Below are 53,253 nucleotides of genomic sequence, written 5' to 3'. Positions count from 1 at the left end.
TGCAACACTTGGTCGGCACGTAGCTTGGTGTCAAATTCCACCAATGTGACATGCTCAACAATCCCTGCTAAGTCAATTGCAGCTTCCACACCTGAGTTACCGCCACCAATCACCGCAACACGTTTGCCTTTGAATAATGGACCATCACAGTGCGGGCAGTACGCTACACCACGCGTGGCATATTCTTTTTCACCCGGCACGTTCATTTGTCTCCAACGTGCACCGGTTGATAAAATCACGGTTTTAGATTCAAGCTTGGCACCATTTTCAAGGGTCACTTCAACCAAACCATTGGCGGTTTCAGACGCACCTTTGATGTCAGCAACACGTTGTAGATTCATGATGTCTACACCATATTCACGCACATGTGCTTCCATTTCTGCGGCAAATTTTGGACCTTGGGTTTTTTGAATTGAGGTAAAGTTCTCAATGTCCATGGTGTCCATAACTTGACCGCCCATGCGCTCAGCCACAATACCGGTTTTAATGCCTTTACGCGCCGCATAAATGGCAGAAGTGTTGCCCGCAGGTCCACCACCAATCACCAACACATCAAACGCGTCTTTGGCATTTAACTTGGCAGCATCTTTTTGTGCTGCATTGGTGTCAAGTTTTGCCACGATCTCTTCTAAAGTCATACGACCTTGACCAATGTGTTGACCATCTTGGAACACCATTGGAACGGCCATGATTTTGCGTTCTTCAACTTCGTCTTGGAAGAAAGCACCATCAATCATGGTGGCTGTTGCACCCGGATTGTAAATGGCAATCAGGTTTAAGGCTTGCACCACATCTGGACAGTTGTGGCAGCTTAAAGACACAAATACGTCAAAATTAGACTTCACACCGAGTTCTTTGATTGAAGTTAACACTTCATCAGAGACTTTTGGTGCATAACCTGAGGTTTGTAGCAATGCTAAGATCAATGACGTGAACTCATGGCCCATTGGCAAGCCTGCAAAGAATACACGCGGTTCTTCGCCTGCTTTTGCAATACCAAAGCTTGGGGCACGGCTATTTTTGCCATCAAAACGTGCAGTAACCAAATCAGACAATGCTGCAACTTCTTCAACCAATTCTTTGATTTTGGCAGATTTGTCTGAGTCATTTAAAGTTGCCACCAATTCGATGGGACCTTCTAGGCGTTCTAAAAGGGCTTTTAATTGCGATGAAGTATTTTGATCTAACATGGCTAACGTCTCCAAAGGAGTAAATATGTATTTGATGAGATGATCTTAAATGGATTACCTTTATAGGTAAAACATTTAGTTTTTATAAATACAATCGGAAATTAGATTTAATTTGCATTTCATCAGGTATTTCAGCGTTGTATATGCATGCTTTATTTTATATTTCAAGTAAGATAATTAAAATGCAGCACATCTCTGTGCTTTTTTAACCTCATTTAAGGAGCCAATATGCTACAGCGCGGAATTTATGAGCACTACAAAGGTCAGCATTATCAGGTTTTTCATGTGGCGACCCACAGTGAAACCGCTGAAAAGTTAGTGGTGTATCAGTGTTTATACGGCGATTATTCGATGTGGGTACGACCTTTACAGATGTTTATGGAAAGCATCGAGATTGACGGGCAGGTGGTACCACGTTTTAAATTGATTGCTGCACTTTAAGACCATACCAGCAAAATAATGTGAGTAACGGTGTTGCGCCGTTACTCAAAAATCAATCACATCGCTTGGGTGTATATTACATAATTCTGACACAGGTAAAATGCACATCATATTCTAAGTATTTATGAACAAAAGCAGCTTTGTCGCTGCGGCGTAGCAAATTGGCATAAATAAATTTAGGCACGGAGTAGTACAGCTCAGCAGAACCATTGTCGTAAAAAATATGCAAATGTCGAGACGTGGAATTATACTTCCATGATGTAACGGTAATGGCAACTCCCATAAGCAACTCCTTATTTAAAAAGGTTTTTTATAATTTTTTTTGCATTGTGGTGTTGTTTAAAATTACTTGAAAGATTGGCTTTTCTATATAGCAGTATTGTAAAGATCATCATGCATGAAAGCCGCTATATCGAATATAGACCTCTGTAGTTCCTTTTACAAAAATCATGCGCAGGACTAAAAAGTTAACAATTTTGTAGATGAGCAGCTTTTAAAATGTTTTAGACTTCTTGTCACGTCTAATCATAACGAGAATAATAATGCAGCTTTTTCAATGTTCTTATTGTACGCAGCCAGTCTATTTTGATAACTATAGCTGTACGCACTGTCAGCATGTTTTAGGATTTGACGCCAAACACACCCAAATGCTGGCTTTAACAGGACCAAATGCTGTAGGGGCTTTTACTGAAACGCAAACCCAAAAAAATTATAAGTTTTGTATGAATAAACAGTATGAGGTGTGTAATTGGCTGCTTGATTTTGAGGATCCGAATGATTTTTGTTTGGCGTGTGGTTTAAATCGCGTGATCCCTGATTTAAGTGAGTTAAAATACCGCCAACGTTGGCATAAAATCGAATTGGCCAAGCACCGTTTGATCTATAGTGTACTGCGTTGGCAATTGCCGCTTGAAAATAAAGTTCAAAATCCCAATCAAGGTTTAGCTTTTGATTTTAAAGCTGATCCCAATTGTCCCAATGAACCTAAAGTGATGACAGGGCATGATAATGGTTTAATTACCTTAAACATTGCTGAAGCTGATGATGTAGAACGTGCTATGGCGCGTGATCAAATGGATGAAGTGTATCGTACCTTACTTGGTCATTTTCGCCATGAAATTGGACATTATTATTGGGATGTTTTAGTTGATGGTACGGCATTTTTAGAACCTTGCCGCGCATTGTTTGGCGATGAGCGTATGGACTATCAAGCTGCACTTGATCGTCATTATCAAAATGGGCCAGCACCAGACTGGATGTCACGTTATATTAGCCCTTATGCCAGCATGCATCCTTGGGAAGATTGGGCGGAAACATGGGCACATTATTTACATATTGTAGACGTATTAGAAACAGCAGATGCCTTTGGTATTCAAATTCGCCCACAAGTGGTTCAAGACCAAGATGACCATGTGATGACCTTAGCCACACCACTTGAGCCATATACAGCCCAAGATTTTGATAGTATTTATCAAGCATGGTTACCGGTGGCCTTTGCCATGAACAGCTTAAATCGTAGTATGGGACAAGAAGACTTTTATCCTTTTGTGATTAATACTCAAGTACAAAATAAATTACGCTTTATTCATGAAGTGATTCAACAATATGCCAAGGCACAGTCTCAATAAGCCTTATAAATCCAGACATTGTGCATGCTTATGGGCAGCTTGATTGTGGCTGCCTATAGGTGCAATGCGGTTATGAATACAGCTTAAACTTTGGCTTTGATTGTGCTTGAGGACGAGTTTTCCAATATTATTTTGAATATCAATTGTGCCTGCTACCTGATTCCGAATTAATTCTGCTTTATGACCAGAAAATATTTCAAGATTGCCTTGAATACGATTTTCAACCAAATTTAAACCACCAAAATTATCCCCCGCGACTACATTGCCTGCCACTTGACTGCGTTTTAAAGTCAAACTGCCTTGGGCTTTAACCTCTATATTGCCAGCAATTTTAACATTGTCTAAAATACATTTTTGATGAACCACAACATTGCGATCAATGCTTTGATTGCGTAAATGTCCTTGGCACATTACTGAATCTGCAAAACTTGTGGCTGCAAATAAACAGCCAAATACAAATACTGCAAAACGCATACATGCTCCTTAAAAAATTATGTTTATACTGACATATTAGCTTAAAAAACACCCATAATTAAATTTTAGCCATAAAAAAACCACGCAATTTGCGTGGTTTTTTGATCAGTTGAATCTAATAAAAATTAGATTTTACCAACTAAGTCGATTGAAGGCGCAAGTGTTGCTTCGCCTTCTTTCCATTTTGCAGGGCAAACTTCGCCTGGGTGCGCATGTACGTATTGAGCAGCTTTTACTTTACGAAGTAATTCAGATGCATCACGGCCAATACCACCTGCGTTGATTTCAACGATTTGGATTTTGCCTTCAGGATCGATAACAAATGTACCACGATCAGCAAGACCAGCAGCTTCAATGAGTACTTCGAAGTTTTTAGACAACGTCCAAGTTGGATCACCGATTAATGGGTATTGGATTTTACCAATGACATCAGAAGTATCGTGCCAAGCTTTGTGCGTAAAATGTGTGTCAGTAGATACGCCGTAGATTTCTACGCCTAATTTTTGGAATTCAGCATAGTTGTCTGCTAAGTCACCCAATTCAGTTGGGCAAACAAAGGTAAAGTCAGCTGGGTAGAAGAATACTACAGACCATTTGCCTTTAAGATCAGCTTCAGAAACTTCAACGAATTGACCGTTGTGGTAGGCAGTTGCGTTAAACGGTTTAACTTCAGTATTAATTAAGCTCATCATAGTCTCCATGATTGAGGTTTGTAATTTGATTTCCATAAGAATATAGAAATTATGCTTGGGGCTGAAACAGAATTTTTGCATGATCAAAATCGGAAAATCCGAATTGACTGCATAAGTTCTGTGTCACGCTTTGGCAAATCATAACATCAAAAAATGACAATTAATTTGCATGTTGTAAGCTGCTTAAAACATGGGGATTTGTCTAGATAATTCAAGGGTGATTTTTTAAAAAAGTCAAAAATATTCAAAACACATTGCCTTTCGTAAACTTGAAGAACAGCGTAAAATAGCCGGCTTATTTGTGTGTTTTAGGAATACCTTTCAGTGCAGCGTGATTTAAATGTAGAGCAATTGGTGATGGCACGCGACCTTCATCGTTTAAATCGACTACGTCAAGGAAAGGATGCCAATCCACAGCAGTATCAAGCACTTTGGGAACAATCGCATGCCAAAGTGCTGCAACGTGTTGAGCGCTTGCCCAATATTGCTTTAAATCAAGATTTACCGGTCACCCAATATGCCGACAAACTGATTGCTGCCATACAAAAACATCAAGTGATTATTGTGGCGGGTGAAACGGGTTCGGGTAAGACCACACAATTGCCGCAAATTGCCATGTTGGCAGGTCGAGGCTTAACCGGTTTAATTGGGCATACTCAGCCGCGACGTTTAGCCGCACGTAGCGTATCGCAACGTATTGCTGAAGAAGTGGGGCAGAAACTCGGTGAATCAATTTCATTTAAAGTCCGTTTTAATGAGCAAGGTTCACAAGATTCAATTTTACGTTTAATGACCGATGGTATTTTGTTGGCAGAGCTGGCAAATGATCGCTTCTTAACCAAATATGACACCATTATTATTGATGAAGCGCATGAGCGTTCGCTCAATATTGACTTTATCATGGGGTATTTAAAGCAGCTTTTACCAAGACGTAAAGACCTCAAAGTTATTATTACTTCGGCCACTTTGGACGTAAATCGCTTTAGTCGTTACTTTAACAATGCACCGATTTTTGAAGTAGAAGGACGTAGTTTTCCTGTAGAAGTACGTTATCGTCCCATTTCTGAGCTGTCGATTGGAGGCAGTGATGACGATGAATTTGATGACTTTGAAGAAAACTTACCGCGTGCTGTGGTGGCTGCCGTTGAAGAATGTTTTGCCGATGCTCAAGCCAAAGGGCATCCTGAACATGCTGATATTTTGGTATTTGCCTCTACAGAGCAAGAAATTCGTGAACTCCAAGAAACCTTACAAAAATACGGGCCACGCCATACCGAAGTCTTGACGCTATATGCGCGTTTAGCACTTGCTGAACAACAAAAAATCTTTAATCCATCTGGTGGTGGGCGACGCATTATTATTGCCACCAACGTGGCAGAAACGGCGCTGACCGTACCTAATATTCGTTATGTGATTGACAGTGGTTTTGCGCGTATGTCGCGTTATAACTATCGCTCACGTGTGCAACGCCTACCCATTGAAGCGATTTCTCAAGCGGCTGCCAATCAGCGTAAAGGACGTTGTGGTCGTATTGCGCCGGGTGTGTGTATTCGTTTGTATTCAGAAGAAGATTTTTTAAGTCGTCCTGAATTTACCGAACCTGAAATCAAGCGTACAAACTTAGCATCGGTGATTTTGCAAATGCAAAGTTTGGGCTTTGGTGAGCTTGAAGACTTTGATTTTATTGAACCACCTGATTTACGTCTGGTCAATGATGGGCGCAAGCTGCTGATTGAATTGGGGGCTATGCATGATCAAAAAGCCCTTGCAACACCTACTCAAAAAAAAGCAGCGGCTTTAACTAAAATTGGTCAACAAATGGCAAAAATGCCGATTGACCCGCGTTTAGCACGTATGATTTTAGGTGGTGCACATTTTGGTGTGCTCAATGAAGTTTTGGTGATTGTGGCGGCACTTGCAGTACAAGACCCGCGTGAACGTCCGGCCGACAAACAAGTCCAAGCCGACCAAAAGCATGCTTTGTTCCGTGAAGGCGATTCAGATTTCTTGTTTTATATTAAGCTTTGGGACACACTAAACGCCAATCGTGACAGCATGAGCGAAAGTAAACGCCGTAACTTTGCGCGTCAGCATTTTTTAAGTTGGTTACGTTTACGTGAATGGAAAAAAACCCATGAACAATTGGTCGACTTAGCCAAAGGCTTAAAGCTTTCTTTTAATGAAAAACCGGCCAGTTATGAAAACCTACATCGGGCATTGTTGACGGGTTTGTTGTCGTTTATTGCTAATAAAACCGATGAGCGCAACGTGTTTATGGCAGTGCGTCAGCAAAAAGCACGTATTTTCCCTGCCTCGACCTTACATAAAACCAATACCCCGTGGGTGATGGCCTTTGAGATGGTGGAAACCTCACAGGTATACTTACGCACGCTTGCCAAGATTGAGCCGGAATGGATTTTGTTGGCCGCAGGTGATTTGCTCAAACACCATTACTTTGAACCGCATTGGTCAAAAAAAGCTGGTATTGTCAATGCTTATGATCAAATCTCATTGTTTGGTTTGATTGTTGAGCCGCGCCGTTTAATCAACTACGAAAAAGTGGATTTGTCCGCAGCGCATGAAATTTTCTTACGTGATGCCTTAACCACAGGTCATTTGGGCATTAGTCCACCGTTTTTAAAGCACAACTTACTTAAACTTGAAGAAGTTGAACGTGTTGAAGATAAATTACGACGTCGTGATTTGGTGGTAGATGAAGAAACCATTTACCAATTTTATGCCAGTAAAGTGCCATCTGAAGTCGCGAGTCGTCGTAGTTTTGAAGATTGGCGTGCCACAGTTGAGCCAAAACAGCCGCGCTATTTGTTTGTTGAGGATGATGCGCTATGGCTAAATGACCGTCCCACCACACAACAATTTCCAGACTATCTGCACAATGGCAGCTTAAGACTTGCCGCCAGCTATCGCTTTGACCCAAGTCATGATCAAGATGGTGCTACCGTGAAAATTCCATTACAAGCTTTGGCTCAAGTGGATGAAAACATCTGGTCATGGGGAATTCCGGGTTGGCGTTATGATTTAATTGAAGCCTTGTTAAAAAGTTTACCTAAAGATAAACGTCGCAATTTAGTGCCCATTCCTGATACAGCACGTAAATTGGTGCAACGTATTGATGCCAGTCATTTACGTGAACATATTTTGGCATTTTTGAGTTTTCAGTTGCGTGCTGAACAAGTCAGCGCACAGGACTTTAACCTTGAGCGCATTGAGCAATACTTGTTGCCTTTTATTCAAGTGTTGGATGAAAAAGGTCGGGTACTTGAGCAAGGACGTAACTTAAGCGAATTAAAAGCCCGTTGTCGTGCAGAAACCCATAGCCCAGTTAAACAACTCAAAGGTGAATTTAGTACTTTCCCTGAGCAATTTGTGTTTGAAGCCTCACAAAAAGTGTCAGGTGTGGTGGTTAAGCAATATCAAGCTTTGGTGGTAAACAAGAAATTTGCCGATTTGGCACCAAAAGATGAATCGGGTGTGGTGATTCAAACCTTTAATGATGCCCAAGAAGCTATGAAACAACACCGTGAAGGTGTGATTCGTTTGGTGCATCTACAATTGGGCGATTTGATTCGTCAGTTAAAAAAGCAGATTTCCAAGCCTTTGGCATTGGCTTATTCACCCTTAGGTGATAAGGCACAATTGGAGCAAATGTTAGTCTATGCCACTTTACAAATGGCGATTACTGACTTGCCAGTCAATGCAGCTGAATTTGAGCGCCTTTTGCTTGAAGTGAAAAAAAGCTTCTTAAGCCATGGTCAAACTGCGCTACAGGTGATGTCAGAGATTTATATTCAATGGCAAGAGATCCGTCGTCGTTTAAATGGCTTTAATGTAGCTGTGTTTGGCAAAAATATGGATGATATTGAAGATCAATTGGATTTGATGTCATTGGCCAATTTTGTCTATATCAAGCCAAATGACGTGTGGCTTGAGTTCCCACGCTACCTAAAAGCTTTGCTGATGCGCCTTGATCGCTTACCAAATAATTTACAAAGGGATGATTCTGCCATTGATCAAGTTGACCCTTGGATGGAAAAATTGTTCACCTTTAAAAATGACCCGCGCCTAAAAGAACTTTACTTTATGGTCGAAGAGCTACGTATCTCGTTGTTTTCACAACCAATGAAAACCAAGATGCCAATTTCAGCGACGCGATTGCAAAAAGTTTGGGAACGTTTAGGAATCCGTTAATATACTCACCATTTTTCCATAGGAGTTTTACATGGGCATCCGTATTACAGGCACAGGGTTATATACACCTGCTGAAACCATCACGAACGAAGAATTAGTTCAAAGTTTAAATGCTTATGTAGAACGTTATAACGCCGAGCACGCAGCCGAAATTGCCGCGGGTGAAATTGAAGAGTTACGTACCTCAAGTGCGGAATTTATTGAAAAAGCGTCAGGCATTAAAAGCCGTTATGTAGCAGAAAAGTCAGGTATTTTAGATATCGACCGTATGCGTCCACGTTTTAATATTCGTAGCAATGATGAAATCTCACTCCAAGCCGAGTGGGGCGTGGCTGCTGCTAAACAAGCCATGGACAATGCAGGTGTAACGGCTGAAGACATTGATGTTGTGATTATGGCATGTTCGCAATTACAACGTGGTTATCCGGCAATTGCCATTGAAATCCAATCTGCATTGGGTATTCAAGGCTACGGCTATGACATGAATGTGGCATGTTCTGCAGCGACTTTTGGTTTAAAGCAGTCTTATGATGCAATCTTAGCCGGTGCGCGCCGTGTATTGTTGGTCAATGTAGAGATTATGTCAGGTCAGTTAGATTACACCTCACGTGATTCGCACTTTATTTTTGGTGATGTGGCAACAGCGTCAATCATTGAAAATACCGACAGCAAAACAGGTTTTGAGATTTTAGATACCTATTTATTTACTCAATTTTCAAACAACATTCGTAATAACTTTGGTTATTTAAATCCTGCTGAAGAAGCAACGGGTAAGGATTTGTTGTTCCGTCAAGATGGACGTAAAGTGTTTAAAGATGTATGTCCTTTGGTGGCAAAAATCATTAAAAACCAAGTGGCAAAAAATGAATTAACACCAGATGACATTAAGCGTTTTTGGTTGCATCAAGCCAACGTGAATATGAATGAGTTGATTTTAAAATACGTGGCAGGTAAAGAAGCGCCAATTGAGCGTGCGCCTATTATTTTAGATGAATTTGCCAATACTTCATCGGCAGGGGTGATTATTGCTTTGCATAAAACAGCTGATCAAGTGAACGACGGCGAATATGGCGTATTGTGTTCATTTGGTGCAGGTTACTCAGTCGGTTCAATTTTAGTAAAAAAAGTTGTGGTTTAAGTTTTAAAACTTAGATGAAAAATGGCGCTTTAAAGCGCCATTTTTTTTAAGAAAATACTGGTGGAGTATAGGCGAGGGTACCCCCTAAAAACCACAGTAAAAATAATACCAAGGGAATATGAAAAATCAGTTGGGTAACGGTAAAGCCAATCACGTCTTTGGCTTTAAGTTTTAAAATGCCAAGCATCGGCAACATAAAAAATGGATTGATTAAATTGGGTAAGGCTTCGGCGGCATTATAAATTTGTACCGACCAACCTAAATGGACTTTTAAATCATTGGCGGCTTGCATGACATAAGGTGCTTCAATAATCCATTTACCACCACCCGATGGAATAAAAAAGCCCAAAATGGCAGAGTAAATGCCCATGACGATCGCAAAGGTTTCTTGTGAAGCAATTGAGACAAAAAATTCTGCAATATAATGTGACAGCGATAAATCTTGGGCGTTATAGGCGTTGGTCATCATAAAGGCGATGCTGCCATACAACGGAAATTGAATCAGCACTCCAGATATGGCAGGTACAGCTTTGGTCACGGCATTTAAAAAATTACGTGGTGTGCCATGTAAGGCAATCCCAAGCATTAAAAAAATAAAGTTATAGGTATTGAGGCTGGAAATGGCCAAAATCGGATTGCTTTTAGAAAACTCATTTAACATCCATACCACACCTAAAAGTACAATTAAAATACTTAAAAGCGGTGAGTTTTCAAGCCAATCTCCGGGGCGTTTAGGAGTATTGGGATCAATTGGTGTTTCTTGGTCAAGTTGAATATCAAACTGATCGATGGTTTTAATATGTTGGCCTTTAGGGGCAGACCAAAAAGCAATCGCAATCGATGCAACAATCAGTATTGCCGTCATGATCATCGATTGCGGTAAAAAAATGGTTTCGGTAAAGGGAATTACACCGGTTAAATTATAAATGGGTTCAGGCAGACTGGCTTTATTGGCTTGAATTTGTGCCGCCGATGAGCTAATGCCCAATGCCCATGTGGCACCCATACCAATAATCGCTGCTGCCGCTGCGGCACGGTAATCCATATTCAGTTCTTTACGCTGAGCCAGTGCAATCACCAATAGCGCAGTTAAAACGGTACTCATGGCCCAATTGACTAAAGAAATCAGTAGACTCACCGTTGCCACCAACACAATCGCACCACGACCTGAATGCGGTAGACGCGCCAAGACGCGAATCAATGCTTGTACCGGTTTAGACACCGAAACCACATAGCCGACCACAATCAACATACACATTTGTAAGGTAAAGGGAATTAAACTCCAAAACCCATCGCCAAAAGACAATGCTACAGACTGTGCCGGTGCGCCAATTAAAATTGCAGCAATCGCGACAATCACTACACCCAATAAGGCAAAAATATACGAGTCAGGAAACCATTTTTCTGACCAATCGCTGACCTTTAAGGCAAAGCGTTGCATAAAGTTTTGTTGTTCCATAGTCTATTCCATGATTATTGTTTGAATTAAAAAACCCCTTAAAACCGAAGCTTTAAAGGGTTAGTAAGTAATTTTTTTATTTAAGCGATCAGTTTGACGCCTGTGACACTTTGAATCTCATCTAAAGTCACATCGTGGGCCAACTCCACCAATTTTACACCTTCAGGTGTTACATCCATCACGCCTAAATCGGTGATAATACGATGCACCACGCTTTTACCCGTTAACGGCAGCGCACATTGCTCAACGATTTTAGGTGTTCCATCTTTGGCGCTGTGTTCCATCAATACCACGACTTTTTGTACCCCAGCCACCAAGTCCATGGCACCACCCATGCCTTTGACTTTTTTACCCGGAATCATCCAGTTGGCAAGGTCGCCAGTTTGTGACACTTCCATTGCACCTAAAATGGCAATATTGACATGCCCGCCACGAATCATGGCAAAAGAATCGGCACTTGAGAAAAATGCTGCACCTTGACGGGCTGTTACGGTTTGTTTACCGGCATTAATTAAATCGGCATCGACGGTCTGTTGGTTCGGAAATTCGCCAATACCCAATAAACCATTTTCTGATTGCAGCCAGACATTCATGTGGTCTGGAATATAGTTGGCAACCAGTGTGGGCAAGCCAATACCTAAATTGACATAAAAACCATCTTCTAACTCTAAAGCAGCGCGTTGCGCCATTTCATTACGCGTCCATGCCATGGCTTAAGCCTCCACTTTTAGGGTTAGTTGTTCGATACGTTTTTCAGGCGTTGTATTTAAAATAATGCGTTGCACATAAATGCCCGGAAGATGGATTTGATCTGGATCTAAAGCACCAATCTCAACAATTTCTTCAACTTCAGCAATACAGATTTTGGCGGCTGTTGCACACACAGGGTTAAAGTTTTGTGCGGTTTTTCTAAAAATTAAATTGCCGGCTTTATCCGCTTTATAGGCTTTGACCAACGCGATATCGGCGGTTAAGGCGTGTTCTAAAATATATTCTTTTTCATTAAATTCACGTAACTCTTTGCCATCAGCAATTAAAGTACCTACCCCTGTTGCGGTAAAAAAGGCTGGAATACCTGCACCACCGGCACGTAATTTTTCTGCCAATGTGCCTTGAGGGGTGAGTTCAACTTCTAACTCACCGCTTAAAAATTGGCGCTCAAATTCTTTGTTTTCACCGACATAAGAGGCAATCATCTTTTTAATTTGTTTGGTTTCAAGTAATAAACCTAAGCCAAAACCATCCACACCGGCATTATTAGAGATACAAGTTAAATTTTTCACGCCTGTGTCTTTTAAGGCTGCAATTAAGGCTTCAGGAATACCGCATAAGCCAAAACCACCCACCGCTAAGGTTTGTCCATCTTTGACGATATCACGCAGCGCTTCTGCTGCATGTGCATAGACTTTATTCATTTTTTATTCTCTAAAGTTATATTTAAGCGCAGCGCTGTTGCCAATAGGCATTGGCATAATGAGATGGATTATTACGCTGTAACACTTGGCTAATATTTTGACTCGCCGTCATTAATGCATCTACATTAATGCCCGTGTTTAAGCCCATATTGGAAAGCAAATAATATAAGTCTTCGGTGGAAACATTGCCTGATGCACCTTTGGCATAGGGGCAGCCACCTAAACCTGCAATCGATGAATCAAACACGCGAATACCTTGTTGTAGGGATTGATAAATATTAGCAATTGCCATGCCATAGGTATTATGAAAATGTCCGGCCAATAAACTGGCATCTGTACTTGCTAAACACGCATCCCAAACTTTTTTTACCCGATCTGGCGTGGCTGTACCAATGGTTTCACCTAAAGATACTTCATAGCAGCCCATTTTAAGCAAGCGCTCAGTGACTTGTGCCACCACTTTAGGTTCAATCGCACCTTCATAAGGGCAATCGACGATACAGGATACATAGCCACGCACTTTAATCTTGTGCTGTTTGGCTTTGGTAAAAATATCGGAAAATTTGGCAAAACTTTCTTCAATTGAGCAGTTAATATTTTTTTGCGTAAAGCTTTGGGATGCTGCGGTAAACACCGCAACTTCCTGACAACCGACCGCTAAAGCTGCTTCAAAGCCTTTGATATTTGGTGTCAGCAAACTCAAACTAATGTTGGGATCTTGAGGTAATTCGGCAAATAATTGGTCGCTCATGGCCATTTGCGGTACCCATTTGGCTGATACACATGAACCCACTTCAATACTACTGACACCGGTTTGCATTAAATCTAAAATTAGATTTTTACGATCTAATAAGGTCAGGGGTGTTTTTTCGTTTTGCAGGCCATCGCGTGGCCCGACCTCAACGATTTTAACAAATTCACTCATGCCACCTCCTCCAATACTACAAATTCAACGAGTTCATCGCCAGCTTTGACTTGATCGCCCGGTTGGAAATAGGTTGCAGCCACCACACCATCTTGCGGTGCACGAATTGAATATTCGATTTTCATGGCTTCTAAGGTCAGTAACACATCATCTTTTTTAACCTGGCTATTGGGTTGCACCAAGACTTGGGTAATGACCCCCGGCATAGGGGCTTTTAAATTACCGGCGGTGGCAGCATCATCTTCGCTGTTAAAGCTTGGTTGAATATGGGCAAAATGATGGCTTTGACCGTTATTGTATAGGGTTAAGCCACTGTCGCTTAAACTAAAGGCATAGTTAGTTTTACGACCATTTAATTCAATTTTAACCTGATGTTGATTGAGTATTTGCCCTTGGATTGCATAACTTTGGCCGTCATACTCTGCCACATAGCCATGCGCTTGTGAGGTGAAATACACCACATTTTCAATGCCTTGAATCGTAAATTTCACTGCATAGCGTGCATTAATATTCATGCGCCATAAAGATTGCGCTTGCCACACAGGATTGTTGGCGGTTTTGTTACTGGCAAAACGTGATAATAATTCAGTCAAGGCAGCGGCGAGTACCAATTCTTTAGAGACTTGCGGTTGTGGGCCAAGTAAAAATTCCTCTTCACGTTGGATCAAGCCGGTATCTAAATGGGCTGTCGCAAAAGATTCACAGCGTACCAAACGATCTAAAAAGGCAATATTATTGCCTAAACCATCGACATGGAATTGGCTTAAGGCATGATGCATTTGCGTGAGGGCTGCTGCACGATTTTTACCCCATACAATCAGTTTGGCAATCATTGGGTCATAATAGGTGGTAATTTCATCGCCCTCAACAATGCCGCTATCGACACGTACGTGCGCATTTTGAGTTGGATAGCTTAAATAGTGAATCTTACCAATGGCGGGCAAAAAGCCTTTTTCTGGTTCTTCGGCATAAACACGTGCTTCTAGGGCATGACCATGAATACTGAGTTCATGTTGTTGTTTTGGTAAAGGCTCACCATACGCAACACGCAATTGCCATTCGACTAAATCTTGTCCTGTAATCATTTCCGTCACAGGATGTTCAACCTGTAAACGGGTATTCATTTCCATGAAGTACGCCGTTCCATCTTGTTCAACAATAAATTCAACCGTACCTGCACCCACATAATTCACCGCACGGGCTGCATCAAGTGCAGCTTGGCGCATAGCTTCAAGTTTAGGCTCTGCCATTAAAGGCGCCGGTGCTTCTTCTAACACTTTTTGATGACGACGTTGTACCGAACAATCACGTTCAAATAAATGCACATAGTTGCCGTGGGTATCGCCAAAGACTTGCACTTCGATATGGCGAGGTTGCACCACGTAGCGCTCAATTAATACATCATCATTGGCAAAGCTGGCTTTGGCTTCGCTTTTACATGAAGCAAGGGATGCTAAAAAGTCTTGGCTTTGTTCAACCAAACGCATGCCTTTACCACCACCACCGGCACTGGCTTTAATTAAAACAGGGTAGCCAATGGCATCGGCTTGTTGTTTTAAAAATTCGGCATCTTGATTGCTACCGTGGTAACCCGGGGTTAACGGTACGCCGGCTTTTTCCATTAACGCTTTAGAGGTCGCTTTTAAGCCCATGGCTAAAATGGCATCTACTGGCGGGCCAATAAACACGATATTATTTTTTGTGCAGGCTTCGGCAAATTGGTCATTTTCCGATAAAAAGCCGTAGCCGGGATGAATGGCTTGAGCACCTGTATCAAGTGCGGCTTGAATAATACGTTCAACTTGTAAATAACTTTGTGCAGCAGGGGATTCGCCAATATAGATTGCTTCATCGGCCTGTTTGACGTGTTGCGCCTGAGCATCGGCATCTGAATAGACCGCAACGGTAGCAATACCGAGTTTTTTCGCACTGCGGATCACACGACAAGCAATTTCACCACGGTTGGCAATTAAAATTTTGTTAAACATAGCAGTATCCTTATATTTTTGTTGTTATGCAGTGGTTTGAATCCAACTTGGGCTGTGTTTATTTAAAAACGCGCTCAAACCATTTTTCGCCTCTGTTCCTTGGCGTACATGTGCAATATGTTGCGCAGTTTGCAGCAATAGATCTTGCGTTAGTTCTTGTTGGTTGACCATTTGAATCAATTGCTTAGACGCGGTTTGCGCTTCTGGCCCACCGAGTAATAAAGCCTCTACAAGCATATCAATAGTTTGATCTAAAGCTTCCGGTTCAGCCACTTCATGCACTAAGCCAATTTTTAGGGCTTGTTCTGCACTAATGCGCTCAGCCGTTAAAAAATAACGCGATGCTTGACGTGCACCAATCGCTCGAATCACATACGGGCTAATGGTGGATGGTGCTAAACCTAAGCGCACTTCTGAGGTGGCAAACTTTGCCTCAGTGCTTGCCACACAAATATCACAGGCAGAAGCCAAGCCCATGCCACCACCAAAGGCAATGCCATGCACACGGGCAATGGTGGGTTGCTTTAAGGTAGCAAGTTGATGCAGCATTTGTGCAAGTTTTAGCGCATCGGCTTGGTTATCTTCACGTGAAGCGCTACCTGCTTGTTTCATCCAATTTAAATCTGCACCGGCAGAAAAACTTTTGCCACGACCAGCTAAAATCACCACACGAATATCATCACGTTGATGAATATGGGCAAAACAGGCATGTAATTCTTCAATCACTTGGGTATTAAAAGCGTTGTGTAATTCTGCACGGTTCATCCAAACCGTTGCGACTGCGCCTTGTTGTTCGAGTTGTAAAAATTGATAGCTCATGTCACACCCCTTACATACGGAACACGCCGAATTTGGTTTCTTGAGTCGGTGCATTGAGCGCTGCAGCCAAACTTAAGCCTAATACTTGGCGGCTTTGTGCAGGGTCAATCACACCATCATCCCAAAGACGTGATGAGGCATAATACGGATGACCTTGTTGCTCAAATTGATCACGGAACGGTTGTTTAAATTGATCTTCTTCTTGGGCTGTCCATTGTTCGCCACGCGCTTCAATTTGGTCACGTTTTAAGGTTGAAAGTACGCTTGCGGCTTGCTCGCCACCCATCACCGAAATACGTGAGTTTGGCCATGTCCATAAAAAACGTGGTGAATAGGCACGGCCACACATGCCGTAGTTACCTGCACCAAAGGAACCACCAATAATCAAGGTGATTTTAGGCACATTGGCTGTGGCCACTGCCATGACCAATTTGGCGCCGTGCTTGGCAATGCCTTCGTTTTCGTATTCACGACCCACCATAAAGCCAGTAATGTTTTGAATAAACAGGAGGGGAATATTGCGCTGCGTACACAGTTCAATAAAGTGCGCGCCTTTTTGCGCACATTCTGAAAATAAAATCCCGTTATTGGCAATAATTCCTACCGGCATACCGTAAAGTTCAGCAAAGCCTGTGACTAAAGTGGTGCCAAAACGGGCCTTAAATTCATCAAAACGTGAACCATCCACAATACGGGCAATCACTTCACGTACATCAAATGGCTTACGGGTATCGCTTGGCACCACACCATAGAGTTCTTCTGCGGCAAAGCGAGGTGGCTCAATGTGATCTAAAGATACATTTGGTTTTTTATTGAGGTTTTTAACAATATTACGGGCAATGGCAATGGCATGTTCATCATTTTCAGCCAAGTGATCGGCAACGCCAGATAAACGTGTATGCACATCACCGCCACCTAAATCTTCAGCCGACACCACTTCACCGGTTGCAGCTTTGACCAATGGTGGACCACCTAGGAAAATTGTACCTTGATTACGTACAATAATGGTTTCATCCGACATGGCAGGAACATAGGCACCGCCTGCGGTACAGCTGCCCATCACCACGGCAATTTGTGCAATGCCTTGGCTCGACATACGGGCTTGGTTGTAAAAAATACGCCCAAAATGATCACGGTCTGGGAAGACTTCATCTTGCATCGGCAAATACGCGCCACCTGAATCGACCAAATAAATACATGGCAGATGGTTTTGCTCGGCAATTTCTTGGGCACGTAAATGTTTTTTAACCGTTAATGGATAATAAGTACCACCTTTAACCGTGGCATCATTGGCCACAATCATGCAGGTCACACCATTAACCTGACCCACACCTGCCACCACACCAGCAGCAGGTACGTCATCACTGTAAACTTGATAGGCTGCTAGCTGACCAATTTCTAAAAAAGCACTGCCGGCATCAATGAGTTGGTCGATACGCTCACGTGGTAATAATTTTCCGCGGGCAATGTGTTTTTCACGGGCTTTTTCACCGCCACCAAGCGCAATTTTTTGTGCAAGTGTTGTTAAATCAGTCACCAAGGTTTGCATGGCGGTTTGATTGGTTTTAAATTCTTCGCTACGTACATTCAGCTTGCTGCCAAGTACATTCATCTGATCATTGCTACTTTCACTGCGGGTGAATTGGCGTAATACATTCATTATTCAACATCCTTGTTTAATCTATTGTTGTTGTATTGGGCGGATGTGGGCACTGATGTGCCCAAAAGCATTATTGAGTTTCGTTAAATAATTCGCGACCAATCAGCATACGGCGAATTTCTGAGGTGCCGGCGCCAATTTCATACAGCTTGGCATCACGCCATAGACGACCGACTGAATATTCGTTGATATAGCCGTTACCGCCTAAGGTTTGAATGGCTTCACCTGCCATCCATGTGGCTTTTTCAGCAGCATATAGAATGGCACTGGCGGCATCTTTACGTAAGCTACGGCGGTGCTCGGCTTTGTCACATTCTGCACCTACGGCATATACAAGCGCTTTACAGGCGAGCCATGTAGAATACATATCTGCCACTTTACCTTGCATCAATTGGAATTCACCTAAAGCTTGACCAAACTGTTTACGCTCATGTAAATACGGAATCACGCTGTCCATACAAGCATCCATAATGCCAAGTGGGCCTGCGCTTAAAACCGCACGTTCGTAATCTAAGCCACTCATTAAAACTTTGACGCCATTGCCCACACCGCCCATGACGTTTTCTTTAGGCACTTTGACGTTGTCAAAAAATAATGGATAGGTATTTGAACCACGCATCCCCAATTTGTCTAAGTGTGTGCCGTGGCTAAATCCATCCATGTCTTTTTCAATAATAAAAGCGGTCATGCCTTTAGCACCGGCTTGGGTGTCGGTTTTGGCATATACCACCAACACATCGGCATCACCGCCATTGGTGATCCACATTTTTGAACCATTCAAGACATAATGATCGCCATGATCATCGGCACGAAGTTTCATGCTTACTACATCTGAACCTGCATTGGGTTCTGACATGGCCAATGCACCGACATAATCACCTGAAATCAGTTTTGGGAGGTATTTTTGTTTTTGTGCTTCAGAACCATTACGTTTGATTTGGTTAATACATAAATTTGAGTGTGCGCCATAAGACAAACCAATTGATGCAGATGCGCGTGAGATTTCTTGCATCACCACAATATGTGCCAAGTAACCTAAGTCTGAACCACCGTATTCTTCGCTCACGGTTAAACCATGTAAGCCCATGTCGCCCATTTTTTTCCAAAGATGCGCTGGAAATTCGTTGTCACGGTCAACTCGGGCGGCCAGTGGGGCAATTTCTTTGGCACAAAATGCGGCAACAGAATCACGTAAGGCAATTAAAGTCTCATCCAAACCAAAATCAAGGGTTTGTAGGTTAAGCTGTAACGGAATATGTACGTTCATGTTATTCATCCTGAATTTCTACTTATTTTTTCCCAAATCACTTGGTGAAAAGCGGTTGTTTTTGTGCTTTTAAAACTAACATACAATGTTTTTTTAAAAAAGTGAATATAAATTCACAAATTGATTTAAAATTCATTTTTGTCTTGTTGAGAATAAAATTATGAGTTATAAAAGATCATCATTGATGCAAGAGCGTATGGAGCAAAATCGTGCTGCGATTTTACAATCCGCGCGCGAGTTGATTGCACAAGGTGGGCTAAAAGATGCGCAAATTCAACCGATTGCAGAGCGGGCAGGTGTTTCAAGTGGCTTGGTGTATCGCTACTTTGAAAACAAAAGTCAGGTATTAATTGAGGTGTTGTCGGCTGCAATTGTCTATGAAGTCAAGATTTTAGATTCAATTGCCAAACGCCAAGATTTAAGCGCAACGGAAAAATTACATAAGGCGGTCACAACTTTTGTTAAGCGTGCTTTAAATAGTCCACAGTTGGCGTACTCGCTAATGTTTGAACCGATTGACCCTTCGGTTGAACATGAGCGTTTTCGCAGTAAGCAATTACTCAAACAAAGTATTAAGGAGATTTTGGCCGAAGGGAAAGTCAACGGCGAATTTGGATGTGAAGATTTAAACACCGCAGCCTTGTGTGTGGTCGGTACCATGACCTTTGTGGTGATTGAGCCTTTAAATCCGTCACGTAATATGTTGTTTGATCAAAAATATAAGGATTACTTTGTCAAACAAATCGCTGATTTTTGTTTAAATGCGGTGATGATTGAGGAAGAAGCACGCGTTTAAATTCCACACAACGGTTTGTGGGCAAAGCATAAAAAACAAAATTAAAAAGAATCAAGGAGATCGATTCAATGACACAAGTCCGTTTAAGTTACGCCTATGGCGCAAGTGGTCAGCCGCTGTTGGGTACAACCATTGGTGAAAAATTTGACCAAGCCTGTGCCCAATACGCCGAGCAGGATGCTGTGGTGAGCGTGCAGCAAAATATTCGTTTGAGCTATAAGCAGCTACAACAACAGGTGAATGCCTTTGCCTGTAGCTTGTTCAAATTGGGCTTAAAAAAAGGCGACCGTTTGGCGATTTGGTCACCCAATTGTGTAGAGTGGACCATTACCCAATTTGCCGCATTTAAAGCGGGTATTATTTTAGTTAATCTTAATCCTGCGTATAAAAGCAGTGAACTCGAATATGTACTCAATAAAGTGTCTTGTGTAGGGCTTGTGATTGCACCTGCGTTTAAAACCTCAGATTATCAAGAAATTTTATGCAAAATTGCGCCAGAGCTCTGTAAGGGCAATGAAAAAATTCTCTCAAGTACGCGCCTACCACATTTAAAACACGTCATTAAAATCTCAGATGAACAACAAGGTGCGATTCATCGTTTTTCTGATTTACTGCTTGAGCCAAGCGCACAGCAATTGGCGCAGTTAGAGCAATTGGCCCAAGAATTACAATTTGATGAAACCATTAATATTCAATTTACCTCAGGCACCACAGGTAATCCTAAAGGCACCATGCTGACCCACAATAACATTTTAAATAATGGTTATTTTGTTGGCCAAGCCATCCGTCTCACCCCGCAAGATCGCGTGTGTATTTCTGTGCCGTTGTTTCATTGCTTTGGTATGGTGATGGGGAATTTAGCCTGTATTACGCATGGCTCAACTATGGTGTATCCAGCAGGGGTATTTAATCCACTGTCGAGCTTACAAGCCATTGAGCAAGAAAAATGCACCGCCGCCTATGGCGTACCCACCATGTTTATTGCCATGTTAGAACATGAACAATTTGAACAATTTGATTTAAGCAGTTTACGTACCGGCATTATGGCAGGTAGCCCATGTCCACGTGAAATTATGCAACGTGTGATTGATCGTATGCACATGCATGAAGTGACCATTTGTTACGGTATGACCGAAACTGCACCTGTGAGCGCGCAAAGTGCCGTAACCGATAGCCTTGAACAGCGCGTGGGCACGGTAGGACGAGTGCATCCACATTTAGAAATTAAAATTGTCGATGAACAAGGCAAAGTTGTACCGCGAGGTGGCTTAGGTGAGCTGTGTGTACGCGGTTATTCAGTCATGTTGGGTTACTGGGAAGATGAAGACAAAACCTTTGATGTGATTGATAAAGCCCGTTGGATGCATACTGGTGACATTGCCTCAATGGACGATGAAGGCTTTATTAAAATCAAAGGCCGTATTAAAGATGTGGTGATTCGTGGTGGCGAAAACTTGTTCCCCAAAGAAATTGAAGATTTCTTATACACCCATTCTGCGGTGATGGATGTACAGGTGATTGGTTTACCTGATCCACGTTATGGTGAAGAACTTTGTGCCTGCATTATTTTGCATGAAGGTGAAACCTGCAACGAAGAACTGATTCGTCAGTATTGCAAAGAGAATATTTCACATAACAAAGTACCTCGCTATGTACGTTTTTTTAGCGAGTTCCCAATGACAGCATCAGGTAAAGCCCAAAAATTTAAATTACAAGAATTGATGCGCCAAGAACTTAATTTACTCGAAGATATTGCTTAAATCCAACAGGCCCACGCGTTATTTCACGTGGGCAATTTTTTTAAGGACTACACGTGGCGAAGGACTTTTGTCATCCTAAAGTGGTGGCAGGCTATGACGAGCACATTGTACAACTGATTCCCGGTTATGCACTTATGCATGCCCAAGTGCGTGCAACATTAACTGTACAGCTCACAGCTGAGGCACATATTTTAGTGGTGGGTTGTGGTACCGGCTATGAGATCGAATATTTACTGGCAGATTTTCCAAAGATTCATATCACAGCTGTTGATCCTTCATTGAATATGTTGCAAAAAGCCCAACAGAAAATTGCCGAGCATGCAGACAGCTCACGGGTCAATTGGCTACTTGGTACAACTGCCGATTTAAAGCCAGAGGCACAATTTGATGCTGCTTTATGTTTATTGGTGGCGCATTTTATTGCCAATGATCAAAAAACTGAATTTTTTCAGCAGATTTATCAGCATCTTAAACCAAAAGCATATTTAATGACCTACGACATGCTATTGCCAAGTCATGCCAATGAACTCAAGATTTTACAGCATTTATGCCAAGTACAAGGTTTAAGCGTGCGTCAAAGTGAGCAAATGCTTGAGCGTTTAGAGGATGACTTTGCTTTAATCACGCCTCAACAATACTGTGATACTCTTTTAAAGGTTGGTTTTAATTCAATCCAAACGTATCTGCAAGTGATCAACTATTTTGGTTTTTTAGCACAAAAATAACAGGTTAGGGACTATGGCCGCGTATTATCAGCTTAAACAGCGTGAACATTTACAAGATGGCAGCGTGATTTCTCATTATCAATGCCATATTCATTGCCAAGGGGCATGGAATCCCAATGAGCAGCATATGGCGCCTGCCGGTGGAATTCTAGCGCATGAATTGGCACGTTTTAACCCACGCCCTGAACTACGTATTGGACGTATTGGTTATGATATTTTAGGGTTGATTCCCTTTGGTGAATTTTCAATAGAAACCAAAGTCATTCGTGGAGGCAAAACCATTGAATTACTTGAATCAACCATGGTGGCTCACGGGCGTGCTTGTATTGTGGCGCGCGCATGGCGTATGCAAACCCAAGATACACAACATATTGCAGGCTTAGAAGACGGTTTTGTTGCACCACCTGAACAATTGCCACTGTGGGAAGGCATGAAATGTTGGCCGGGTGGCTATATTCAAAGTATTACGGCACGCGCCGATGCTAGTCGCCGTGCTGGCTGTGGCGTGGTGTGGCTCAATACCCAAGTGGAGATGGTAGAAGGTGAAAATACCTTAGATTTTGTGCGCTTAATGGGCATGGTAGACACGGCCAATGGTGTGGTGCCGCGTGTAGAGCCAGGGCAAGGTTGGGCCTTTCCAAATTTAGATTTACAAATACATTTATATCGTGAGCCACAAGGGCAGTGGTTAGGGCTTGAAGCCACCCAACAATATGGCAGTGATGGTATTGGCTTAACCAGTAGTATTTTACATGACCAATTAGGGCCGTTTGGGCGTAGTGAGCAGATTTTAACCTTACGTGCCATGTAACAATTGTTGGTACACTGTGCTAGGAGGTTTTGCTTGGCACAGTTTTAAATTGCTTCATAGAATGTTAAGACATTTTGTCTGGAATCATTAAGGCTTGATTAATATACAGTTTAATTAAGCGCTCACGTGAGCCAATGGCTTTTTGATAATGGGTTGAGTTTAACAATAATGATGCACCATAGGTCACAGTCCAAATATAAGACAAATAATCACGAATCGACATGGCACTATTTAAGGATTTTAAATAATCTCCAGTCATGTCTTTAATGGATAAAATGCGTTGCTCACGCACCTGATACAGTGCTTCAAACAAATCTTTTAAACGACGTTCGTTGTTGGTTAAGCGCTCTTCAATGGCGTGTAGCAAAATGGTGCGATTAGAATTGAGCATGTTATACAGCATATATTGCGACACATAACTTTTGATGTTGTTTTGATTTTTTTGTGAAATGTCTAATAAACGGCGTTCATTTAAAATAATGAGTTCTAAATACAACTGATTTTTGCTTTTAAAATGTTTATAGATCGTGCCTTTGGCAATATCAAGCTCTGAGGCTAATTCACCTAAGGTAATATCTTGATTGTTATCCAATAACAATTTTTCTGCCATGCTTAAAATCTTTTCTTTTCGCAGCAAAAAGTTTTGTTGGCGCTCTGAATTCATCTGCTTCGTTCCATCTGACAATCAAAACTACTTGATGCAAATTAAACCACCTGTGCTGAGATTGAAATTAAACCAAAGTCTTGATTTTGATTAGTAAACAATCAATTGGTTGTTGGGTGGTCTAAGCAAAACATGAGTTTTGATCATATAAATAAAACAATGTCAAGCAATGGAAACTGTAGAGATCAATCATTTCCAATTCTGCCATTTTTATTCTATTGTCATTGCGTTTTATAAGATTACAGTGTGCAGTGTATGCGCTAATAATTGTTGTAAAATATAGATTGATTTTTGGATTAAGTATTTGAAAGAAAATTATTTTTTATATTTGATTTGCATGGGTGATTTTGTGAATTTTTAAAGCATTTCACACAATAGCAATCTAAACATGGCAGTATTGCCCCAAATTAAAAAACAATGGTTGTGTTGCAGTTTTCATCAATATAAGACGAGCTGAACACAAACAAGTAAAACAATATGTGCGTCGTGGTTTAAAATGATATTAGGTCAATGACCTAAAGGAATGAAAACAGTGAAAAACCTGCTGATGTTGTGATCAAGCAGATTAATTTAAGGAAAGTAACAATGCCAATTTATAATGCACCACTAAAAGATATGGACTTTATCTTAAATGACGTGTTTCAAGCTGAACAGTTCTGGCAAAGTACAGAAGGTCTTGCGCATTTAGATCAGGCAACTGCCAATGCTATTTTAGAAGAAATGGCAAAATTTTCAAAAAATGTCATTTTAGATTTAAACCGTTCAAGCGATGAAGAAGGCGGCGCGCAATTTAATCAAGGCGTTGTGACCACACCAAAAGGCTTTAAACAAGCATTTGATCAATACGCACAAGGCGGTTGGATTGGTTTAGGTGCATCTGAAGAGTGGGGCGGTCAAGGCATGCCAAAAATGCTCACCGTACTAGCAGATGAGATGATTTGGGCCACTAACCCATCATTTATGTTGTATCCACTGTTAACGGTGGGCGCAGGTATGGCAATTGATCAGGCCGGTACCCAAGAGCAAAAAGAAACTTATTTACCAAAATTCTATACTGGCGAATGGTCAGGCACCATGTGTTTAACCGAGCCACATTCAGGTACAGATTTAGGCATTATTAAAACCAAAGCTGAACCAAATGAAGATGGCAGCTATAACATCACAGGTACAAAAATCTTTATTACCAGTGGTGAGCATGATTTATGTGACAACATTATTCATTTAGTTTTGGCAAAAACCCCAAATGCACCTGCAGGTTCACGTGGGATTTCTATGTTTATTGTGCCAAAATTCTTAGTCAATGAAGATGGATCATTAGGTGAGCGTAATACGGTTGCCGCAGGTTCAATCGAGCACAAAATGGGCATTAAAGGTTCAGCCACTTGTGTGATGAACTTTGATGCGGCTAAAGGTTACATGATTGGTAAAGAAAATGAAGGCTTAGCGGCGATGTTCATTATGATGAACTACGAACGTTTATCGATGGGCATTCAAGGTTTAGGTGCTGCTGAATACGCCTATCAAAATGCGGCGCAATATGCCACAGACCGTTTGCAAGGTCGTAGTGCGACAGGTGCGCAATCACCTGAAAAACCTGCTGATTCAATTTTAGTGCATGCCGATGTGCGTCGTATGTTACTCAACGTGCGTTCAAACAATGAAGCAACCCGTGCCTTTGCAGCCTATGTGGGTCAACAACTTGATATCACTAAATTCTCAAATGATGCAGAAGCGGTGAAAAAAGCCAACAACCGTGTGGCACTGTTAACGCCTATTGCAAAAGCATTCTTAACTGACAAAGCGTTGGAGTCAACGTTAGAAGCACAAATGTGCTTTGGTGGTCATGGTTATATTCGTGAGTGGGGCATGGAACAATGTATCCGTGACTTACGTATTTCACAAATTTACGAAGGCACCAATGGTATTCAAGCGCTTGATTTAATTGGTCGTAAAACCATTAAAACCAGCGGTGCTTTCTTGGCTGAATACTTAGAAGAAATTCGCGCATTCGCCAATGGTCTAGACGACAGCTTAAGCATTAAAGCGGTAACCTTAGACATCGCAGCAAAAACTGAAGAATTAACTCAGTTTATTGTTGAGCAATCAAAACAAAATCCTGATTTCTCAAGTGCTGTTGCGGTAGATTACTTACACGCTGTAGGTATGCTCAGCTTTGTTTACATGTATGCGCGTATTGCTGCAGCAGCACAGGGCAAAGCCGAGAGCTTCTACCAAAATAAATTGGCTTTGGCACAGTACTATAGCAATAAAGTCTTGGCTGACTTTGCTGCGCGTGTACAACGTGTCAAAACAGGAACTGACGTTATGATGGACTTTAGTGCAGAATACTTTACCGCACAGTCTTAATTGTTAGGCCAAAATCACGAAGCTAGATCAGATAGGACGATCTAGCTTCTGCAATACTATAGGATATAAAGATAATGATCGTAATTGTAGATGCAGTACGTACTGCTATGGGCGGCTTTCAAGGTTCGCTTTCATCTTTAAGCGCACCGCAATTGGGTAGCGTTGTGATTCAAGAAACCATCCAACGTGCCGGCATTACAGCAACTGATGTTGATGAAGTGATTTTTGGTTGTGTATTGCCTGCAAGCTTAAAACAAGCGCCTGCGCGTCAAGCCATGCGTTTAGCCGGTGTACCTAATAGTGTTGGTGCCACCACCATTAATAAAGTCTGTGGTTCAGGCATGAAAGCGGTGATGCAAGCGGCCGATGCCATTAAAGCAGGCAGTGCCAACATCATCATCGCAGGCGGCATGGAATCAATGAGTAATGCCCCTTACTTGCTTGACAAGGCACGTGGTGGTTTACGTATGGGACATGGCAAAATTATTGACCATATGTTCCAAGATGGTTTAGAAGATGCAGAATCGGGTCTTTCAATGGGTGTTTTGGCCCAAGAAATGGCCGACAAAAAAAATTATACCCGTGAACAACAAGATGACTATGCCATTGCATCACTGAAAAAAGCAGTCGATGCCGTCAATAACGGTCACTTTAAAAACGAAATTGCAGCAGTCACTGTGTCGAGCCGTAAAGGCGATGTGGTGGTTGATCACGACGAACAACCGTTTAACGCAAAAATTGACAAGATTCCAACGCTGCGTCCTGCCTTTAAAAAAGATGGCACTATTACAGCTGCTAATTCAAGCTCAATTTCAGACGGTGCATCTGCATTGGTGATTAGCTCTGCTGCTGTTGCGCAAGAAAAAGGCTTAACGCCACTTGCTCAGGTTGTGGCGTATGCAACCCATTCACAGCATCCAACAGAATTTACCATTGCACCTGTGGGCGCAATTGAAAAAGTGCTCAAACAAGCCGGTTGGTCAGCACAAGAGGTAGATCTTTGGGAAGTCAATGAAGCCTTTGCCATGGTGGCTATGCTTGCTATTGATGGCTTAAATTTAGATGCGGCCAAAGTCAATATCAGTGGCGGTGCATGTGCATTGGGTCATCCATTGGGTTCATCGGGTTCGCGTATTATTGTCACTTTAATTCATGCCTTAAAACGCACAGGCGCTAAAAAAGGTGTCGCGGCATTGTGTATTGGTGGTGGTGAAGCCACTGCAATTGCGGTTGAATTGCTCTAATAGATGACTCATAAATCATGACCTTTGTGGTGTAATGATAGATAATAAAAAGTGTTAATTTTGAGAAGATTGAAAATGACAAAAGGTTTAGATCGCGTTCGTTTAGCAACGCTACATGACAAGATTGTTTCTGTAGAGCAGGCTTTAGATTTAATTCCAGATGGCGCAGTGCTTGGCGCAAGTGGTTTTGGTGGTGCAGGTGATGCCAAAGCGGTGCCATTGGCATTAGCAGCACAAGCCAAAGTCAAAAACTTGACCTTTGCCACGGGTGCAAGTTTAGGTAACCAAATTGATGGCAAATTAGGTGCGGCCAAAGTTATTTCACGCCGTTTACCGTATCAAGCCGACCCAGGTCTGCGTAAGCAAATTAACAATGGCGACGTGATGTATACCGACCAACATTTATCAGGTATGGCTGATAAAATGCGTCATAAAATGTTGCCTGCACCGCAAGTTGCCGTCATTTCAGCAGTTGCCATCACCGAAGAAGGTTTGATCATTCCAACCAACTCATGTGGTAACTCAGCTCAATTTGCTGAATTAGCAGATCATGTGATTGTTGAAATTGACTTAACCTCAAATCCAATTTTAGAAGGCTCACACGACATTTATGTACCCGCATCACGTCCAAAGCGTGGTCCAGTACCATTAATTGAAGTGCAAGACCGTATTGGTAAAATCGGGATTCAAGTTGATCCGGCTAAAATCTCTGCCATTGTGATGAACGAAGTACCTGATACTACCTTTGATATGGCAGATGCCGACGAAGAAACGCTTGCCATTGCCAAACACTTGGTCAACTTCTTTGAAAAAGAAGTGGAAGAAGGTCGTTTACCCAACAATTTAGGCCCATTACAATCGGGTGTAGGCTCAATTGCCAACGCCGTGTTTGCAGGTTTTGAACATTCTAACTTTAAAGATTTGGTCATGTATTCAGAAGTACTACAAGACTGTACTTTTAAGTTAATTGATTCAGGCAAAATGATTTTTGCGTCGGGTTGTTCAATGACTTTGTCTCAAAGCACCAATGACTACGTGATGGCAAACTTTGAAAAATACAAAGACAAAATTGTGATGCGTCCACAGGATGTATCTAATAACCCTGAGATTATCCGTCGTTTAGGCATTATTGCCATTAACACTGCACTTGAGTTTGATATTTACGGTAACGTCAATTCCACCCATGTGACAGGCACTAAAATGATGAACGGGATTGGTGGTTCAGGCGATTTTGCCCGTAATGCCATGTTGTCAATCTTTGTCACAAAATCTATTGCTAAAGCCGGTGCAATTTCATCGGTGGTGCCAATGGTCAGCCACCATGATCATACCGAACATGATGTGGATATTTTAGTGACTGAGCAAGGTTTAGCCGATTTGCGTGGTTTAGCACCGCGTGAGCGCGCGCGTGTTATTATTGATCAATGTGCACATCCTGATTACCGTCATGCACTGAATGATTATTATGACCGTGCTGCACAGCAAGGTGGTCATACACCGCATATCTTAACTGAAGCACTGAGTTGGCATGCACGTTTAGTGGCAGAAGGTCATATGCTGAAACAAGAAGCAATAAGCGCTTAAATTATTGCCATTAAAAAGCCCGCATCTGCGGGCTTTTTTTAGCGGGTTTGAGCCAAAATGAGGCCTTCTTCATGTTGTACCCGTGCAAACAAACAGGCTGTTGAATTGAGCATATATTCCATGGTATTCATTTTTGGCGCTTGCATGGCTGCAATATGCGTTGTAGTGATGCTTAAAGACGGGCTGTGTTGTTGTTGTTGATACAATGTGGCTTCTTGAGTTAAACAGTTAACCTGATAAGACTTGATTGTATAGTCACTTGAGCCAAGTGCTTGCCATTTGCTATTAATATTTAAATGTGTTGAGTCTTGTGATGTGTGAAAGGCAAAGCTCACCTGATCTTGCTGACTATAACCCAATTCAATCCAATTTTCTTGGCTATGTCCGAGTGTACTTAGCAACATCAAGAACAATAGTGCAGATCGTTTCATTGCAATCCTTGCGGGTATTAAAAGTGTGATAAATATAGCATTATTGTATTTTATATTAAATAAAGTGTGATGTATATCACATATTTTAATTTTAGTACTTTATTTAGACTTATCATCTGTTTGTTTAACTTGGCAAGCAATCTTAATCATTTGGGCAGCTAGTGAATTTGCTGCAACAGGGCGTAAGTCATGCCATGTGCTGGCTTTTGAGCTTCTTTCTAAACCATTGGCAAAATAAGAGGTGCGAGAACTTTCAGCGATACTTTGGGTTTGGCAGTTGATGTAGTACATCACCATAGTGAAATCACCACGCAATTGATCCTGCGGGCCTTGTTCGGTATAGACTTGCCAATTGGTCCAAACTTTCAGTAAATTTTGTTGTTCACGTTGTATAGATTCTAAGGTTTGAGTATTTAAACTGATTTGATGATAAGCATCTTCGGCAATCAATTGCCACTCTTGCGCCACAGTTATGGTGGTTATGCTGCTTAAACCTAAACTTAATAGTAATTTTTTCATTATTTTACTCCATTTTTATAATTTATAAAAAATAGCGCCTTTAGGGGCGCTATTTTAAATTTTTCAGCTTAGCTCATTTTCTTAAATAAGAAGTCATTGATTTTATGACCTTCTTCTAAGCCACGACGCTCAAATTTTGTTTGTGGGCGCCAATCTGGACGAGGATAGCTGTTGCCTTTGCCTGCCATGTTTTCTAAGCGCGGACGATTATCTAAGACATCTAACATCCATTCTGCATACGGTTCCCAGTCAGTCGCTGAGTGGAAAGTGCCGCCCATTTCAAGTTTTTGTTCTACCAACGGCATACGATCGTGCGATACAAAACGACGCTTAAAGTGACGTTTTTTCTGCCATGGATCAGGGAAATACAACTGCACCGCGTTAATACTATTGTCTGGCATTTCACGTAAAACTTGAATGGCATCAGCATCTAATAAACGTAAATTGGTCAAGCCTGCCATACCTGCTTCATACACGCATTGGGCAATCCCTGGCACATGCACTTCAATCCCAACATAGTTACGTTCGGGATTGGCTTTGGCCATCAACACCAATGAACGCCCCATACCAAAACCAATTTCTACGGTTAATGGACGTTCTGGGTGTTCAAAATGTTGACGTAAGTCACCCACTGGATATTCCAAAATTAAGTGACCATATTGTTCAAGCGCAGTACGTTGTGAGGTATTTAGCGGCGTTGAACGGCGCATAAATGTCACAATTTCACGGTGCTCATTTAAATTTTCGAGCTCAACGACTGGCTGCTCTAGTTGATCGTTTGACATAATTTTGGCAAATCTAAAATAAATCGAATGCGGTATTTTAAGTCGTTCAAGCAACAAGTCAAATATTTTCACCTGTATCAAAAAAGCGCCATTAAAATGGCGCTTGAAATGCTTTAAGAAAGGGGGGCAGACTTGATCAAGCCCTGTGCGGCCTGATTTAAGCCAATAAAGGTGACTTCTACCCCACGTTGCTCAAATTGATCGCGTACTTTGTAGAGCATATTTAATGAGGTGATATCCCAAATATGCGCGTGGCTTAAATCAATTTCAACATGTTGAGCTTGTATATCAAAGTCAAACAAATGGAAAAAACGTGTACTGCTGCTAAAGAAAATTTGCCCACGAATCATGTAACGACGTTGTTGATGGTGATCGGTGTGGGTTACTTGTACGGTGTGTTCAAGCGCATTGATAAAGAATAAGGCTGACATTAAAACACCAATTAACACCCCTAAAGCCAAATTGTGACTCATGAGTACCACAGCCACCACCACAATCATAATCAAATTAAATTGCCGTGGATGCGACTTAAATTCTTGCACAGCAGTCCATTGGAACGTGGTAACCGCTACCATGAGCATAATCGCAACCAAAGCCGCCATTGGAATGTAACTCAGCCAATCTTTAAAAAACACCACCAAACACAGTAAAAATACCCCTGCAACTAAGGTAGATAAACGCGTGCGTGCACCTGATCTGACATTAATTAAAGATTGCCCAATCATGGCACAACCTGCCATGCCCCCCATACAGCCACTGATTATATTGGCAAAACCTTGTCCGCGGCACTCTTGGTCACGGTCACTGGTGGTTTGGGTTACTTCATCCACCACTGTGATGGTCATCATGGTTTCTAATAAACCCACTGTGGCTAAAGTTAAGGCATAAGGGAAAATAATGCTGAAAGTTTCAAAATTTAAGGGAATATCAGGCAACAAGAAAATAGGCAGCGTGTCAGGAAATTGACCTAAATCACTGACCGTACGTAAATCTGCACCCAAAAAGAGTGCAATTAAACTTAACACCACAATACATACCAAAGGCGAGGGAATGAGCTTGCCAATTTTGGGCAACCGTGGAAACACATAAATCAAAGCTAGACCTAAAGCCATTAAAGCAAAGGCTAGCGTATCCATTTGGCGTAATTCGGGGAGTTGCGCCATAAAAATTAAAATCGCCAATGCATTTAAAAAGCCATAGACCACGGCTTGCGAGACAAAACGCATGAGTTTTGCCACTTGGAAGTAGCCAGCAATGACTTGAATCACACCAGTTAAAATGGTGGCTGCCAATAAATATTGTAAACCATGCACTTTCACCAAGGTAATCATGAGCAGTGCCATGGCCCCGGTGGCCGCTGAAATCATGGCAGGGCGACCCCCTAAAAAGGCAATACTCACGGCAATACAAAATGAGGCATATAAGCCCACTTGCGGGTCAACGCCTGCAATGGCAGAAAAGGCAATCGATTCAGGAATTAAAGCTAAACCCACTACTAAACCGGCCAAAATATCAGTACGAATATTGGACAACCATTCTTGTTTTTTCAAGCCAATCACAACAAATTTCATCAAACCTTAAAGCGGCTATGTTAAAACAGCTTTGTTGTAAAAAGCACCTGTAAATGACTTGAAAAATCAATCAATATCCCCGATAGTCAATGAGTGTAGTAGAACAAGCCATAAGATTGGGCTTCGCCAAACTTAAATTAAAAAAAAGTACAAGGATTAGATCAAAGATGAAACTTTATTATGCACCCGGTGCGTGTTCTTTAGCGGCACATATTATTTTAAATGAAATTAACGTTGACTTTGATTTAGTGCGCGTGGATTTAAAAACCCATCAAACCGAAAAAGGGCTAGATTATTATCAAATTAACCCAAAAGGTTATGTGCCAGCATTAGAAATTAACCCAGGTTTAATTTTAACTGAAATTGTCGCAATTTTACCGTTCTTGGCACAGCATGATCCAAAACAAGATTTGATTCCGCCATCAGGGTTTGGACGTGCCAAAGTACTAGAGTGGTTAGGTTATTTAAACTCAGAATTGCATGATGCTTATGCGGTATTTTTCCAAGGTGAGCTAGATGATGCCGCCAAACAAAAAGGCTATGCAGAAATTGATCGTTTATTGACTTACATTGACAGCGCGATTGCCAAAAATGAACATGAATACTTAGTCGATGATAATTTTGGTCCTGCCGATGCTTACTTTTTTGTGCTGACCAATTGGTCTAAGCTAATTGGACATGATCTCACGCCATATCCGCATGTTTTGGCCTTACGCAAAAAAGTGCGTCAACGTCAGTCAGTAGAAATTGCATTACGTGATGAAGGCTTAATTAAATAAAGTCATCTTAACAAGGACGCTGCAGCGTCCTTTTTTATACAACTTTTCGGGCTTTCCACGCCAAATCTAGCCAAGCGGCAATCATAAATGCCCCACCAATCGGGGTGATTGCACCTAAGCCGCGCGGTAAGCCAAGCGCCATGACATATAACGAACCACAAAATAAGACAATGCCCACTTGCATGAAGATAAAACTACGTTTGATATGTAACTGAGGTGCAACGTGCATTAAGATTGCAATGCATAGCATGCCTAAAGCATGATAAAAGAAATAATCTGTAGCGGTTTGCCACCAACCAAGTTGTATCTCACTGGCACGTGCTTTTAAGCCATGTGCGCCAAATGCACCAACCATGACGGCAATTGCTAAATTAAGTGCAGAAATTGTAATCCACATGCTGATGTCACACAGTGCAAAAATAGTTTAGCCATCATAATACAGCAATTAAAAAAAGGGCAACTTTGCCCTTTTTTTAATTAGATGACATGGCAACTTTAATTTTTTCCATGGCATTTTTCTCAAGCTGACGAATCCGTTCAGCCGAGACATTGTACTCAGCTGCCAATTCATGCAGCGTGGATTTATCATCATCTAACCAGCGACGCTGTAAGATATTACGTGAACGATCATCAAGTTGCTCCATGGCATTATGTAAGGCCGAGGTGCTTTGTTGCTCATAATCTTCATCTTCGGCTAAACGTGCCGGATCATAGCGGTTGTCTTCTAAATAAAGCGCAGGTGCAACATGGGTTGAACCTTCATCATCGTCATCACCTTGCGCTTCAAAAGCAGCATCATATGCGGTTAAACGACCTTCCATTTCTAAGACTTGCTCAGGCGTCACATTTAAGTCATTGGCAATGGATTGCGCTTCATCGAGGGTGAGCTTTTTACTCGATTTTTTTAAACTACGTAAATTAAAGAATAATTTACGCTGCGCTTTGGTGGTGGCAATTTTGACAATACGCCAATTACGAATCACATATTCATGAATTTCGGCTTTAATCCAATGCACAGCAAAAGACACTAAACGTACGCCCATATTGGGGTCAAAACGTTTCACGGCTTTCATTAAGCCTAAGTTACCTTCTTGGATTAAATCGCCTTGCGGTAAACCGTAGCCTGCATAACTGCGGGCAATATGTACTACAAAACGCAGATGTGACATTACCAACATTTTGGCAGCGTCTAAATCTTGTTCATAGTAGTAACGTTCTGCAAGCTCTTTTTCTTGTTCAGCGCTCAGAATTGGAATTTGATTCACAGTACTAATATAAGCACCAAGATTAACGCCGGGCGCTGATAATGACAGGGGCATCAATTGATTGCGGCTGTCACTCATGGGTACTCCTTATAAGACAAGTTGTCTTTGCAATGGTTTTATCTTAAAGCCAATTGCCTTCATCATTAAGGACAATTGGGTAGAGATATGTAAATTAATCTACATGATATTGGTTAAAACCAATTATGTTTCAATGTGATAATGAAATTCTTGTGCTGAGATTTGCACCACGTCACATTGAAAATCGTGTAGCGCACAATAGCGGCTGACGTCGGTTTGTGAATGCGGATCTGAGGATTTTAAAATCCATTGTCCAGCGGCTTGTTGTTTTAGGGCGCGCTTTAACATTAATAGAGGCATCGGGCAGGGTTGCCCCATAGCATCAATCACGCGTGCAACTTGAGACATACACAGCTTTACATCAATAAAAATTTAAAGCAAAGCTTAACAAAATTGCGTTCAAAGCCCAAGTTAAAAGCATTTTTTGCCGATATATTTTTAATAAAAAATTGAATTTGAAACCAGATAAATCCAAAAAAAACCTACCAATCAAAGATAAGCCATGATAAGCTCGATGCCGTTGAGGATGTATTACAACAAATAAAAATTGTTTTAAACACCGCTCTACAAGTGGATGTACCGGGATTTTGTTGATAGTTTTACAGAATGATTACAAGCTTAGAAATAATAAATGTTTTTAACTTGTTTGCTCTGCTGTTTGCAACACCGGGTGGTCCTTCTTTTGAAAGAACTAAATTGAGGATTAACTTATGACAGCTCGTGAACAAGGCGTTGTGAAGTGGTTTAACGATACTAAAGGCTTTGGCTTTATTCAACGCAACGGCGGCGACGATGTATTCGTTCACTTCCGTGCAATTCAAGGCGACGGCCACCGTTCACTTCGTGACGGCCAACGTGTTGAGTTCAGCGTAGTTAAAGGTCAAAAAGGCTTCCAAGCGGAAGAAGTACAACCTTTAGACTAAGCGATTTTGCTTGACGTCGAAACGCTCCAATATCTATTGGGGCGTTTTTTGTTTATAATCGTCTAAATTTGTCCATTTTCAATTAGAGCAACTCTATGTCAGCTGGTTTTGAAACCTTAAATCTCCATCCGCAATTGAAACAGGCGATTGATGCCCTTGGCTTCACCTCTATGACGCCAATTCAAGAAAAGGTTTTAAAGTTTACTTTAGCAGGCCATGATGCGATTGGCCGTGCACAAACCGGTACAGGTAAAACAGCCGCATTTTTAGTAAGTGTCATCAATGATTTACTTAAAAATCCAGTACAAGGACAACGTTACCGCGGTGAGCCGCGTGCTTTAATTTTAGCACCAACGCGTGAACTGGCGCTGCAAATTGAAAGTGATGCCAAAGAATTAACCCGCTTTTGTGGTTTAAATGTGGTGACGCTCTTAGGTGGTGTGGACTTTGAAAAGCAAAAAGCGCAACTTGACGCCAATTTTGTCGATATTATTGTGGCAACACCGGGTCGTTTAATTGACCTTGTTGAACAAAAAGAAGTATGGCTAGATCAAATTGAATTTTTAGTGATTGATGAAGCCGATCGCTTATTGGACATGGGTTTTATTCCATCGGTGAAACGTATTGTGCGTTATTCACCGCGTAAAGAACAACGTCAGACTTTAATGTTCTCAGCTACTTTTAGCTATGATGTGTTAAACCTTGCTCAGCAATGGTTGTTTGAACCAGTGACTGTAGAAATTGAACCTGAAAAGAAAACCAATGCAGACGTCGAGCAACGTGTGTATATGGTGGCTAAATCAGATAAATATAAATTATTGCAAGAAATTTTACGTGATGAGCCGATTGAAAAAGTGATGATTTTTGCCAATCGTCGTGACCAAGTGCGTAAACTGTATGACCATTTAAAACAAGATGGTTATAAAGTGGTAATGCTCTCAGGTGAGATTGCTCAAGACAAGCGCCTGAAAATGCTCGATCAATTTAAAAATGGTCAACATCATATTATGATCGCCACCGATGTGGCAGGTCGTGGTATTCATGTCGATGGCGTATCGCATGTGGTCAACTTTACCTTGCCGGAACAATCAGACGATTATGTGCACCGTATTGGACGTACAGGTCGTGCCGGTACACGTGGGGTGAGTATTAGTTTCTTATCAGAAGATGATGCGTTTTATCTCCCTGAAATTGAAAAAGCCATTGGTCAAAAACTACCGCTGACACGTTTAGACGGCTATTGCTAAGTTAAACAGATAAAAAACCGCTCAATTGAGCGGTTTTTTTATACTTTTATTGTTTGACACATTTAAAAGTCAGCACAGTTTGGTAATCATCATCGCGTGATAAGCCTACACTTTTACCACCTAGGCCACCAATCACATCAGCTGCGGCTTGAATGACTTGACCGGTTTTTTCATTCACCACACCTTTAAAGGCACCGTTATAGTTGCTCTTTTCATTGACTAAAATGGGCGCGGCTTTACTGCCACAGGTTTTATTGGCTGCCGCAATGGCATTGTTTTTAGCGATGACTTGGCTTTTACCTAAGCCTGTCACTTCATATTCATTGTTGATATTTTGAATGGCAAGTGAGGTGGTCGGTTGCGAGGCACATGCGCTTAACACAAGGGCAGTGGCCGTTACACAGAGTGTAGCAAATTTCATGAGTTATCCTTTTTTATGTAAAAGCGTATTGCAGCATAAAATATCTCAATCACAGGCAAGCGCTTGTATAGAAATTGCAATAGCACCTTAGACAATATAAAACAGTAACGCGAAACATAGAGTAAATTTATCAGTTTATGCTAATCTTAAAAGATTGGTTAGAAACATAGACTTTAAGCTGCAATGACAGACTCAACCCAAGATTTAATTCATCAAAATATGCACCAACGCCAGTCGATTGGACAGTTGATTGAGCCTGCGCCGAATGCACAACAATTACAACAAACCTTTGCCGCAGCTTTGACTGCACCTGATCATCATCGTCTAAAGCCAACGCGTTTTGTGGTGATTGAACCTGAACAGCGTGCAGCATTTGGTGAGCTATTGTCACAAGCCTTAACTGATTTAGGTGAAAGTGAGGCCGCACAGATTGAACGCGTCAAGAATCATCCGTTTCGTGCGCCTTTATTGGTGTTGGCATTAACTGAGTTTCAGGATCATCCTAAAGTGCCACATTTTGAACAAACTTTAAGTTCAGGGGCTGCGATCCAAAACTTTCTATTGTCCTTACAAGCCCAAGGTTTTGCCACCATGTGGCGCAGTGGCGCGGTGATTGAATCTAAGCATTTTAAAACCAGTTTGGGTTTAAAACCGACTGATTTGATTTCAGGAATTATTTATATTGGCAGCGCAGCCAAAAGTATTGCACCACGTCAGCCTGTGGTGATAAGCGATTATGTCAGCACTTGGCAAGCAAAATAGGACTGTATTATGAGTGAATTAAAATTTACCGACTTGCTTGATCCTGTGGCAACCAATCCTAAAACTGCATTGCGAGTGACAGTGTTGGGTGGGGGAAGTTTTGGGACTGCCATGGCCAATACCGCGGCACGTAATGGCTGCGATACCATGATTTGGATTCGTAATCCGGATGTGGCGGATGCCATTAACCAAACGCATTTGAATCAGCACTATTTGCCTGATTTTGTCTTAGAGCAAAATTTACGTGCTGAGTCGGATTTACAAACGGCAGTACGTGATCGCGATATTATTTTGGTGGCAATTCCAAGCCATTCTTTTCGTAGTGTCTTGCAGCAAATTAAACCTTTTATTACCTCGCAGGCAGTTATCTCTTTAACCAAAGGCATTGAAGCGCAAAGCTTTAGCTTTATGAGTGATATTATCCGTGCTGAATTGCCAGAAGTGCCGTATGGGGTGCTGTCAGGTCCTAATTTAGCGAAAGAAATTGTGGCAGGACAGCCGGCCGGCACCGTGATTGCCAGTCAATCTGAATTGGTACGTTATGCGGTACAACAAGCCTTGCACAGTGCTTTATTTCGTGTCTTTGCCAGTGATGATGTACATGGTGTGGAATTGGGCGGTGCGCTTAAAAATATCTATGCCGTGGCCATGGGCATTGCAGCAGCCTATAACGTGGGTGAAAACACCAAAAGTATGTTGCTGACCCGTGCTTTGGCAGAAATGAGCCGTTTTGCAGTTAAATTGGGTGCTAATCCCTTAACCTTCTTAGGTTTATCTGGCGTGGGTGACTTATTTGCCACCTGTAATAGTCCGTTAAGTCGCAATTATCAAGTTGGTTATGCGTTAGGCAAAGGTAAAACCTTAGAACAAGCCACCACAGAGCTTGGTCAAACCGCAGAAGGCATTAATACTATTATTCAGGTGCGTAAACGCGCTGAAGAGTTAGATGTTTATATGCCAATCACCGCAGCTTTGTATGCCGTAGTCTTTGAAGGTGCACCACCTTTGAGTGTGGCAGTGTCGATGATGAAGACCGGACAACGCAGCGATGTTGAGTTTGTTTTACCGCATTATGCGGTTTAAATCAGATGGTCATATTTGCGTTATACACTTAAGCACAATGAAAAATAAAAGGAATTTTGCATGCAACTGACTTTAGTACGCCACGGCGAAGCACATCCTGCACAACATGAACCTGATGAAAAACGTGCCCTAACCGAACGTGGTCACACACAAGCACAAGAAACCGCTGCTGCAATCCATACATGGATTCAGCCTGAAGTATTTGTGGTGAGTCCGTTAGTTCGTGCGCAGCAAACCTTAGCTTATTTGCAAACTTATTTTCCAAATGTACCTGTGGTGGTATGTGATGCTATTAAACCTGAAGATGATGCAAAAGTAGCCATCGAGTGGTTGTCACATTTACCGTATGAATCAATTGCGGTGGTGTGCCATATGAATGTGGTGGCCTATATGGAACAAATTTTACTGCAACAGCCGTTTCATGCTTTTCAATTGGCAGAGGCGCGGGTCTATGAGCAAGCGGTAATCGCAGCAGGACTCTCAACCCGTACGCAGCAATTTATTCCACAGGCATAAGGCGAAATTGATGTTGCATATATGGATGCCGGAAAATGATGGACTATGGCATTGGTCGCAAGATGGACAGTGGTCACAAGCAATTGCCTTAGAGCAATTGATTCGTGAGCTGAGTGTTTATCAAGGGCAAGCAGCAGTGGTGTACTTTCCAAGTCGCCATGTGCAATTGTTACAACAGCAGATGAGCAAATCTCACTACAAACAGTTAGGTGTAGTGGGAGCAAGTTATTTGCTCGAAGAATATGTGGTGCTGCCTTTAGATGCCATGTTGGTCAAACAGCATTTTGTGCAACCCGATCAGCTGTATTTAATGGCAATTGCTAAAACCACACTTGAAACCATGCAACATGCTTTAAGCCTACTGCCTATTCAAGTACAGGCTTTATTGCCTGATTTTTTACTTGTGCCTGAGCCTGCATCTAACCAAACCCAATTATTGGCATTTTCAGGACGTCTTTTGGTGCGTGAAAGTTGCTATAGCGGCGGTTCTATTGATGATTTAAATATCTATTTAGATTATCAAGATGACGCACGTGAATATAGCTGCATGGGTCTGCATGCAGACCATCTACAGGCCATAGCTGCGAGCAAAATCCAAGCACAATATCAACTTTTAGATATCAACTTTGATTGGCTCAAACAACCACAGCGGCATGTGTGGAATATGCTTACCCCTGTTAAAGCACAGCATAAAGCGAGTGGGTATTGGGGAATGTGTGCCGGCTTAATGGCAGCAGTTTTAGTGACGCAAGTGGCTGTCGATGGATTGCGTTGGTATCAAGCCAAACAAGTGGCCGAACAAACCGCACAGCAAGCCGTTGAGCAATATAAAGCTTGGTTTGGGGCAAACAGTCGGGTCAGTGAGCAAAATCTAAAAAGCCAATTTGAAAGCCAACTGCGCTTAAATCAAAGTGGTGACACCGAAGCTTTAACTTTAATTAGTCGTGTCGCACCGATCTTAATGCAACATCAAGTGGTGGCACAGCAACTGAACTACGACGAACAAGGTTTAAATCTAGCGCTTAGCGCAGGTTCAAGTCAAAACTTGCAACAGCTGAGTGAGCAGTTGGGTAAACAAGGTTTTAAAGTACAGCTTGGCAATATCAGCAGCCAAGGCAATGCTGTACTTGGACAGTTGAGTATTCAATAATGCAATTATGGACACAGTTTCAACAACAATGCGACACAGCTTTAGCGCGTTTATCTGTGCGTGAAAGAGTCATGGTAATGGTCAGCGTAGTTTTTGTGACAATTACACTATTGGGCAGTGCTTTATGGAGCATGCATCAAGCGGCCGAGCGTGAGCAACAACGCGTCAATGAATTAAAAGATCAAATGGTGTGGATGCAAAGTCATGCTGTCACCATGAAAGCTGCACAAGATCAGCAATTGTCAGCAAGTGAAAAAATTCAACGTTTGGGTCAGCAGCAAGGCTTAAGTTTAAGTGTCTCGCAACAAGGTGAGCAGATTCAAATTGTTGTGATGCATGCTGAGTACGCTGTACTTGCTAATCTTTTAACTCAGATGGCCAAAGACGGTTTAAATCTAAAAAAGATTCAATTGCTTGAAGAGGGGCAGACGCTTAAATTAACAGCGTTAGTGGCTTAGATGGTAAAAATAAACATCTGCAAAGCATGGTTTTTTCTAAAATCCATGCCTATAATACGGCGACTTAAAAGCTGTAGACTTTTGTAGATATGTTGTATTCTCTTGCCCGCCCTCTGTTGTTTTCTTTCGCACCGGAGCGTGCACATGAGCTCACATTATCCTTATTAAAATCAGCCCATGCTATGGGGCTGATGCGTCAAAATGTCGAGCATAAACCGGTTACCTGTATGGGAATTGAATTTCCTAATGCGGTAGGACTTGCTGCCGGTTTAGACAAAAATGGCGCTTATATTGATGCCTTAGCTGCTTTGGGTTTTGGTTTTATTGAAATTGGAACCATTACCCCACGTCCACAAGCCGGCAATCCACACCCACGTTTGTTCCGTTTACCAAAAGCCAATGCCATTATTAACCGTATGGGGTTTAATAATGATGGTGTAGACCAATTGGTTGAAAACGTAAAAGCGGCCAAGTTTAAAGGTGTGTTAGGGATTAATATTGGTAAAAATGCCGATACGCCGGTTGAAAAAGCTGTTGATGATTATTTAATTTGTTTAGAAAAAGTTTATAACTACGCCTCTTATATTACTGTCAATATTTCTTCACCCAATACAAAAAACTTACGTAGTTTGCAAAGCGGTGATGCCTTAACTGAATTGCTTGAAACTTTAAAAAATCGTCAGCTTGGATTGGCACAAGAGCACCAACATTACGTGCCAATTGTTTTAAAAGTCGCGCCAGATTTAGAAGCTGAAGACATTCAGTTTATTGCCGCGCAATTGATCCAATTTAAATTTGACGGTCTGATTGTGACCAATACCACCTTGTCGCGTGAAGGTGTAGAAGGTCTAGAATTTGCTGAAGAAGCTGGTGGTTTATCCGGTGCACCTGTTTTTGAAAAAAGTACCGCATGCTTAGCTGCGTTTTCACAAGCACTTAAAGGTCAGATCCCTTTAATTGGTGTGGGTGGAATTTTAACGGGTGAACATGCCAAAGCCAAAAAAGATGCCGGTGCCAGCCTTGTACAAGTGTATAGTGGCCTCATCTATACAGGACCGAAACTTATTCCGCAGTGTGTTGCTGCGCTGTAATTGCATATGAATGGATTGGACATTGTACTGTTGATTGTGGTGTTGATCAGTGGTTTAAATGGCTTGCGACAAGGCTTTATACAGGCATTTGCCAATTTGTTTGGTTGGCTGGTAGCTTTTTTTGTTGCCATAAAATATGCCGCAAGCCTTGCCCCAATGTTGACCATGTTTAATGATCCAGTTGTACAAAAAGTCAGTGCCTTTGCTTTGTTGGTTGTGGCAGTGATGATTGTGACGTGGTGTTTAAGTGGTTTTTTACAACGTATTTTAAATCGCTTAAAACTTGGTCCGCTCAATCGTTTAGCTGGTGCTGCGTTTGGTACTGCAAAAGCTTTTTTGGTTATTTTAATTTTGCTACAGACCGTGTCACCTTGGGTGGGCAGTTCGCCACTTTGGCAGCGCTCAACTTGGGTACACACCCTATTACCTTATGCCCCATGGGCGACCGAGCAATCAAAGAAAGTCGTCACAGAGGCAAAACAACATTTTGAAGAAGATACATCTTCTTTATCTTCTGAACCACAGCGTTCAGAGGCTGCAACGAAAAACCCTTTTAATTAATCCTAGCTTGTCTGCGAGGTTGCTATGTGTGGAGTTGTTGGTATTGCTGGTAAAACAGCGGTTAACCAAATGTTGTTTGATGCATTAACGATGTTACAACATCGTGGACAAGATGCTGCCGGGATCGTCACTTGTCACGAAGGTCGTCTCTTCTTACGTAAAGACACCGGCATGGTACGTGATGTATTTCATACACGTCATATGCGCGCTTTACAAGGGAACTATGGCATCGGTCATGTGCGTTACCCAACAGCCGGTTCGTCAAGCAGTGCAGAAGCACAGCCATTTTATGTAAACTCTCCATACGGGATTACCCTTGCACACAATGGTAACCTGACCAACGCTGAAGAAATTCATGATGACTTGTTCAAAACTGACTTACGTCATATGAACACCAATTCAGACTCTGAAGTATTACTTAACGTGTTAGCGCACGAATTACAAAAGCTCGGCAAATTAAGCCCAGTGGCAGATGATATCTTCCATGTGATTGGTCGTGTACATGAGCGTTGCCGTGGTGGTTATGCTGTGGTGAGCATGATTACCAACCAAGGTTTGGTGGGTTTTCGTGATCCAAACGGTATTCGCCCATTGATTTATGGTTCGCGTGAAACAGAACAAGGTATGGAATATATCATTGCTTCTGAATCAGTGGCTATTACCGCGCTTGGTTTTAAAGTTGAGCGTGATATCGAACCGGGTGAAGCAATTTTCATTGACATGGATGGCAATTTGTTTAGCCGTCAATGTGCTGCTGCACCAAAATATAGCCCATGTATTTTTGAATACGTATACTTTGCGCGTCCAGATGCCATTATTGATGGGATTTCAGTGTATAAAGCACGTCTTAAAATGGGCGAGCAATTGGCACAAAAAATCCTACGTGAGTGGGGTGAAGAGCACGACATCGACGTGGTGATTCCAATTCCAGACACTTCACGTACTTCAGCATTAGAGTTGGCCAATACGCTTGGGGTTAAATTCCGCGAAGGCTTTATGAAAAACCGTTATATCGGTCGTACTTTCATTATGCCGGGTCAGCAATTGCGTGAAAAATCAGTGCGTCAAAAGCTTAACCCTGTAGAGCTTGAGTTCCGTGGTAAAAATGTTCTGCTTGTAGATGATTCGATTGTACGTGGTACCACGTGTAATGAAATTATCCAAATGGCACGAGATTCAGGCGCGAAGAAGGTTTTCTTTGCATCTGCTGCACCAATGGTGAAATATCCAAACGTGTATGGTATTGATATGCCAGTGAAGTCAGAGCTGATTGCATCGAATCGTAGTGTTGAAGAGATTCGTGACATTATTGGCGCTGATCGTTTAATCTTCCAAGATTTAGAAGATCTAAAAATTGCAATTCGTACGAAAAAAGTACCAGCAGTACAAGAGTTTGACTGTTCGGTATTTGATGGCGTTTATGTCACCGGTGACATTGATGACGCGTACTTAGACAACTTGCAACAAAACCGTAGCGATAGCGCGAAAAACAAAAAAGATGGTTACATTGATGTCAATATTGATGCAGCCTCAGTGGATTTAACTGGCGTAAAAGAAGCGTAATTACGGTTAAATTTTCAGTGAAAAAGCGGGAATTTCCCGCTTTTTTGCTTTATGATGTGGCTCACCATGTCATCTAAGGGACGAGTAATTGCGAGACATTGGCGTAATTGAGATCGAAAATAAAAATATCTGTTGGTCTTTGTGTGTAAGCTTGTTTGCAATGGGGCTAAGTCTATTTATTTTAAATACCTTAGTGGGTTTTGTGGTGTATTACTTTGACCCTACCCAGTCTATTTATTGGCATGATTTAAGCCCGTATTGTAGTGTTATTTTAATTGTTATTATGCTCAGCTCAATGCTGTATGAAGGCTATGTATTGCGCCAAGGCGGGCATAGTTTAGCTCAGCAGCTTGGTGCTCGCCGTTTGAGTTTGGTCAATAGTACCCCCGAAGAATATAGTGCTTTAAAAATTAATCAACAATTGGCAGAGCGCTTTTTAAATACCGCACCAACCTTGTACGTCTTACCCGATGAAGTTGGGGTGAATTTACTCAGTGCTGGTTTTAAAGCACACGACACGGTCATTATTTTAACTTGGGGTGCTTTACAAAATTTAGATCAAACAGAGTTGTATGGTCTGTTAGCACATGCCTATCAGCAAATTTTAATTGGTGATACTCGCTATAACACGCGCTTAAAAATTCTCTATAGCGGTTTAACCAGTTTTAGCCAAATAGGCAGTAAAGTGGCAAAGCAAGGTTTTAAGCGCCATCGTGCCAATCGCCTACGCCATTTTGCCACCTTTTATGTGGCAATGGGGGGGATGATTTGGCTGTTAGGGAGTCTTGGGGTTTTAGTCACGCGTTTATTTAAATACATGATGCTCAGTGGCAATACCTTTAAAAATGATTCAGCGACCCAACTATTGATTCAAAGTTCAGCCAATATCCATACGTTATCACGTATTTATGTGCATCATGCTGGCTCGCAAATTCACAGTGAATATGCAGAGAGCATCTCACATTTATGTTTTGCCAACTCGCTGAGCCCACAAAGCTGGCTTAATATTCACCCAAGTATACAGCAACGTATTTTTGAGCTTAATCCAAGCTTAATTCAAGAGTTACAGCTTGATAACCTTAAAAAACTACGTACGCAGCCTTTATACAGTTTATTTCGTTCTTTAGAAGAAACCGATGGCGAATTTTCAGCGCCATGGACGTCGCCTGAACCTTTGCCATTATTGCGTTTATCTCCGATTAGCTTTGCTATTAAAGATGCCATTAAACCGCTTAATCCGGAACGACGCAGCAATATGCCACGTCCAGAATTGATTGAACGTGCCATGCAAACCGCGACAGGCTCACGCGAAGTTATGGTGGCGATTTTAATGATTCGTCAATATCGCGAATTTATTCCTGCCAATGCCGAAGTCAGTCGTGCCATTGTCGATGCATTGTTACATCTAGATGGGCGAGTACACATCGCAATTTTTCTAGACGCCTGCCAACATATGGGGCGATTACCTAAAACCATTGCACGGCAATTTTTAACCAAGTTGGCTAAAATTATCCAAGAAGATGGCGAAATTGGTTTATTGGATGCTTTATTACTAGAGCGCGTTAAAGCGCATTTGGGTTTATTGCCTGAGCAGCGTCCGACAGCCTTAACTGAAGTGAAACCGCAAATTGTACGTTTGGTGGATGCTCTATTGCATGTGCAGCAAATTAACAGTGACAACCAAATGCAAGTGCGTGAGCAGATTCTTGCGCGTATTTTAACAACTCAGGAACTTCAACAATTTGAAGAAGTGTCTGATGAACCTTTGGATTTGGCAGAGATTTTAAATGATATTGCCGGTTTGTTGTTGCGTGAGCGTTTAAGTATCTTAGGAATTGCAGAAATTTGCCTGTGGCACGATCGTGTCATTACCCAAGATGAGCTAGATGTGTTGGAGTTGCTTTATTGGCGTTTAGGATTTGATACCTATGAAATTATTGAACAAATGCAAAAGAAAAATAGTCTGATGATTGTCTAAGATAAATGCGCGTCAAATAGACACAAAGGCGCGATAAACTACAGCAAAATTTGCGTATTCTCGTTAGAATACCCGCTTAGTGCGAGAGTAGTAGTCATGATTGGCCAGCAACGTCAAATTTTAACCGAACTTGGAATTGATTTATGGATTCCACGGGATGCTGCATGCCAAAATTTAGATTTAGATGCCATTTGGCGTGATCAACGTAGCGATACCATCGAAGTCTTGATGCCACATCAACCCGCTGTCGTACAGGTTCAAGCGCAACCGATTGTTTCTGAGCCACCACCGGTGCAGACTAAAGTGTTGCAAGAGCAAATAGTTGCCACTCCTGTTTTTACTCAAGCGGAAGTTGTAGAACACCATACACACCTCGATCCCTTTGAGCTACAGTTACTGAGTCTGCCGCATTGTATTTTGATCATTGATGCGAGTGCTTTATCGCGCCAAGCCCAACAGTTATGGGCGAATATTCATGCTGCGCTACAGGCTGATTATCAACAACTCAATTGGCCATTTCCTTTACTGAATTTACAAGAGCCACAAGGTGCATATAGTTATATGCAGGGTTTTTTTGCGGTACATGGTCTAGACAAACAGTTGCTAGTGTTAGGTGAATTACCTTATATGCCACAACAGAGCCTAAACCTACCTAGCCTAGAAGACATGCTCGCGCAGCCAATACTCAAAAAACAGCTATGGAACGCTTTAAACAACAAATAAAGGCACAATATGAAAAAAGTAGTGGTATTTAGTCAGCTCGATGCTGAAATTTTGGCACGCCTACAACAAGACTACCAAGTGGTGTGTATTGACCCCAAACAAGGCGATGTCAACGCGCAAATTTTGCAGCATGTGACGGATGCAGACGGCATGATTGGCGCAGGTCGACGCTTAAATGCGAGTAACTTACATACAGCACAACGTCTTAAAGTGATCTCTAGTGTGAGTGTTGGGTATGACAATTACGATGTGGACTATTTGCAGCAGCAAGGGATTCAGCTTTGTCATACCCCACATGTGTTAACTGAAAGCACTGCCGATTTGGCTTTTGCTTTATTAATGAGCGCAGCACGTCAGATTCCGCATTTAGATACATGGACCAAACAAGGACAATGGCAACGTACTGTGGGTGGTGCACAATTTGGGCAAGATATTTTTGGTAAAAGCTTAGGTATTATTGGTTTAGGACATATTGGCACAGCCATTGCACGGCGTGGTTTTCATGGTTTTAATATGAATATTCTCTACCATAATCGTCGTGCTAAACCAGAAGTTGCACAGGCTTTGAATGCCCAATATTGCACTTTGCCAGATCTATTGAAACGTTCCGACTTTGTGGTGATTGCAGTTGATCTCAATGCTGACTCGCAGGCTTTAATTGGCGCTCAAGAATTAGCAATGATGCAAGGTCATAGTGTGTTGGTGAATATCTCCCGTGGTGCTGTCATGGACGAGCAGGCTTTAATTCAAGCTTTAAGCACAGGTCAAATTTTTGCCGCAGGTTTAGATGTCTATCAAAAAGAACCGCTACAGCAGTCTGAATTGTTTGATTTACCCAATGTAGTGACCTTACCGCATGTGGCTTCGGCTACCTTAAGTACGCGCAAAAAAATGGCACAATTGGCGTATCATAATTTGGTTGAAGTATTACAAGGGCGTACAGCGCCTTATATTGTGGGTGGTTAAGTAACACTTTATTGCAAATTCCTCCTCATTTGAATGCTATAGTCAATTGATATTGCATGAATTTGAGGATTGCTTTGAAAGCCACGCGAATAGCCGCCTGTTTGGCAGTTGCCTTAAGTGTTAGTACACTCAATGCCTCTACATTTGAACCTCAGGTTGAATTTCATGTGCCTGAGCTCGGTGGTGGTGTTGGCTTGATTGACCAACAAAAAGAGCGCCAAATTGGTGAAAAAGTGTATCGTGAAGTACAACGGCAATTGCCTGTACTGAATAATCCTTGGCTTGAAGATCAACTCTTTGCGACCTTTTCGCATATTTTAACCCAAACTCAACTGTCTAACCCGATTGCTTTAATTGTGGTGAATGACCCACAAATTAATGCTTTTGCGGTACCCGGTGGATTATTTGCCTTAAATACAGGTTTACTCAATTCTGCTAAAAATATGGATGAAGTGGCAGGTGTGATGGCGCATGAGATTGCCCATGTCACGCAGCGTCATTATAGCCGTTCACAAGATGCTTTTAAGGGGCAGGGGATATTGGCGCTGGCTGGTGTGGTCGTAGGTGCATTGGTGGCCAGTCAAGCCGATGGTGATGCAGGCACTGCATTAATGCTGGGAACGCAAGCAGCGCTTGCTGATCGTCAGTTGTCGTATAGCCGTAATCAAGAGCGCGAAGCCGATCGTATTGGCATGCAATTTATGTATAAAGCCGGCTATAACCCGCAAAGTATGGCGGATTTTTTTGAAACCATGCACCGTGCCACCAGTCGTTTAAGCTTTATTCCAGATTTTTGGCTCACTCATCCATTAACCTCAGAACGTATGAGCGAAGCACGTTTGCGCGCCAACCAATTGCCCAAAGTAAATAGCACTTTATATGATGAAAATTTTGAAATTATGCGTTTATATAGCATGGTTTTATCCAATCAAGCCAATGAACAACAACTCAAAAGCATGGCTGAAAATGGCCGAAAATACGCGCCAACATTGGCATTGGCTGCCTTTTATTTAAATCAAGGTCAATTTAATGACGCTCAGCAGGTGCTTAATTGGCTGCAAAAACATCAGCGTTTACATCATTTACAAACCTTAATGCAAACCGAGGTTTATTTAGCACAAAACAACATTGCAAAAGCTTTAAATATCATTGAATCACCGGCAAGAATTATGCCTGAGAATCGTGCTTTAAATTACAAATATGCCGAAGTTTTGATTCGCGTGGGGCAATACAGCAATGCAGAGCGTATTTTGCAGCGTTTTAGTCAAACTCACCCACGAGATATTCAAGTGTGGCGCTTATTTCAACGTTTAGCCGACGCCGATCAAAACTCACCACTTCGTAATATTAATGTATTGCGTTATCGTGCTGAAGCAGAGTATTGGTCGGGTTTAGAAGAAAATGCGATTAAATCTTTGTTACAGGCTGAGCGCTTAACTCAACTGCATCCAGCTTTGGCGGTGGTGGTCAAAGCGCGTTTAAAGCAGATGCAAAAAGAAAGACAAATGCGAATTTAATTGCTTAAAGGCTAAGCAATTTTACTCGACAGGAATGTAACAAGATTTAAAATGCTTGGGCATAATTTGAATGCATGTACTTTAAAAGATCACTATGAATAAATTAATTTTAGGCTTTATGCTTGGTTTGGGGATTAGCACAGCAGGTTTTACAGGCAGTGTTGAACAATATGTCAAAATGGTGGATGAGGCCAATCAGCAATTTCAACAGCATAATCGACAGTTTTTAAGGGCTTTAGATCGACAACAAACCGCGTTTACTGGGTCACAGCAACAGCAATATTGCGCTATAGTGCAAGCGTATGTTGATGGTTTATATGTTGCAGTCGAGCGTAATGCTGATATTTTTAAAAGCCAAAGAGCCTATAGTAAGGCAGATGTGATTGATGAGGTTTTGTCAAAACGTGAGATGCAAACTTTACAGCGTTATGGCGTAAAGTGCCAATTAAGCTAATTTAAATCGCTGAACTGTCTGTCATCAGGCAGTTCAAGCAACGTAATATTTAAGCAAGGCTGGCTTTAATTTTGGCAGATACTTGTGCAGGATCGGCGCGTCCGGCTATGAGCGGACGCAGAGAATTCATCACCTTACCCATATCTTTCATGCTAGTCGCTTGTTGCGCTGCAATTGCTTGCGCAATAAGGGAATCAAGCTCATCCTCAGTCATAGCTTCTGGTAGAAATTGCGATAATACTTCAATTTCGGCTTGTTCTTTACTAGCTAAATCTTCGCGGTTCGCGCCTAAAAAGGCTTTCACCGACTCTTTACGTTGTTTGATTTGTTTTTCAATGACCGCAAGAACTTGAGCGTCGTCAAGTTCAACGCGATCATCGACTTCGATTTGCTTAATTGCTGCCTGTAAACCACGAATTACCGTCAGCTTATTCATTTCTTTGGCACGCATTGTTGCTTTTAAAACGTCTAAGATTTGGTTTTTTAAAGTCGTCATTATTTTATCCAGGCAGTAATCACAAATTAATTAGTAAAGGCGAGTCGTACGTACTGATTCACGCGCCAATTTCTTTTGGTAGCGTTTAACAGCAGCAGCTTTTTTGCGCTTACGTTCTTGAGTTGGTTTCTCGTAGAATTCACGTTTACGAACGTCAGCTAAAACACCCGCTTTTTCGCATGAACGTTTGAAACGACGGATAGCTACGTCTACTGGTTCGCCTTCTTTCAATTTAACTTGTGGCATGAAGAATCCTCAATGAGTTATGGATAAGATCACACGCGAAATGCCTGTGATCACAAGTGAAGGACAATATTTTACTCATTTACATCTCATACCACAAGTCTATAATACACTTGCATTTGATTTGATATAGGTTATAGGCAGTTTAATGATCGTTTTAGGCTTAGAAACTTCGTGTGATGAGACTGGACTGGCATTGTATGACAGTGAGCAAGGATTACGCGGTCAAGTGCTATACAGCCAGATTAAACTGCATGCCGAGTATGGCGGCGTAGTTCCTGAGTTGGCATCGCGTGACCATGTCAGAAAATTAATTCCACTGATGAATCAATTGTTACAAGATTCTGGTGTAGATAAATCTGAAATTGACGCAGTGGCTTATACCCGTGGCCCAGGCTTAATGGGTGCACTGATGACAGGTGCACTGTTTGGGCGTACTTTGGCATTTGCTTTAAATAAACCGGCCATTGGTGTGCATCATATGGAAGGGCATATGCTCGCGCCATTGTTGTCAGAAACACCGCCTGAATTTCCTTTTGTGGCTTTATTGGTCTCAGGTGGGCATTCACAACTGATGGCAGCATATGGCATTGGTGAATACGAGCTTTTAGGTGAGTCGATTGACGATGCCGCAGGTGAAGCGTTTGACAAAGTGGCTAAAATGATGGGTTTGCCGTATCCAGGTGGTCCCAATATTTCTAAATTGGCAGAACAAGGCGATCCGAACGCCTTTGCTTTTCCGCGTCCGATGTTGCATCAAGGTTTAACTTTTTCGTTTAGTGGTTTAAAAACTGCGGTTTCAGTTCAAATGAAAAAGTTGGGTGATGAAAACCGCGATGCTGATATTGCTGCAAGTTTCCAAGAAGCCATTGTGGATACTTTAGTGAAAAAATCGGTAAAAGCTTTAAAGCAAACCGGTTTAAAACGTTTGGTGATTGCAGGTGGTGTCAGTGCCAATCAACGCTTACGTACGCGTTTAGAAGCCGACTTAGCCAAAATTAAAGCCTCGGTGTATTATGCTGAGCCTGCATTATGTACCGACAATGGTGCCATGATCGCTTTTGCCGGTTATCAGCGCTTAAAGGCTGGTCAAAATGATGGTTTGGCCGTCACCACAACGCCACGTTGGCCAATGACAGAATTGAAAAATCCAAATCAAGCATAAGCTTTTAAGGGTTAAAAAAAGAGGCTTTAAGCCTCTTTTTTAAATCATCATCTCACTTTGTTCTTCTAAAGAAGGAGAATATTTAATAAATAATTCATCCTCTAATTTTAAAAGTTCTAGAGCTTGTTTGATTTTTTTTAATTTATCATTATTTGTTATATTCGTTTCAACAAAGTAATCATCATTGATTTTACCTGCGTTACGTAAGGAATCTTGTTCTTCTTTTGGGACTAAAATAATTTTACTTCCTAGCTTTGAATCAAAGAATATACTTGGTTCAAGTTCGAATAATTTACCTATGATTTCTGTGTACAGTTTGGACATATGTTTAACTTGAATTTTCTTACCAAAGAAAATTGCATATTCAAGTTTTCTAGATGTTGCATCCTCAATATCAAAAATATTTATCTCTTCGTTTTCTATATCCTCTGTTAGTTCTACACTAGGGATTTTCCAAATATCGAGAAATCTTTCTGAGATTAATTGAAAACGGTCTTCAATTTGTTCTCTACCCCATTTTTCATATGAGGCTAATTTTTTATTAAGCCATAATCTACTCTCTTTATATCCTTTTTCTTCTAAGTCTCTCTTTTCAATGAAGGTTTTGTTTGATAGTGCTCCGTTATTACCAGATAATGTTAAATTTGCAATTGTATGTAAATAATTATTTTCTATGTAAGTATAGTCACCTGAACCAATATCTGTTTTCCATTTCACATCAGGATTTTGAGGGAAAATGTGTTCTATTGTTATGGTTGGACTATTATCAATATCTACTTTTTCACTATTGTTGTGATTTTCGAGTCGATGCAAGAAATATGTTCGATTTTTAGACTGAGTGTTATAAATATCTTTAATTTTTAGAGCATCTATAGTTTCTTGATTTTTTGGGAACCTTTGAGATCCAACTTTTCTTGTTAATGATTTTTGTAAGGATGGTAGATAATTACTAATATCAATTGATTTATACAAATTCATGAAAGTTTTATTTAAGGAGTTAGCCTGTAAACCGACTATAAAACGTCTCCATGCATAGGATTGGATAAGTTCTAAGACTTCAATTAAAATATTTTTATCAATTAATTTTGAAAAATAATCATCATATACCTTTAGTAAAAATGGGTAAGAAACATTGATTTCAAGCTTTTGAATATATTCAAGTTGATTTTTGATATCTGGCAGAGTAAAACTTGAAGTGCGACATAAACCACCTAATTAATTTAAAGGGTTTATGGAGTATATAAAATTGTCA

General features: G+C 41.6%; 52 protein-coding genes. 28 read left to right on the top strand and 24 right to left on the bottom strand.

Going from position 1 to position 53,253, the window contains the following annotated elements:
* Positions 1 to 1,190, bottom strand: a 1,190-nt coding sequence (gene ahpF / locus Q0017_RS05045; RefSeq protein ID WP_298143573.1) for an alkyl hydroperoxide reductase subunit F, incomplete at its 3' end; no start/stop codon positions are given.
* A 228-nt stretch (positions 1,191 to 1,418) separates the two neighbouring features.
* On the opposite strand from ahpF, the gene Q0017_RS05040 reads away from it, so the two are divergent.
* A complete protein-coding gene (locus Q0017_RS05040; protein ID WP_298143571.1) occupies positions 1,419 to 1,631 on the top strand; it encodes a DUF1653 domain-containing protein in 213 nt (70 codons plus the stop codon).
* A gap of 76 nt (positions 1,632 to 1,707) precedes the next feature.
* Here Q0017_RS05040 and Q0017_RS05035 read toward each other — a convergent pair whose 3' ends face one another.
* Entirely contained in the window at positions 1,708 to 1,914 is a 207-nt protein-coding gene (locus Q0017_RS05035) for a KTSC domain-containing protein (protein WP_298143568.1), read from the bottom strand.
* 259 nt (positions 1,915 to 2,173) lie between these two features.
* Between Q0017_RS05035 and Q0017_RS05030 the strand changes: the two genes are divergently transcribed.
* A complete protein-coding gene (locus Q0017_RS05030) occupies positions 2,174 to 3,259 on the top strand; it encodes a putative zinc-binding metallopeptidase (protein WP_298143565.1) in 1,086 nt (361 codons plus the stop codon).
* Between the two features lie 3 nt (positions 3,260 to 3,262).
* Here Q0017_RS05030 and Q0017_RS05025 read toward each other — a convergent pair whose 3' ends face one another.
* A complete protein-coding gene (locus Q0017_RS05025) occupies positions 3,263 to 3,733 on the bottom strand; it encodes a hypothetical protein (protein ID WP_298143562.1) in 471 nt (156 codons plus the stop codon).
* A 125-nt stretch (positions 3,734 to 3,858) separates the two neighbouring features.
* Entirely contained in the window at positions 3,859 to 4,422 is a 564-nt protein-coding gene (ahpC, locus tag Q0017_RS05020; protein ID WP_297423086.1) for an alkyl hydroperoxide reductase subunit C, read from the bottom strand.
* Between the two features lie 327 nt (positions 4,423 to 4,749).
* Here ahpC and hrpA point away from each other — a divergent pair, with 327 nt between their 5' ends.
* Complete coding sequence (hrpA, locus tag Q0017_RS05015; protein WP_298143559.1) at positions 4,750 to 8,634, top strand: ATP-dependent RNA helicase HrpA; 3,885 nt, start codon at positions 4,750 to 4,752, stop codon at positions 8,632 to 8,634.
* 31 nt (positions 8,635 to 8,665) lie between these two features.
* Positions 8,666 to 9,772, top strand: coding sequence for a beta-ketoacyl-ACP synthase III (locus Q0017_RS05010; protein WP_298143556.1), 1,107 nt, complete (start codon positions 8,666 to 8,668; stop codon positions 9,770 to 9,772).
* A 46-nt stretch (positions 9,773 to 9,818) separates the two neighbouring features.
* Here the strand turns inward: Q0017_RS05010 and Q0017_RS05005 are convergent, their stop codons facing one another.
* The 8 genes from Q0017_RS05005 to Q0017_RS04970 form a co-directional block, all read right to left on the bottom strand.
* Positions 9,819 to 11,231: a TIGR00366 family protein gene (locus Q0017_RS05005; RefSeq protein ID WP_298143553.1), complete on the bottom strand. Its 1,413-nt coding sequence runs from the start codon at positions 11,229 to 11,231 to the stop codon at positions 9,819 to 9,821.
* 80 nt (positions 11,232 to 11,311) lie between these two features.
* The gene (locus Q0017_RS05000; RefSeq protein ID WP_298143551.1) at positions 11,312 to 11,941 is read right to left on the bottom strand and encodes a CoA transferase subunit B; all 630 of its coding nucleotides are present in this window, start codon (positions 11,939 to 11,941) and stop codon (positions 11,312 to 11,314) included.
* Between the two features lie 3 nt (positions 11,942 to 11,944).
* The gene (locus Q0017_RS04995; protein ID WP_298143548.1) at positions 11,945 to 12,646 is read right to left on the bottom strand and encodes a CoA transferase subunit A; all 702 of its coding nucleotides are present in this window, start codon (positions 12,644 to 12,646) and stop codon (positions 11,945 to 11,947) included.
* A 22-nt stretch (positions 12,647 to 12,668) separates the two neighbouring features.
* The gene (locus Q0017_RS04990) at positions 12,669 to 13,571 is read right to left on the bottom strand and encodes a hydroxymethylglutaryl-CoA lyase (protein WP_298143545.1); all 903 of its coding nucleotides are present in this window, start codon (positions 13,569 to 13,571) and stop codon (positions 12,669 to 12,671) included.
* Positions 13,568 to 15,559: an acetyl/propionyl/methylcrotonyl-CoA carboxylase subunit alpha gene (locus Q0017_RS04985; protein ID WP_298143542.1), complete on the bottom strand. Its 1,992-nt coding sequence runs from the start codon at positions 15,557 to 15,559 to the stop codon at positions 13,568 to 13,570. Before Q0017_RS04985 ends, Q0017_RS04990 begins: the two co-directional genes overlap by 4 nt.
* Before the next feature lie 24 nt (positions 15,560 to 15,583).
* Positions 15,584 to 16,378: an enoyl-CoA hydratase/isomerase family protein gene (locus tag Q0017_RS04980; protein ID WP_298143540.1), complete on the bottom strand. Its 795-nt coding sequence runs from the start codon at positions 16,376 to 16,378 to the stop codon at positions 15,584 to 15,586.
* 10 nt (positions 16,379 to 16,388) lie between these two features.
* Complete coding sequence (locus Q0017_RS04975) at positions 16,389 to 17,990, bottom strand: carboxyl transferase domain-containing protein (RefSeq protein ID WP_298143579.1); 1,602 nt, start codon at positions 17,988 to 17,990, stop codon at positions 16,389 to 16,391.
* A gap of 118 nt (positions 17,991 to 18,108) precedes the next feature.
* Positions 18,109 to 19,305: an isovaleryl-CoA dehydrogenase gene (locus tag Q0017_RS04970; protein ID WP_298143538.1), complete on the bottom strand. Its 1,197-nt coding sequence runs from the start codon at positions 19,303 to 19,305 to the stop codon at positions 18,109 to 18,111.
* A 160-nt stretch (positions 19,306 to 19,465) separates the two neighbouring features.
* On the opposite strand from Q0017_RS04970, the gene Q0017_RS04965 reads away from it, so the two are divergent.
* From Q0017_RS04965 to Q0017_RS04950, 4 genes are all read left to right on the top strand, one after another.
* A complete protein-coding gene (locus Q0017_RS04965) occupies positions 19,466 to 20,101 on the top strand; it encodes a TetR/AcrR family transcriptional regulator (RefSeq protein WP_298143535.1) in 636 nt (211 codons plus the stop codon).
* Positions 20,102 to 20,169: 68 nt separating this feature from the next.
* Positions 20,170 to 21,861 carry an AMP-binding protein gene (locus tag Q0017_RS04960; protein WP_298143532.1) on the top strand — a complete coding sequence of 564 codons (1,692 nt, stop codon included), beginning with the start codon at positions 20,170 to 20,172 and terminating at the stop codon, positions 21,859 to 21,861.
* Between the two features lie 53 nt (positions 21,862 to 21,914).
* A complete protein-coding gene (locus tag Q0017_RS04955; protein WP_298143528.1) occupies positions 21,915 to 22,586 on the top strand; it encodes a trans-aconitate 2-methyltransferase in 672 nt (223 codons plus the stop codon).
* Between the two features lie 13 nt (positions 22,587 to 22,599).
* Positions 22,600 to 23,397 carry a thioesterase family protein gene (locus Q0017_RS04950; protein ID WP_298143526.1) on the top strand — a complete coding sequence of 266 codons (798 nt, stop codon included), beginning with the start codon at positions 22,600 to 22,602 and terminating at the stop codon, positions 23,395 to 23,397.
* Between the two features lie 64 nt (positions 23,398 to 23,461).
* Here the strand turns inward: Q0017_RS04950 and Q0017_RS04945 are convergent, their stop codons facing one another.
* Positions 23,462 to 24,061, bottom strand: a complete 600-nt coding sequence (locus tag Q0017_RS04945) for a TetR/AcrR family transcriptional regulator (protein ID WP_298143523.1) — start codon at positions 24,059 to 24,061, stop codon at positions 23,462 to 23,464.
* 585 nt (positions 24,062 to 24,646) lie between these two features.
* Here Q0017_RS04945 and Q0017_RS04940 point away from each other — a divergent pair.
* The 3 genes from Q0017_RS04940 to Q0017_RS04930 all read left to right on the top strand — a co-directional run bounded on the left by Q0017_RS04940 (position 24,647) and on the right by Q0017_RS04930 (position 29,256).
* Positions 24,647 to 26,428, top strand: coding sequence for an acyl-CoA dehydrogenase C-terminal domain-containing protein (locus Q0017_RS04940; RefSeq protein ID WP_298143520.1), 1,782 nt, complete (start codon positions 24,647 to 24,649; stop codon positions 26,426 to 26,428).
* 74 nt (positions 26,429 to 26,502) lie between these two features.
* Positions 26,503 to 27,672: a thiolase family protein gene (locus tag Q0017_RS04935; protein WP_298143517.1), complete on the top strand. Its 1,170-nt coding sequence runs from the start codon at positions 26,503 to 26,505 to the stop codon at positions 27,670 to 27,672.
* A 75-nt stretch (positions 27,673 to 27,747) separates the two neighbouring features.
* Entirely contained in the window at positions 27,748 to 29,256 is a 1,509-nt protein-coding gene (locus tag Q0017_RS04930; protein ID WP_298143514.1) for a succinate CoA transferase, read from the top strand.
* A 38-nt stretch (positions 29,257 to 29,294) separates the two neighbouring features.
* Here the strand turns inward: Q0017_RS04930 and Q0017_RS04925 are convergent, their stop codons facing one another.
* From Q0017_RS04925 to Q0017_RS04910, 4 genes are all read right to left on the bottom strand, one after another.
* Positions 29,295 to 29,687 carry a hypothetical protein gene (locus tag Q0017_RS04925; RefSeq protein WP_298143511.1) on the bottom strand — a complete coding sequence of 131 codons (393 nt, stop codon included), beginning with the start codon at positions 29,685 to 29,687 and terminating at the stop codon, positions 29,295 to 29,297.
* A gap of 99 nt (positions 29,688 to 29,786) precedes the next feature.
* On the bottom strand, positions 29,787 to 30,206 hold the full coding sequence (locus tag Q0017_RS04920; protein ID WP_298143508.1) for a surface-adhesin E family protein: 420 nt from the start codon (positions 30,204 to 30,206) through the stop codon (positions 29,787 to 29,789).
* A gap of 68 nt (positions 30,207 to 30,274) precedes the next feature.
* The gene (gene trmB / locus Q0017_RS04915; protein WP_298143504.1) at positions 30,275 to 30,991 is read right to left on the bottom strand and encodes a tRNA (guanosine(46)-N7)-methyltransferase TrmB; all 717 of its coding nucleotides are present in this window, start codon (positions 30,989 to 30,991) and stop codon (positions 30,275 to 30,277) included.
* A gap of 113 nt (positions 30,992 to 31,104) precedes the next feature.
* On the bottom strand, positions 31,105 to 32,550 hold the full coding sequence (locus Q0017_RS04910; RefSeq protein WP_298143576.1) for a SulP family inorganic anion transporter: 1,446 nt from the start codon (positions 32,548 to 32,550) through the stop codon (positions 31,105 to 31,107).
* A 179-nt stretch (positions 32,551 to 32,729) separates the two neighbouring features.
* Here Q0017_RS04910 and Q0017_RS04905 point away from each other — a divergent pair, with 179 nt between their 5' ends.
* Positions 32,730 to 33,341, top strand: coding sequence for a glutathione S-transferase family protein (locus Q0017_RS04905; RefSeq protein WP_297423149.1), 612 nt, complete (start codon positions 32,730 to 32,732; stop codon positions 33,339 to 33,341).
* Between the two features lie 34 nt (positions 33,342 to 33,375).
* Here Q0017_RS04905 and Q0017_RS04900 read toward each other — a convergent pair whose 3' ends face one another.
* The 3 genes from Q0017_RS04900 to Q0017_RS04890 all read right to left on the bottom strand — a co-directional run bounded on the left by Q0017_RS04900 (position 33,376) and on the right by Q0017_RS04890 (position 35,032).
* Complete coding sequence (locus Q0017_RS04900) at positions 33,376 to 33,738, bottom strand: DUF423 domain-containing protein (RefSeq protein WP_298143501.1); 363 nt, start codon at positions 33,736 to 33,738, stop codon at positions 33,376 to 33,378.
* Between the two features lie 76 nt (positions 33,739 to 33,814).
* Positions 33,815 to 34,684, bottom strand: coding sequence for an RNA polymerase sigma factor RpoH (gene rpoH / locus Q0017_RS04895; protein ID WP_298143498.1), 870 nt, complete (start codon positions 34,682 to 34,684; stop codon positions 33,815 to 33,817).
* Between the two features lie 123 nt (positions 34,685 to 34,807).
* Positions 34,808 to 35,032 carry a sulfurtransferase TusA family protein gene (locus tag Q0017_RS04890; RefSeq protein WP_298143496.1) on the bottom strand — a complete coding sequence of 75 codons (225 nt, stop codon included), beginning with the start codon at positions 35,030 to 35,032 and terminating at the stop codon, positions 34,808 to 34,810.
* Between the two features lie 362 nt (positions 35,033 to 35,394).
* Between Q0017_RS04890 and Q0017_RS04885 the strand changes: the two genes are divergently transcribed.
* A complete protein-coding gene (locus Q0017_RS04885) occupies positions 35,395 to 35,607 on the top strand; it encodes a cold-shock protein (protein WP_004648643.1) in 213 nt (70 codons plus the stop codon).
* 95 nt (positions 35,608 to 35,702) lie between these two features.
* Positions 35,703 to 36,854 (top strand): ATP-dependent RNA helicase RhlB, encoded by a 1,152-nt coding sequence (gene rhlB / locus Q0017_RS04880; protein ID WP_298143493.1) that lies wholly within the window; start codon positions 35,703 to 35,705, stop codon positions 36,852 to 36,854.
* 46 nt (positions 36,855 to 36,900) lie between these two features.
* Here rhlB and Q0017_RS04875 read toward each other — a convergent pair whose 3' ends face one another.
* Positions 36,901 to 37,275 carry a hypothetical protein gene (locus Q0017_RS04875; protein ID WP_298143490.1) on the bottom strand — a complete coding sequence of 125 codons (375 nt, stop codon included), beginning with the start codon at positions 37,273 to 37,275 and terminating at the stop codon, positions 36,901 to 36,903.
* 183 nt (positions 37,276 to 37,458) lie between these two features.
* Here Q0017_RS04875 and Q0017_RS04870 point away from each other — a divergent pair, with 183 nt between their 5' ends.
* The 13 genes from Q0017_RS04870 to Q0017_RS04810 all read left to right on the top strand — a co-directional run bounded on the left by Q0017_RS04870 (position 37,459) and on the right by Q0017_RS04810 (position 50,097).
* Positions 37,459 to 38,037, top strand: coding sequence for a nitroreductase family protein (locus Q0017_RS04870; RefSeq protein ID WP_298143487.1), 579 nt, complete (start codon positions 37,459 to 37,461; stop codon positions 38,035 to 38,037).
* Positions 38,038 to 38,046: 9 nt separating this feature from the next.
* A complete protein-coding gene (locus tag Q0017_RS04865; protein WP_298143484.1) occupies positions 38,047 to 39,120 on the top strand; it encodes an NAD(P)H-dependent glycerol-3-phosphate dehydrogenase in 1,074 nt (357 codons plus the stop codon).
* Positions 39,121 to 39,180: 60 nt separating this feature from the next.
* Positions 39,181 to 39,636: a phosphoglycerate mutase family protein gene (locus Q0017_RS04860; protein WP_298143481.1), complete on the top strand. Its 456-nt coding sequence runs from the start codon at positions 39,181 to 39,183 to the stop codon at positions 39,634 to 39,636.
* 10 nt (positions 39,637 to 39,646) lie between these two features.
* The gene (gene gspL / locus Q0017_RS04855; protein WP_298143478.1) at positions 39,647 to 40,786 is read left to right on the top strand and encodes a type II secretion system protein GspL; all 1,140 of its coding nucleotides are present in this window, start codon (positions 39,647 to 39,649) and stop codon (positions 40,784 to 40,786) included.
* Positions 40,786 to 41,244, top strand: coding sequence for a type II secretion system protein GspM (gene gspM / locus Q0017_RS04850; RefSeq protein WP_298143475.1), 459 nt, complete (start codon positions 40,786 to 40,788; stop codon positions 41,242 to 41,244). The genes gspL and gspM overlap by 1 nt, the downstream gene beginning before the upstream one ends.
* A gap of 89 nt (positions 41,245 to 41,333) precedes the next feature.
* Positions 41,334 to 42,335 carry a quinone-dependent dihydroorotate dehydrogenase gene (locus Q0017_RS04845; protein WP_298143471.1) on the top strand — a complete coding sequence of 334 codons (1,002 nt, stop codon included), beginning with the start codon at positions 41,334 to 41,336 and terminating at the stop codon, positions 42,333 to 42,335.
* 6 nt (positions 42,336 to 42,341) lie between these two features.
* Positions 42,342 to 42,896: a CvpA family protein gene (locus tag Q0017_RS04840; RefSeq protein ID WP_298143468.1), complete on the top strand. Its 555-nt coding sequence runs from the start codon at positions 42,342 to 42,344 to the stop codon at positions 42,894 to 42,896.
* A gap of 24 nt (positions 42,897 to 42,920) precedes the next feature.
* Positions 42,921 to 44,459, top strand: coding sequence for an amidophosphoribosyltransferase (purF, locus tag Q0017_RS04835; protein WP_298143465.1), 1,539 nt, complete (start codon positions 42,921 to 42,923; stop codon positions 44,457 to 44,459).
* Between the two features lie 88 nt (positions 44,460 to 44,547).
* Positions 44,548 to 46,437 (top strand): peptidase M48, encoded by a 1,890-nt coding sequence (locus Q0017_RS04830; protein ID WP_298143462.1) that lies wholly within the window; start codon positions 44,548 to 44,550, stop codon positions 46,435 to 46,437.
* Positions 46,438 to 46,533: 96 nt separating this feature from the next.
* Entirely contained in the window at positions 46,534 to 47,160 is a 627-nt protein-coding gene (locus Q0017_RS04825) for a hypothetical protein (protein WP_298143460.1), read from the top strand.
* A gap of 9 nt (positions 47,161 to 47,169) precedes the next feature.
* A complete protein-coding gene (locus tag Q0017_RS04820; RefSeq protein ID WP_298143457.1) occupies positions 47,170 to 48,126 on the top strand; it encodes a D-glycerate dehydrogenase in 957 nt (318 codons plus the stop codon).
* A gap of 56 nt (positions 48,127 to 48,182) precedes the next feature.
* On the top strand, positions 48,183 to 49,643 hold the full coding sequence (locus tag Q0017_RS04815; protein WP_298143454.1) for a M48 family metalloprotease: 1,461 nt from the start codon (positions 48,183 to 48,185) through the stop codon (positions 49,641 to 49,643).
* 94 nt (positions 49,644 to 49,737) lie between these two features.
* A complete protein-coding gene (locus Q0017_RS04810; RefSeq protein ID WP_298143451.1) occupies positions 49,738 to 50,097 on the top strand; it encodes a hypothetical protein in 360 nt (119 codons plus the stop codon).
* Positions 50,098 to 50,146: 49 nt separating this feature from the next.
* Here Q0017_RS04810 and Q0017_RS04805 read toward each other — a convergent pair whose 3' ends face one another.
* Positions 50,147 to 50,593: a GatB/YqeY domain-containing protein gene (locus tag Q0017_RS04805; RefSeq protein ID WP_298143448.1), complete on the bottom strand. Its 447-nt coding sequence runs from the start codon at positions 50,591 to 50,593 to the stop codon at positions 50,147 to 50,149.
* Between the two features lie 30 nt (positions 50,594 to 50,623).
* Positions 50,624 to 50,839 carry a 30S ribosomal protein S21 gene (rpsU, locus tag Q0017_RS04800; RefSeq protein WP_001136722.1) on the bottom strand — a complete coding sequence of 72 codons (216 nt, stop codon included), beginning with the start codon at positions 50,837 to 50,839 and terminating at the stop codon, positions 50,624 to 50,626.
* Positions 50,840 to 50,984: 145 nt separating this feature from the next.
* Between rpsU and tsaD the strand changes: the two genes are divergently transcribed.
* On the top strand, positions 50,985 to 52,001 hold the full coding sequence (gene tsaD, locus Q0017_RS04795; RefSeq protein ID WP_298143443.1) for a tRNA (adenosine(37)-N6)-threonylcarbamoyltransferase complex transferase subunit TsaD: 1,017 nt from the start codon (positions 50,985 to 50,987) through the stop codon (positions 51,999 to 52,001).
* 39 nt (positions 52,002 to 52,040) lie between these two features.
* Here tsaD and Q0017_RS04790 read toward each other — a convergent pair whose 3' ends face one another.
* A complete protein-coding gene (locus Q0017_RS04790) occupies positions 52,041 to 52,979 on the bottom strand; it encodes an HNH endonuclease family protein (protein ID WP_298143440.1) in 939 nt (312 codons plus the stop codon).
* Positions 52,980 to 53,253 lie beyond the last annotated feature (274 nt).

It is taken from the genome of uncultured Acinetobacter sp. (genome assembly GCF_947624825.1).
In the GTDB taxonomy this organism is placed as follows: domain Bacteria; phylum Pseudomonadota; class Gammaproteobacteria; order Pseudomonadales; family Moraxellaceae; genus Acinetobacter.
Note: the sequence above shows the minus strand (reverse complement) of the source record. Positions and strands in the feature narration are given on the sequence as shown.

Excerpts from the sequence above, each read along its gene's own strand:
- Q0017_RS05040 (WP_298143571.1), top strand. The coding sequence starts at position 1,419 with ATGCTACAGCGCGGAATTTATGAGCACTACAAAGGTCAGCATTATCAG.
- Q0017_RS05035 (WP_298143568.1), bottom strand. The coding sequence starts at position 1,914 with ATGGGAGTTGCCATTACCGTTACATCATGGAAGTATAATTCCACGTCT.
- Q0017_RS05030 (WP_298143565.1), top strand. The coding sequence starts at position 2,174 with ATGCAGCTTTTTCAATGTTCTTATTGTACGCAGCCAGTCTATTTTGAT.
- Q0017_RS05025 (WP_298143562.1), bottom strand. The coding sequence starts at position 3,733 with ATGCGTTTTGCAGTATTTGTATTTGGCTGTTTATTTGCAGCCACAAGT.
- ahpC (WP_297423086.1), bottom strand. The coding sequence starts at position 4,422 with ATGAGCTTAATTAATACTGAAGTTAAACCGTTTAACGCAACTGCCTAC.
- Q0017_RS05010 (WP_298143556.1), top strand. The coding sequence starts at position 8,666 with ATGGGCATCCGTATTACAGGCACAGGGTTATATACACCTGCTGAAACC.
- Q0017_RS05005 (WP_298143553.1), bottom strand. The coding sequence starts at position 11,231 with ATGGAACAACAAAACTTTATGCAACGCTTTGCCTTAAAGGTCAGCGAT.
- Q0017_RS05000 (WP_298143551.1), bottom strand. The coding sequence starts at position 11,941 with ATGGCATGGACGCGTAATGAAATGGCGCAACGCGCTGCTTTAGAGTTA.
- Q0017_RS04995 (WP_298143548.1), bottom strand. The coding sequence starts at position 12,646 with ATGAATAAAGTCTATGCACATGCAGCAGAAGCGCTGCGTGATATCGTC.
- Q0017_RS04990 (WP_298143545.1), bottom strand. The coding sequence starts at position 13,571 with ATGAGTGAATTTGTTAAAATCGTTGAGGTCGGGCCACGCGATGGCCTG.
- Q0017_RS04985 (WP_298143542.1), bottom strand. The coding sequence starts at position 15,559 with ATGTTTAACAAAATTTTAATTGCCAACCGTGGTGAAATTGCTTGTCGT.
- Q0017_RS04980 (WP_298143540.1), bottom strand. The coding sequence starts at position 16,378 with ATGAGCTATCAATTTTTACAACTCGAACAACAAGGCGCAGTCGCAACG.
- Q0017_RS04975 (WP_298143579.1), bottom strand. The coding sequence starts at position 17,990 with ATGAATGTACTTGGCAGCAAGCTGAATGTACGTAGCGAAGAATTTAAA.
- Q0017_RS04970 (WP_298143538.1), bottom strand. The coding sequence starts at position 19,305 with ATGAACGTACATATTCCGTTACAGCTTAACCTACAAACCCTTGATTTT.
- Q0017_RS04965 (WP_298143535.1), top strand. The coding sequence starts at position 19,466 with ATGAGTTATAAAAGATCATCATTGATGCAAGAGCGTATGGAGCAAAAT.
- Q0017_RS04960 (WP_298143532.1), top strand. The coding sequence starts at position 20,170 with ATGACACAAGTCCGTTTAAGTTACGCCTATGGCGCAAGTGGTCAGCCG.
- Q0017_RS04950 (WP_298143526.1), top strand. The coding sequence starts at position 22,600 with ATGGCCGCGTATTATCAGCTTAAACAGCGTGAACATTTACAAGATGGC.
- Q0017_RS04945 (WP_298143523.1), bottom strand. The coding sequence starts at position 24,061 with ATGAATTCAGAGCGCCAACAAAACTTTTTGCTGCGAAAAGAAAAGATT.
- Q0017_RS04940 (WP_298143520.1), top strand. The coding sequence starts at position 24,647 with ATGCCAATTTATAATGCACCACTAAAAGATATGGACTTTATCTTAAAT.
- Q0017_RS04935 (WP_298143517.1), top strand. The coding sequence starts at position 26,503 with ATGATCGTAATTGTAGATGCAGTACGTACTGCTATGGGCGGCTTTCAA.
- Q0017_RS04930 (WP_298143514.1), top strand. The coding sequence starts at position 27,748 with ATGACAAAAGGTTTAGATCGCGTTCGTTTAGCAACGCTACATGACAAG.
- Q0017_RS04925 (WP_298143511.1), bottom strand. The coding sequence starts at position 29,687 with ATGAAACGATCTGCACTATTGTTCTTGATGTTGCTAAGTACACTCGGA.
- Q0017_RS04920 (WP_298143508.1), bottom strand. The coding sequence starts at position 30,206 with ATGAAAAAATTACTATTAAGTTTAGGTTTAAGCAGCATAACCACCATA.
- trmB (WP_298143504.1), bottom strand. The coding sequence starts at position 30,991 with ATGTCAAACGATCAACTAGAGCAGCCAGTCGTTGAGCTCGAAAATTTA.
- Q0017_RS04905 (WP_297423149.1), top strand. The coding sequence starts at position 32,730 with ATGAAACTTTATTATGCACCCGGTGCGTGTTCTTTAGCGGCACATATT.
- Q0017_RS04900 (WP_298143501.1), bottom strand. The coding sequence starts at position 33,738 with ATGTGGATTACAATTTCTGCACTTAATTTAGCAATTGCCGTCATGGTT.
- rpoH (WP_298143498.1), bottom strand. The coding sequence starts at position 34,684 with ATGAGTGACAGCCGCAATCAATTGATGCCCCTGTCATTATCAGCGCCC.
- Q0017_RS04890 (WP_298143496.1), bottom strand. The coding sequence starts at position 35,032 with ATGTCTCAAGTTGCACGCGTGATTGATGCTATGGGGCAACCCTGCCCG.
- Q0017_RS04885 (WP_004648643.1), top strand. The coding sequence starts at position 35,395 with ATGACAGCTCGTGAACAAGGCGTTGTGAAGTGGTTTAACGATACTAAA.
- rhlB (WP_298143493.1), top strand. The coding sequence starts at position 35,703 with ATGTCAGCTGGTTTTGAAACCTTAAATCTCCATCCGCAATTGAAACAG.
- Q0017_RS04875 (WP_298143490.1), bottom strand. The coding sequence starts at position 37,275 with ATGAAATTTGCTACACTCTGTGTAACGGCCACTGCCCTTGTGTTAAGC.
- Q0017_RS04870 (WP_298143487.1), top strand. The coding sequence starts at position 37,459 with ATGACAGACTCAACCCAAGATTTAATTCATCAAAATATGCACCAACGC.
- Q0017_RS04865 (WP_298143484.1), top strand. The coding sequence starts at position 38,047 with ATGAGTGAATTAAAATTTACCGACTTGCTTGATCCTGTGGCAACCAAT.
- Q0017_RS04860 (WP_298143481.1), top strand. The coding sequence starts at position 39,181 with ATGCAACTGACTTTAGTACGCCACGGCGAAGCACATCCTGCACAACAT.
- gspL (WP_298143478.1), top strand. The coding sequence starts at position 39,647 with ATGTTGCATATATGGATGCCGGAAAATGATGGACTATGGCATTGGTCG.
- gspM (WP_298143475.1), top strand. The coding sequence starts at position 40,786 with ATGCAATTATGGACACAGTTTCAACAACAATGCGACACAGCTTTAGCG.
- Q0017_RS04845 (WP_298143471.1), top strand. The coding sequence starts at position 41,334 with ATGTTGTATTCTCTTGCCCGCCCTCTGTTGTTTTCTTTCGCACCGGAG.
- Q0017_RS04840 (WP_298143468.1), top strand. The coding sequence starts at position 42,342 with ATGAATGGATTGGACATTGTACTGTTGATTGTGGTGTTGATCAGTGGT.
- purF (WP_298143465.1), top strand. The coding sequence starts at position 42,921 with ATGTGTGGAGTTGTTGGTATTGCTGGTAAAACAGCGGTTAACCAAATG.
- Q0017_RS04825 (WP_298143460.1), top strand. The coding sequence starts at position 46,534 with ATGATTGGCCAGCAACGTCAAATTTTAACCGAACTTGGAATTGATTTA.
- Q0017_RS04820 (WP_298143457.1), top strand. The coding sequence starts at position 47,170 with ATGAAAAAAGTAGTGGTATTTAGTCAGCTCGATGCTGAAATTTTGGCA.
- Q0017_RS04815 (WP_298143454.1), top strand. The coding sequence starts at position 48,183 with ATGAATTTGAGGATTGCTTTGAAAGCCACGCGAATAGCCGCCTGTTTG.
- Q0017_RS04810 (WP_298143451.1), top strand. The coding sequence starts at position 49,738 with ATGAATAAATTAATTTTAGGCTTTATGCTTGGTTTGGGGATTAGCACA.
- Q0017_RS04805 (WP_298143448.1), bottom strand. The coding sequence starts at position 50,593 with ATGACGACTTTAAAAAACCAAATCTTAGACGTTTTAAAAGCAACAATG.
- rpsU (WP_001136722.1), bottom strand. The coding sequence starts at position 50,839 with ATGCCACAAGTTAAATTGAAAGAAGGCGAACCAGTAGACGTAGCTATC.
- tsaD (WP_298143443.1), top strand. The coding sequence starts at position 50,985 with ATGATCGTTTTAGGCTTAGAAACTTCGTGTGATGAGACTGGACTGGCA.
- Q0017_RS04790 (WP_298143440.1), bottom strand. The coding sequence starts at position 52,979 with ATGAATTTGTATAAATCAATTGATATTAGTAATTATCTACCATCCTTA.